The organism is Naumannella halotolerans, from assembly GCF_004364645.1.
Classification (GTDB): domain Bacteria; phylum Actinomycetota; class Actinomycetes; order Propionibacteriales; family Propionibacteriaceae; genus Naumannella; species Naumannella halotolerans.
Window position 1 is genome coordinate 2,300,856 of the sequence record NZ_SOAW01000001.1, and the last position, 57,671, is coordinate 2,358,526.

Here is a 57,671-nt window from a genome sequence, read left to right on the forward strand (position 1 = left end):
GCGGTGATCGCCGAGATCACCACACCGGCCACGGTTTCGGGCTTGATCAACAGTGAGCGGTCCGGCTCGGAGGCGAGCATCGGGGTGTCGGTGGGTCCGGGATGGACCGAGGACACCCGGACGCCGTTGGCCTCCTCGTCGCTGCGCAGCCCGTTGGCCAGGATCCGCAGAGCATGTTTGGTCGCACCGTAGATCGTGTTCCGCGGCTTCTCCACCACCCCGGCCCCGGAGTTGATCATGACGATCGTTCCCCGGGATCGCCGCAGGGCAGGCATCGCCAGCCGGGCGAGTTCGGCCCCTGCGGTGACGTTGAGCGCGAAGGCGTAGCTCCAGTCCTCGGGCCTGGCCGAACTCAGATCCGGTTCGGGGATCATCCCGGCGGCATGGACGAGCGCATCGATCCGTTCCGGCAGCAGGCCCTCGGGGTACGGGAACTCGGTGAGGTCGAGCGGCCTCGGCGTGATGCCCGGACACTCCTGTGCCAGTTCCTGCAACCGGTCGGCGCAGCGGGCGATGGCCGTGACCTGCCAGCCGCGCTCGACCAGTGCTCGGGCCACCGCCCGGCCGATGCCGCTGCCGGCTCCGGTGACCACCGCATGAGGTGATGGATTCGATCGATCGGTGGCTGTCATTGGACACTCCCCTCGCCCGACGAGGCGTTCCCATCGGGGAATCGACGCTACCGGCCGTCCGATCGGTGACCGCGGCGGGTGAGACTCCGGACCACCGAGCACCCTCTCATCGCGGTACGGGAACCTGCGATCATCGGCCCTGTGACCCCGCAACCTCCGGATCCGACCCGCCCCGGCCGACGCATGCACTTCTATGAGCCAGGCGAGGGAAACGGCCTGCCGCATTCGCCCCTGAACGCGATCGTGGCTCCCCGACCGATCGGCTGGATCTCCAGCCGAGCAGGCGACGGTACGTTGAACCTGGCGCCGTTCAGCTTCTTCAATGCCTTCAACTACACCCCGCCGATCATCGGTTTCAGTTGCACCGGGCAGAAGGACACCGCCCGGAACTGTGCCGAGACCGGCGAGTTCTGCTGGAACCTGGTGACCGCCGACCTGGCGGAGGCGATGAATGCCAGCTCCGCCTCCGTACCTCCCGAGGTCGACGAGTTCGCCCTGGCCGGTCTGGAACCGGCGGCGTCCCGGGTGGTCGAGGTACCCCATGTCGCGCTGGCCCGGGTGGTGTTCGAGTGCCGCACCAGCCAGATCGTCCCGCTCACCACCGCGGACGGTGAGACCACGCCGGCGACGGTGGTCTTCGGCGAGGTGGTCGGAGTGCACATCGACACCGACCTGTTGGTCGACGGGATCTACCAGACCACCAAGGCCGATCCGGTACTGCGCGGCGGTGGCCCGTCGACCTATTACCGGTCGGACGACACACATCGCTTCGAGATGCCCCGACCCGGCACCGACTGATCCTGCTGGGGTTCGAACACCGTGGTGGGCCCCGTGGGACTCGAACCCACAACCTACGGATTAAAAGTCCGCAGCTCTGCCAATTGAGCTAGAGGCCCGCACCGAGATTGGCGCAGGGGCCATCGTAGCCGGGAACCCAGCCTCACGTCGCACGCGGCCCCGCCGAACAAACCGGCCCACCCCGCATTGCCTTTTCGAACCGATCCGAGCGCGGTCGCGCCGAGCCGGCTCCGGCACAGGGGCCGACGAGCCCCCCACCCAGCCACGACCTCGGTCGGTCACCACACCTTCATCTGGCGTCCACCCGGATTTGCCGGACGAACACCGTATCGGCCCCTAGTCTGCTGCCAAGTCGACACCACACCTCGTGAGACCTGCCCGAAAGGCCCATCGATGCACCTGCCCCCCGACAACACCTCAGCGCCCGTCCGCACCGGGAGGAGGTGGGCCGGGGCCTGCGTGGCACTGAGCCTCCCGCTGCTCACCGGCGGCGGTCTGCTCGCCGGCGCCCCGTCACTCGCCAGCGCCGCAGCACCGACCGGCCTGCTGATCAGCGAGTACATCGAGGGCAGCAGCCAGAACAAGGGCCTGGAGATCTACAACGGTACCGATGCCGTGGTCGACCTGAGCGGTTATGCCCTCAACGTCTACTTCAACGGCAACACCACCGCCGGCGGGAACTTCGACCTCCAGGGAACGATCGCCGCCGGTGGCACCTTCGTCTTCGCCCACAGCGAGGCCGAGTTCGCCGCCGAGGCCGACCAGACCACCAGCGGCGGCCTGTGGAACGGTGACGATGCGATCACCCTCACCCATGACGGCACCGTGGTCGACTCCTTCGGACAGGTCGGTACCGACCCCGGGGCTGCCTGGACCTCCGGTGAGGTCAGCAGCCAGGACGCCACCTTGCGCAGGTCGGCCGCGGTCTGTGCCGGGGACACCACCCCCGACGATGCCTTCGACCCGGCGATCCAGTGGCAGGCCTACCCGATCAACTCCGTCGACGGGCTCGGCAGCCACAGCACCGACTGCAACGACACCGAGCCCACCCCCACTCCGAGTGCATCCCCGACACCGACCTCCGAACCGGAACCCGAAGGCGAGTGCAGCGACCCGGCGACCCTGATCGGACAGGTCCAGGGCGACGGTGCCGAGAGCCCGCTCGTCGGTGAGACCGTCAGCATCGAAGGTGTCGTCGTCGGCGACTTCCAGGCCGGCGGCTTCAACGGCTACTACGTCCAGGACGCCGGTGACGGCAACGAGCTGACCTCCGACGGGATCTTCGTCTACGCCCCGGATGCCGAGGAGGTTGAATCCGGTGATCGGGTACGGATCACCGGCGCCGTCGCCGAATACCAGGGCCAGACCCAACTCAGCCCGACCACGGTCCTCGACTGCGGCACCGCAGACCTGCCGAGCGCGGCCCAACTCTCCCTGCCACTGCCCAGCCAGGACTACCTGGAGCGGTACGAGGGCATGTACGTGACCTTCACCCAGCCACTGTCGATCAACGAGTTCTACAACTTCGGCCGGTACGGCGAGATCGTCCTCGGCTCGCAGCGGCAGTACCAACCGACCCAGCTCTTCGCCCCGGGCAGCGAGGAGGCCGAAAACCTGACTGCGGCGAACGCCCTGGACCGGATCACCCTCGACGACGGACGCAGCGCCCAGAACCCCGACCCCGCACGCCACCCCAACGGTGAGGACTTCACCTTGGACAACCTGTTCCGCGGCGGCGACCGGCTCACCGAGGTCACCGGCATCATGGACTACCGCTTCGACCTGTGGCGGATCCAGCCCACCCGGGGTGCCGGATACGAGGCGGTGACGCCGAGGCCGGACGTACCCGAGGTCGGCGGTGAACTGACCGTCGCCTCGATGAACGTACTCAACTACTTCACCACCCTGAACGAGCGCGGTGCCACCACCGAGGAGGAGTTCGAGCGCCAGCAGGCCAAGATCGTCGCCGCCATCAACACGATGGACACCGATGTGGTGGGACTGTTGGAGATCGAGAACAACGACGACGTCGCCTTGAACGCACTCGTCGATGCGCTGAACACCGACGCCGGTACCGAGCGCTGGGCAGCTGTGCAGACCGGTACCGTCGGCACCGACCAGATCACCACCGCCCTGATCTACGATCCCTCCACCGTCACCCCGGTCGGTGATGTCGCACTGCTGGACTCCAGCGTCGACGATCGCTTCCTCGACGACCTCAACCGGCCGGTGATCGCCCAGGCATTCACCGACACTGCCGGCGGGGAGCAGTTCGTGGTCGCGGTGAACCACCTGAAGTCCAAGGGCTCGGATTGCGAGGCCGTCGGTGACCCGGAGGACCCGAACGGCCAGGGGCACTGCAATCAGGTCCGTACCGCTGCCGCACAGGCCGAAGCCGAATGGCTCAACGGCGACCCCACCGGCACCGGAACCGATCATGTGATCACCCTCGGGGACTTCAACGCCTACAACGCCGAGGATCCGATCACCGCACTGACCGATGCAGGTTTCTCCGACCTGGTTCCCACCTTCGGTAGTGACGAGAAGTATGGCTACGTCTTCGACGGTCTGCTGGGTTCGCTGGACCACATCTTGGCCAATGAGTCGTTGCTGCCGTTCGTCACCGGCGCCGCGGACTGGAACATCAATGCCGACGAGGTTTCCTTGATCGACTACACGACGCAGTACAAGCAACCGGCACAAGCCGCGCTGTACAGCGCCGATCCGTACCGTTCCAGTGATCACGATCCGGTGATCATCGGGTTGGATTTCGCCCCGGAGCCCTCGCCCACGCCCACCCCCACCGGAGAGCCCAGCCCCACCGGAGAACCCAGCCCCACCGGGGAACCGACTCCGTCAGCCGAGCCCACCCCGACCGGTGTGCCGAGCCATTCGGGCGAACCCACCCACACGGGTCCACCCGATCCCAGTCCCACCGGAGAACCCAGCCCCACCGGAGAACCCAGCCCCACCGGAGAACCGAGCCAGTCGGGTTCACCCGAGCCGTCCGGAGCTCCTTCCATCGGCCCGTCCGAGGACGAGGCCACCCGCGGAAGCTCCGGTGACGGGGCCTCCGGTGATCGCGGCGACCTCGCCGACACCGGTGGTTCCAGCATCTGGCTCGCCGGGATCGGTGCGTTGGCCGCCCTGAGTGGCCTCGGGCTCGCCCTCGGCCGGCGACGCTGATCGGCCCCGACATCGACGCGAGGCCGGCGATCGACCATCCTTGATCCATGGAACCGTGGATCTGGGGTCTGGTACTGATCGCCGGCCTCGGTCTTGCCCTGATCGGGTACGGCATCCTCAGCGACCGAACGCTGCACAGGGCGAGGCAACGGGCCGCGGTCTCCCCTCCGACCCGGGAGATCCCCGGTCTGCCGCCTGACCTGCCCGCCCCGACCTACCTGACCGCAGCCGCGATCGCCGCCGAACGAAACACAGCTGCGGCCCCGGGACTCACCGATCCCACCGATCCCACCGATCCCACCGTCGAAAGCCTGCAGACCCGGTTGGACCGGGCGACGCAGAGCTGGCACGGAGGATGGACCGACCCCGGTTTCGTCACCCATCCCGATCAAGGGTGGTCGGTACTGTCCGCCCCGGCGGTCCTGCTCTGCGCCGAGCCTGTCTCCGACCTGCGCGAGCTGTTGCCGGTGATCCAGTCGGCCGCCGCCGTCGACCGGGCACTGCTGGTCGCCACCCCTGAGGCTGCGGCCGAGGTCGTGACCACCCTGGCGTTGAACGCCGGCCGCCACCCCGGCGGCCTGTTGATGTTGCAGTTGGACCACGACACCCTCGACGAGGTCGCCACCGCCACCGGTGCCGAACCCGTCGACAGCAACTGGCTTCGCGCCGATGCGGTACGCACCGAGCAACTCGGTCACTGCGATCTCTGGCTCGCCGACAGCACCCGGAGCTGGATCCTGCCGGCCGGCGATAGCATCGAGCCGTGACCGATCCCCAGGACAACCGTTTCCCGCGTTGGGTCTACGGCCAGGGAACCGAACCCGACCCCCGGTTCACCTTGGCCAACGAACGTACCTTCCTTGCCTGGATCCGGACCGGTCTGGCGCTCCTGGCCGCCGGGGTCGCCATCGCCGCCTTCGCCGGTTCGGCCTTCGACCGCAGCTGGCAGAGCCACATCGCTGCCCTGCTCCTGATCGCCCTGGGGGTGGCCAGCGGCGTCTCGGCCTACATCCGGTGGATGCGGCACGAACGGGCGATGCGCCGCGGTGAACCACTGCCGAGTTCGGGGATGATGCCGATCTTCGCCCTGGTGGTGATCATCGTCGCGGCCCTGGGCGTCAGCCTGGTGTTCTGATGGCCGGCAGACGCGTCGCATCCGGGCCCTGGGATCCCGGTCTGCAGAACGAACGGACCTGGCTGGCCTGGCAACGTACCGCCCTGTCGGTGCTCGTCTGCACTCTGGTGATGGCCCGCCTGCTGGCCGGCCACAATGCCGCCGCTGCCCTGGTCATCGCCGGGCTGTCGACGGTGGCGATGTTGTTCCTCGGGCTGTCGGGACGTCATCACTACGTACGCGACCAGCAGCGCCTGCACGACGGCGCCCCGGTGTCCAGGATCGTTCTGCCATCGCTGTTGACCGCACTGTTCCTGATGCTGGGATCGAGTGCCGCGATCTGGGTGATCATCACTTTCTGAGAGCAGCCCAAAGTGTCAACCTCACCCTCGGGTTGAGACTTTGCTCCACCACCTTGATCAGTTGCGGACCCAGCAAGATCAGCTGTAGCCGAGCTCGTGCAACCGATCATCGTCGATCCCGAAGTGATGGGCAATCTCGTGGACCACGGTGATGTGCACCTCGTCCACCACCTCGGCTTCGCTCCGGCACATCCTGAGCGTGGGGTTCATGTAGATGAAGATCCGATCAGGGAGGACCCCGCTGTACTCGGAATCTCTTTCCGTCAAGGGAATTCCGTCGTACAGCCCGAGGAGATCGGGGGTCTCCGGTGGCGGGTCGGCCTCCACCACGACCACACAGTTGTCGACCATCGCGGCGAGCTCTGGGGGAATCGAGTCCAACGCTTGATCAACAAGCTGGTCGAACTGCTCGAAGGTCATCGAAACCGCCACGGCACAAGAGTAGTCAGCTGAACCACATCGTTGGGATTCCGGCCCGGCGAACGGCGTGTCGACTTGCCCGGGCGACCCATCGTCGCCGAAGCGCTTGCCGAGAATCCTGAGTGCTCTCTAAAGTCCCGGCTCGTCAGGGGTAGGTGTGACGAGTGTGGCGTTCGAGTACGCCGGGGAAGCATTCGTGGCACCCCCTTGACACCCCGTCGCCGGCGGCCTTCCCCTCTGGGTCGGTCGACGGTCGACATGTCATCGCCATCGGCGGCTGTGGCATGCCCGCGCACCCCGACTCCGAGGCGCACAGGCTGGGGAACCGAGGAGAGAACACGGTGGTCGTCGATCACCACCGGTCCGTCATGGACAGGTGTCGACAGCTGCCCGGGAGGAAGACGTGCACAACGTTCTGCGTACCACGAAATCGTTGATCGCCTCTGTCGGCGCGATCGCCGTGCTGACCACAGGCGGTGTCGTCGCCGGTGTCGTCGTCAGCGGCCGGGCCGATGCCGATCCCGGCAATGTCCGCGCCAACGGCGGATTGAACGTCCGCTCCGGCCCCGGCACCGACTACCGGGTGATCGGCGGCCTCACCAACGGTGCCCCGATCGACTCCACCGGACCGGCCGAGAACGGCTTCTACCCGATCGACTTCGGTGACGGCACCGGCTGGATCTCCAGCCGGTACGTCGACACCAGCGGCGTCGGCGAGTCCACCCAGGAAGCACCCGCCGAGGGGGAGGCCTACGCGACCACCGAGGTCTACGTGCGCACCGGGCCAAGTGTCGATCATCGTTCGGCCGGCATGCTCTTCCGCGGGGAGCGGGTGGTGCTGACCGGCGAACGTTCGGGTCAGTACTCCGAGATCACCTACGCCGGCGGCACCGGCTGGACCGCGACTCAGTACCTGGCCCAGACCTGGGCGACCGGCGGCGGCAGCACCGAGACCGGTGATGGCGGTGGGTCCGACGATGCCGGTAGCGGCGAGCAGGGTTCGTCCTCGGATGGCTCGTCCTCGGGTGGCTCTTCCTCGGATGACTCGTCCTCAGCAGATGGATCGCAGTCGCCCAGCGACGACGACGGCACGGTGGTCTGGTCCCCCGAACCGAGCGAGGACTCGGAAGCGAGCGAAGATTCCGACGCGAGCGAAGATTCCGACTCCGACGATTCCGGGTCGAGCAGCGCGCCGGACCCGGTGGTGAGCGCCGATCCCACCGAGGAGCCCTCGCCGACAACCGAGCCGAGCAGCAGCCCGTCGGCCACTCCGAGCAAGAGCCCGTCGGCCACCTCCTCCACGACTCCCTCGGCATCGCCCAGCAAGAGCCCCTCGGTTTCACCGAGCCAGACGCCCTCGCCGACGGCGAGCGCGACCCCGACGACATCACCGTCGGCGACTCCGAGCAAGAGCCCGTCGGCCACCCCCTCCACGACTCCCTCGGCCACACCGACCAAGACTCCCTCGGCCACACCGACGCCGGAGCCCGAACCGGAACTGCCGAAGATCAAGTCCCAGGCCGTCGCCACTGCCGACCTGAACATCCGCACCTCGGAGAATGCCGACCACAAGATCGTCAAGGAGGTCAAGAAGGGCACCGAGCTCGATCTCACCGGTGTCTTCCGCAACGGTATGGCGCAGATCGTGTTCGAAGGCGCGGTCCGCTGGGTGAATGCCACCTACCTCGACGGACCCGACGTCCCCGAGCCCGAGGCCGAAGAACTGCCGAAGACGACCGGTACGCGATACGCGACGACGGCCCTGGACATCCGTACCAGTTCGGGCAGTGACTCCCGTACCGTCGCCGAGGTCCCGCGGGGCACCGAGCTGAAGATCACCGGCAAGGAGGAGAACGGCCGCGCCGAGATCGTCTACCGCGACGCCGTGCGATGGGTGACGGCGAAGTACCTGTCGAAGTCCAAGCCGAGCGAGGAGGAAGAGGAGGAGTCGGGCAACGACGACAAGATCGAACTCGACGGCCTGACCGCCGACACCGACCGACTGCTCTCGGCGGTGCAGGACGAGTTCCCGCAGATCAAGACGATCTACGGCAAGCGGACCGATCCCGGATCGGATCACCACAGCGGACGGGCGATCGACCTGATGCTGCCGAACTACAAGTCGAACAAGGCGCTGGGCAACGAGATCGCCGCCTGGGCGAAGGACAACGCCAGCGAGTACAACATCGACTACGTCGTCTGGTACCAGCAGATCTGGAGCGTGCAGCGATCGAAGGAGGGCTGGCGGGACATGGCCGACCGCGGTTCGGACACCCAGAATCACATCGACCACGTCCACATCTCGGTGAAGGCCTCGAGCAGCACCGCCTCGGCGAGCGCTGCGAGCACCAAGTCGGCCAGCACCGACACGTCCGACTCCGACGACCAGGAGTCCGACTCAGGCGAGGACTCCAAGTCCGAGTCCGAATCCGACTCGACCTCGGCCAAGACCGAGACCTGCAAGGCGAGCTACTACTCGACCGGCAAGGTGACGGCCAACGGCGAGAGCTTCGACCCCTCGGGGATGACCGCAGCCCACAAGACGCTGCCCTTCGACACGAAAGTGAAGGTGACGAACAAGGCCAATGGCAAGTCCGTCACCGTGCGGATCAACGACCGCGGACCGTTCGTCGACGGTCGGTGCCTCGATCTGGCGGAGGGAGCGTTCACCAAGATCGCCGACACCAACTCCGGAGTGATCGACATCGAGTGGAGTGAGGTCTAGCCACTACCGAACAAACGTCACACTCGATTCGACTCTGCTCTCACCGAACCGCGCCACCGCGCGGCCGGCTGGCAGCACCGGCGGATCGAGTGTGACGTTTGTCCTGTTCGGGCGAAGGCACCGACGCAGAAGCCGCTGGTTGGCCCCCGGCCACAGCCCTGCGGTATCGTGGTCAACCGTCTGGTCCCCATCGTCTAGCGGCCTAGGACACCGCCCTTTCAAGGCGGCAGCGCGGGTTCGAATCCCGTTGGGGATACGACTCGGAACGAACGCCGTTCCCGGCAAGGGCCCGATGCACAGCATCGGGCCCTTGCCCGTTCCGGATCACGCGGCTCAGCGAGACCGCCCGACCGGCCCACGACGCCGAACAGTCCGCCGCCGACCCATCCCGTTGCCTCACCGAGTTGCCTCACCGACGATGCGCCATCGAGTGCTCGCAGACTCTTCGGACCCCCGTTGGACTGCACGGTGTGCGGCTGCAGCCTCATTTGGACCCCACTCGGCATGTGCGGTACAGTTTCGGACGGCCGGTGAGGAAGCCGGTCGAAGCATGAGGCCCCGTGGCGCAGTTGGTTAGCGCGTCGCCCTGTCACGGCGAAGGTCGCGGGTTCGAGTCCCGTCGGGGTCGCTGAGCGGTGATACTTCGGTATCGCCGCTTGTTGCATCCGGGCCTGTGCTCCAGATGCGGCCAGGTAGCTCAGTTGGTAGCAGCGTTCGCCTGAAAAGCGAAAGGTCGCCGGTTCGAATCCGGCCCTGGCCACACCACAATCCTCCCCCGTCTCCGGCTGATCTAGGCTGGATCGATGGCCACCTTCGTCAAACATGCATCCGCCGACGCACTCGCCTACGAAGCGGCCGGTCTGCGCTGGCTCGCCGAGGCCGACCCCGATGCCGTGGTCGGTGTCGTCTCGGTCGACGAGAACTCCTTGGTCACCGAACGCCTGGAGTCCGTGGCCACCTCCGACGGCGCGGCGGCCGAGTTCGCCGAACGGCTGGTCCGGGTCCACGACGCCGGTGCGGACTCCTTCGGTTGCCCGCCGGCTGACTGGAGCGGCGACGGGTACGTCGGTGCTGCCCGACTGACGCTGCGCGGTGAACCCCGATGGGGCCGGATGTACGCCGACCAGCGGATGCTCCCCTATGCCCACCAGGCCCACCGGCAGGGCCTGCTGGATAATGATCAACTCCGTACCGTGGAACGGCTGGCCGATCGCCTGCGCGACGGTGACTTCGATGACGATGCCCCGCCGGCGAGGATCCACGGTGACCTGTGGGCCGGCAATGTGATCACCACCGAGCACGGGATGGTGATGATCGACCCGGCCGCCCAAGGCGGTCACCGGCTGAACGATCTCGCCCTGCTGGCCCTCTTCGGTTTCCCCCAGCTGCGAACCGTGCACGACGGGTACGCCCGTCACTCCCACCACCTGCCCGACGACTGGCGCGACCTGATCGACCTGCACCAGGTGCACCACCTGCTGGTGCACGTGGTGCTCTTCGGTTCGAGCTACGTACCGCCGACCATGGCCGCGATCGGCCGCTACGTCTGACACGGGTGCACTGCCCGTCTCCCGGTCCGACGGGACGAGGCGGATCGCCCACGGCGCACGACCGTACGTCGAGGAATGCGAGAACCCGTTGCGAACGGCTCAGCCGTGCTGCGGCTCGGCCTGCTCCTCGTGCTTGCGTCGTGCCTCCAGCTTGGCCTTCTCCTGGGCCTCCTTGCGCTCGGCCAGGGCCGTCTCCGAGGGAGGGCTCAGCGGATCGCCGACGATCGTGGCACTGGACTTGGAGCCGAAGGAGTAACGGGCAGCCAGGTTGATCATCGACATCACCCGGTTGCGGTTGCCCAGCAGGAAGAACAGGTGCACGACCACCCAGAGCACCCAGGCGGGGAATCCGGTGACGGTCCAGCCGTTCGGGAACTCGGCGACGGCCGCCGCCTTGCCGATGGTGGCCATGATGCCCTTGTTCTTGTAGGAGAACGAGGCCAGCGGCTCACCCGATGCCAGCCGCTCCACCTGCTTGCCCACGAAGGCACCCTGCTGGATCGCCGGCTGAGCCAGCTGCGGCAGCGGGTCGGTGGTGATCACCGCACAGTCGCCGACGGCGAAGATCCGGTCCTCACCGACCACCAGCATGCTCGGCTCGACCTCGATCCGCTTGCCTCGGCCCAACGGCAGGTCCCACTCGCCGACGACGTCGTAACCGCCGATGCCGGCGCCCCAGATCACCAGGTCGGCCGGCAGCTGGGTGCCGTCCTTCAACTCGACGTGGTCGGCGTGCACCGAGCTGATGGCGGTGTTCAACCGGACGTCCACCCCGCGGTCGTCGAGCTGCTTGAGGGTGTACTCCTGCAGGTTCTTGGCGAACGGGGTCAGCAGCTGCGGCGCCATCTCGACCAGGGTGACGTTCATCTGGTCCGGCGTGATCTCGGGGTAGGCCTTCGGGATGCCGATGGTCTTCATCTCGGCCAGCGTGCCGGCCATCTCCACACCGGTCGGTCCGCCACCGACGACGATCACGTCGAAGCTCTTGCGGCCACCGTCGGCCACGTCCTCCATGCCGCCGTAGATCATGTCCCGGACCACGATCGAGCCGGTACGGGTGTACAGCGTGCGGCTGTACTCCGCCGCCCCGGGGATGCCGAAGAAGTTCGCAGTGACACCGGTGGCGATCACCAGGTAGTCGTAGGTCAGGTCCGGTCCGTCGTCGACCTGCACCAACCGGTTGACCTTGTCGATACCGGTGACGGCGGCCCGGCGCACCCGCACGTGACCCTTCTGCTTGGCGGCGAAGAGCCGCAGCGAGTAGGTGACATCACCGGGGTTCACACCACCGGTGGCGACTTGGTACAGCAACGGCAGGAACGTGGTGTACGGGTTCTTGTCGACGATCGTCACACGGAAACCGGACTTTGCCAGTTCGTGGGCAGCTGAGATGCCGCCGAAGCCGGCGCCGACGATCACCACGTGGGCAGATTTGTTCACCATGTCCAGTCTCCCGTTCTGAGCAGACGCTTGGATCGGCGCGGCCGTGCACCGTGCCTACTTGGGGCCCCGCCCTCGCCATTGATCCCCGGATTCTCACCGGATTGGGCCCTGCTTGCACTATCAGTCCCACCATAGCGCTGCCGGGCCTGCCGGGCACACGGGAGTCGAACCTCACCGGGAACGGTTGGCGCGGCGCAGCACCGGCAGTACCACCGGCCCCAGCAACAGCAGGGCGACCGTGGTGGCGATCGCTCGTCCGGTGTCCCAGCCGGCGGTCGAGGTCAGCAGCGTGTACCAGCCGAACCGCAGCAGGTTGTCCACCAACGGCGCCCCGGGCAGGTACTCCAGCCCGCCCGCGGCGGCCCCACCCGTGATCGAGGTCAGGAATGGCCATGACCACAGATTCATCACCAACCCGAACAGGTACGCGCAGACGATCCCGTACCCCACCAGCACCGCCAGTTCCGCCCGGCCCCGCAATCGGTGCGGGAGCAGACCGGCCCCCAGCCCGATCCAGGCACAGCACAGCATCTGGAACGGCAGCCACGGTCCGACACCGCCGGTCAGCAGCGCCGAGGCGAACAGCGAGGTGCAGCCGAGCAGGAACCCGAACCCGGGGCCGAAGACGCGGCCGGCCAGGATCAGCAGGAAGAACACCGACTCGAACCCGGCGGTACCGGCACCGAGGGTGGCCCGGACGGCGGCGTTGAGCGCCGACAGCACTCCGAGCATCGCCAGCGTCCTCGGGTTCAATCCCCCGTCGGTCAGCAGCACCGTACCGAGCAGCAGCACGGCCGGGACCAGAGCGGCCAGGACGAAGGGCGCGACCGCCAGGTGCGCCTGGGCTCCGGCGGGGACCGGGATCCACAGCGGCCAGCCGATGGCCGCCAGACCGAGCACCGAGACCAGTGCGATCACCGACCCCGACCAGCGCCTGAGAACCAATCCGGTACGCGGGGTGGCGACCTCGATCACCGGGGATGCGGTCATGACCGACCCCGCTCGGTGAGCGCGGTCAGCACCTCGTCGACCAGCAGGTACGGCAGTGGGGCCATCACTCGCGCCACCTGGGTGGCGAGTAGCGGCGAGCTGCTGAGCACCTCCCGGACCGGTCCGTCGGCGACCAGTTCGCCCTCGGCCAGCACCAGTACTCGCTGACAGGTACGGGCGGCGAACTCGACATCATGGGTGGCCACCAGCACCGCACGTCCCTGTGCGGCCAGCCGACCGATCATCACCGTCAGCTCATCCTTGGCCCGGCGGTCCAGGCCGCGGGTCGGTTCGTCCAGCGCGATCACCGGGGTCTCGCCGCCGAGCTGCAGGGCCAGGGCAAGCCCGAGCTGCTGTCCCTCGGACAGGTCGCGTGGATGGAGGCGATCGTCGACCGGGCCGACCAGTTCCTGCAGGAGCCGGCGCGTCCGGCCCGGCGGCAGCCGCGAGCGCTGATCCGCCGCCACACATTCCTGGGCGACATCGGCACAGTGGAACAGGTCTGCCGGGGTCTGCGGCACCAGCGCCAGGTCCCCCGGTCGTCGAGGTCTGCCGGCCACCCGTACCGCACCGGCAGCCGGCGACAACGCACCGTGGAGCGCCCACAGCACCGAGGACTTCCCCGAGCCGTTGCGTCCCATCAGAGCGACCACCTCCCCGGGCGCGATCCGCAGGTCGACACCGGCGACAGCCGTCCGTCGGCCGTACCGGACGATCAGGCCGTTCGCCTCCAGTCCGCCGTCGACCTCCGCTGCCGGTGGATCGGTCACCGGGACATCGGCCACTGCTGTGTCGGCCACTGGTGTCTCGGCCACAGGAGTCTTGGCCACTGGTGTCTCGGCCACAGGAGTCTTGGCCACGCGGGCGTCTGCAGTCGGGGCATCGACCGGGGTCGGAAGCTCGTGGCGCAGCTCGGCGGCGCGTCGGCGGGCGTCGCGAACCGTCAGCGGCAGCGGTTCCCAGGCCAGGCGCCGCCCCAGGTCGATCAGCGGTGGCACATCGGCGGCGTCGGCCATGATCGTCGCGGGTGCACCGTGGCGCAGTCGGCCATCGGGGCCGAGTTCGATCACCGAGTCGGCGTGTTCGATCATCCGCTCGGTCCGATGCTCGGCCAGCAGCACCGTCGTACCCAGATCGTGGACCAGCCGTTGCAGCAGGGCGGCCACCTCCTCCGCAGCGACCGGGTCCAGCGCCGAGGTCGGCTCGTCCAACAGGAGCACCCGTGGTCGGGCGGTCAGCACCGCTCCGATCGCCACCCGTTGCTGTTCGCCACCGGACAGGGTACGTAGGGCGCGCCGCCGCAGGTCGGCGATCCCGAGCAGGTCGAGGGTCTCCTCCACCCGCATCCGCATGGCCGAGGGGGGTACCCCCAACTGCTCCATGGTCCAGGCGAGTTCGTCCTCCACCGTGTCGGTGACGAATCCGGCCAGCGGGTCCTGACCGACGAAACCGATCCGATCGGCCAGGGCGCGCGGGGGCAGTGCGGTGACGTCCTCACCGTCGATCACCACCCGGCCGACCCGCCGCCCGCCGGTGCTGTGCGGCACCAGGTTGTTGATCACCTGCAACAGCGTCGACTTGCCCGCACCGGTCGGGCCGATCAGCAGCGCCAGTTCTCCTTCGTCCACCTGCATCGACACGTCCCGGAACAGATCGGTCGTTGCGTCGGCATGGCGGAAACCGAGGTCGGTGATGTCGATCATGGCGCTCACGACGGCCGGCCCATGATCAGGTCGCCTTGCCGATCCGCCTCGGCCGGATCGGTCACCGGTGGTGGTGTGAGGAACCCCGGCAACAGCGCGAGTCCGAGGGCGATGATCATCACCGGTGTCACCTGCGGCCACTGCCCGGGTGACGGAACCAGCAGCGTCGCGGCATCGGAGCCGCCGATCACGCTGAAGGCGACGAACGGCGACCAGCCGCAGACCGCGGTGAGACATTCGGCCAGCCCCCACCCTTCGGCCCGGTAGCGGGTACGGGTGACCGCGCGTCCGGCCACCCGCAGGCCGAGCACGCCGCAGGCCAGAGCAGCGGCACCGATCAGTGGCCAGCTCGGCAACCGGACCGCCCCGAGGGTGAGCCAGGTTCCCGGGGCCAGGGCTGCCCAGGCGGTGAGACAGAGCAGCGAGATGGCGATGATGATCATGGCCCGGGAGATCTGCCGGACGGCGGCCGAGGGGGTGATCTGCCTGCCGTACCCACGAGCATCCATGGCTGTGGCCAACTGCAGTGACCGATCCACCGCGTCGGTGAGCACCGGGACGACGATCTCCCGGATCCATCGGTGGCGGGTTCTCTGAGAACCCACCCGCAGGGTGCGGGCCCGACGTACCCGCTCGACGGAGTCGGCGAGTTGGGCGAAGACCGTGACCGAGACGACCAGTACGGTGGCGATCTCGTGCAGGGCATTGGGCAGTTGGGCCAGCAGGCGCTTGGGGTTGGCCAAGGAATTGGCCGCGCCGATGCAGATGACGATGCAGGCCAGCCGTAACCCGTCCTGGAATCCGGCGATCAATGCCTCGGCGCTCACCGGCCCGAGCAGACGGATGCCGCCGACCCACGGCGGTAGTGGGATCTGCGGCAACGAGAACAGGATCGTCCCGCCGTCGCCGCCGCCGAAGATCAACCGGTACAGCACCCGGACGACGATGATCAACAACCCGAGCATCACGTACAGCCGGAACGATCGTGACCATGGTCCGTTCCCGCGTCGGGAGGCGACGACCACCGCTGCGACGGCGATCAGCAGACCGGTCAGCAGCGGGTTGGTGGTCAGGCTGGCTGCGGCGGCCAGTCCGAGGGAGAAGATCCACCAGGCAGCCGGGTTCAGCCCTCGCCGGAGCCAGTACCGGTTCCATCGGCCAACGAGGGGAAGCCGGGTCCGATCCCACCGGCTGACAAGGGCAAACCGGATCCGATGCCACCAGGGGGGAGCGGGGGTGTTGGCGGCACTGTGCATGCTGGCCCCTCCCTCTCACCCGACCGCCCCGGGTGGCCGCCCGGATCAGTCGTGCAATCTACGCCAGGCGACCGTACCCGCCCCGACCAGCGCAACCAGGAGCAACGCTGCCACCCCGAGCAGGGTGCCTGCGGGTGGGCCGGGCCGCTCGGCGACCGGGTCGGTCGGCGCCTCGCGCCCGCTCGGATCACCGGACGTTCCGGGCACGGACGAGCCGGCGCCGGTTTCGCAGTCGGACGCCGAACCACCGGCAGCAGGCTCCTCCTGAGAACCGGACGCACCAGCACCGGGAGGCTCCTGCGAACCGAGACCTCCGGTTCCCTCAGGAGAATCGGACTCTTCAACACCAGGCTCCTCCTGAGCACCCGCCCCACCCGCTTCACAGTCGGAGGAATCCGCAGGCTCGGGGCTCGCATGCCCCCCACCGTCGGGTGCCACCGCGGGTGGCCGATTGGGACCTTCGCCCAGGGTGTAGCTCCACCCTTCGGTGCCGCCTTTGGTCACCTGCCGACTGCGGGCTCCGAGATCGGATTCGATCCAGCGGCCGGCTTCGACGTACCAATAGGACCAATGGGCGGTGGTCGGCGGGATGTCCAGGCAGTCCTCCCGGTAACCGGGTTTGCCCGAGGCTGACAGGTCGGTCGAGGCGCTGGGCTGTCCGTCGATTCGGCAGACGAAGGCGTCACCGGCCGAGGAGGCCACTCCTTCCGCCGGTACCCCGGCCTCGGCGAGGGCATCCAGTCCGCTGCCGCTTTCGAAGTCAGCTGCACAGCGGATCAGCGGATCGGGGGCCAACTGAGCGAAATCGACGACCACCGTCACCCCGCGGTCATCGCTGCAGGAGCCTGCTGCACCGGTGTCCGCTCGGGCGAATCCGTGGCCCGCGGCAAACGCCCCGATCACGGTCAGCGCCAGGGCAATGGCGCCGCGCCTCAGCCCAGCATGCACACGACCTCCCAGTGACGAGAACCACCACAGTGTGTCACCCGGACAGCGAGCCCCGCTCGGTCGAACCGCGCCCGCGACGCGCCGACCCCGCGTCGACGATGAGGTCGGGTGCAGCACTCACCCAGGCGCCAGTCCACGTCGGGCAACACCGCTGAGGTGGCGCGAGACCGCCGAACCGCGCGATTTGCGGGTGATTCCTGCGCCTGGAGCCACTTCAGCGGTGTTTCATCCCGCCACACCGCGCCACGTCAGCCGCCCGACGAAGATTGCCCGGCACCCCAGCAGCGCCCGGTGAGAGTTGGTCCACGTCGGAAACCGACTCAGCAGCACACTTCAGCACCGTTCCCGCCCATCTCAGTGGGGCACCCGTCCACGCCCAGCGAAGACATCGCAGGCAGCACCCCGCCGCGGGTCCAGAGCGTCGAAGCATCTCTGCCGTTGCCCCACCGCCGATTCACGAGCGCCGAAGACACCTCTGCAGGGCCCCACCGCCGATTCACGAGCGCCGAAGACACCTCTGCAATGTCCCACCGCTGATTCATGAACACCGAGTACAGCTCGGACAGCCGCCGGCGACCGGCGCCGAGCGGAGCGGTGGCCACCGCCGTCCGGGCTGGTTTCACAGGAGCCCGGTCGGACCTCCGAGGCCGGTTCACAAGACAAACGTCACACTCGATCGCCTATCCACCGCGACACGCCATCCCTGGGTGGTGTCGATCCAATCGAGTGTGACGTTTGTCTTGCTACCGCGCCCAGTCGATGAATCGAGTGTGACGTTTGTCTTGCTACCCCGCCCGTCCGCTGAGGTACCGCTGAACCGCCTTCGGTGCGGCGAACCCTTGACGAGAGCACCCCTGAGATACGCAGCACGGACGAACCCTTGACGAGAGCACCGCAGAGGTACGCCAGCACAAACAAACCCCCGACCGAACCCGGGGCGTGCACAGGACCGCCGGCCCGCAGCTCCCCCGAACCACATCAGGCTGGGTAGCTGACCTCGGGATCTTCCGCCGACGCCCAGGAGGCCTCCGGCTCGGCAGGCTTCTGCGTGGGCAGCGCCCGCCGCTGGGTAGCCGGGCCGCGTGGCCCGTAGGCGCCCATCCACCGGGTGATCTCGAAGAACACCTGGTCGCGAACGGGTTCGGCCGACAGGACCAGATCGTGCATACCGTCGGGGATCCGGATGATGGTCACGTTCAGCCCCAGACGAACCGCGCGTTCGGAGATCTGCCGGACGTCGAGGACCACATCGGCCTTGGTCATCTGCTCGTCCCAGTTCCGCCGGAACAGGCTGCGACCGGAGGCGAGCACCAGGATCGGGCAGCCGATGCCGAGACCCTTGGCCACGCGTTGGTGACCGTTCAACACCGCCTGCAGCCAGCCGGCCCGGACCACCGCATCAGCACCGGTCTTCAGGTCCAGGTCGTAGTCCCACTCACCACCGTGTTCGACATGGGTCGAACGTCGGGTGAACCCCTCCGAGAGCGACAGCGGCGTGGTCGGCCGCAGGGTGCCGACCGACTGCACCATCGGCGGCCCGAGGGCCCGCACGGCCTGCGACCCCTGCAGGTCCAGCCACGGTGAGTTCAGCACCAGTGCGGCAAGTTCACCCGGCCGATCCGCTGCATAGAGGGTGCTGATCAGTCCGCCCGTGGAGTGTCCCATCAGCAGCACGTGGGAGTGCTCGGCCCGGATCAGTTCCAGGGCAGCATCCAGTTCGGCGTAGTACTCCGAGAGATCGGTGGTGAATCCGAACAGCAAACCCGGTTGGAAGCTTCGCCCGTACCGACGCAGGTCCAACGCGTAGAAGGCGGTGTCGGCGGAGGTCCAGTAATCGGCCAGGTGCGTCTGGAAGAAGTAGTCGTTCCAGCCGTGGACGTAGAGCACTGCCACGTCCGAGGCCGCCTGCTGCACCGGTCGGACCAAGGTGCCGACGATGTCGGCCTCGTCGGTCTCCCCGGGGTAGCGGGTTGCCTCGGGCAATTCGATGATGCGCTGTTCGAAACCCGACAGAAGGGTGTCAGGCGTCCACCGCGTCATCGAAGGGCCTCAACCGGACTTGCGAAGGTCCTCGTCCACATCGGCGTACTTCGCCGCCAGATCCGCCCACTCATCGGGGATCTCTTCCTGGGGAGCTTCTTCGGGCTCGTAGGGATGCTCGTCCCCGCGGCCGGACCGGAGCTCCCGCTCCAGCGACTGGAAATCGGTGTCCACGGGACGGTACTTGAGCTCCCGGGCCACCTTGGTCTGCTTTGCCTTTGCACGGCCGCGCCCCATATGGGTCGACCCCCTCGCACTCGTCTCGCGGCGAACCGCTGCTCATCACTGTTTCGTGCTGCACAGGCTACCCGTTGCCCGGGCCCCAGCAAACCCAGTCGGACAAGTGTCGACGCTCACACTTGGCAACTGCGCTGCGGCGCCGTGCGGGAAGCCACCGGAGACAGGGTCGCAGATCAGCCGGCGGGGTGGTCCCCGATCAGTTCGACACCTTCCAGACCGGCTTCCACGGTGCCGCAGACCCAGGCCGGTACGCCGCGCTCGCCGAGCAGTTCGACCGCGGCATCGGCATCGGCAGGGGCAACCACCGCGACCATGCCGACGCCCATGTTGAGCGTCGCCTCCAGGTCGAGCCGGTCCACCGATCCGGTCCGGCCGATGAAGTCGAAGATCGGTGCCGGCCGCCAGGTCGCCCGGTCAACCTTGGCCCCGGTACCCCCCGGCAGCACCCGGGCCAGGTTGTTCGCCAGACCGCCACCGGTGATGTGGCTCATCGCATGCACCTGCAGGGTACGGGCGAGCTCCAGACAGGCCTTGGTGTAGATCCGGGTCGGGACCAACAGCTCCTCCCCCAGCAGCTTGCCGGCACCGGGTACGCGATCCTCCAGCCCGATGCCCGACTCGGCCAGTACGTGCCGCACCAGGGAGTACCCGTTGGAGTGCAGCCCCGAGGACTCCATCGCGATCAGCACATCACCGGAGCGGACCCAACCGGCGCCGAGGATCCGGTCCCGCTCGACCACACCGGTGGTCGCACCGGCGACGTCGTACTCATCGGGATCCAGCAGCCCGGGATGTTCGGCGGTCTCGCCACCGAGCAGTGCCGCACCGGCCTCCTCGCAGCCGGTGGCGATGCCGTCGACGATCGCCGCGATCCGCTCCGGCTCCAGGACGCCGCAGGCGATGTAGTCGGTGACGAACAGGGGCTCGGCACCGCAGACCACCAGGTCATCGACCAACATGGCCACCAGGTCGATGCCGATGGTGTCGTGCACGTCGAGTGCCTGGGCGATCGCCACCTTCGTCCCCACCCCGTCGGTGGAGGTCGCGAGCACCGGGTGGTCGTAGCCCTTCAGGGCGGCCGCATCGAAGAACCCGGCGAAACCGCCCAGTCCGCCCAGCACCTCCGGGCGCTGGGTGCGGGCCACCGAATCCTTCATCAGGGCGACCGCACGCTCGCCGGCCTCGATGTCGACACCGGCGGCGGCGTAGGCGCTCTTGGTCATACGTGGTCTCCCTCGGTCATGCTTCGACTCCCTGCAGGGAGACATCGTCGGCGACGGCCCCGTTGCGGGCCTGGTTCCCGGTCCCGGAATCGTCCAGGTCCAGCGTCTCCTCAACCTCGTCCAAGGTGGGCTGTTCGGCCACCGGGCGACGGGCCGACAAGGGCAGCTCGACGGGGTAGATCCCGTCGAAACAGGCCCGGCACAGCTCGTCCTTCGGCACGGTGGTGGCCTCGATCAGCCCGTCCAGGCTCAGGTAGCCCAGCGAATCGGCGCCGATCGAGCGGCAGATCTCCTCCACCCCCAGGCCACTGGCGATCAGTTCGGCCCGGGTGGCGAAATCGATGCCGTAGAAACACGGCCAGCGCACCGGCGGGGCGGAGATCCGCACGTGCACCTCGGCCGCGCCCGCCTCCCGCAGCATCCGCAGGAGCGCGCGTTGGGTGTTGCCCCGCACGATCGTGTCGTCGACGACCACCAGCCGCTGACCCTCGATGATCTCCCGCAACGGATTCAACTTCAGCCGGATGCCGAGCTGTCGAATGGTCTGGCTGGGCTGGATGAAGGTACGACCGACATAGGAGTTCTTCACCAGACCCATGCCGAAGGGGATCTTCGACTCCTGGGCATACCCGATCGCCGCCGGGGTGCCGGACTCGGGCACCGGGATCACCAGGTCGGCGTCGGCCGGCGACTCGATGGCCAGTGTGCGGCCGATCGCGAGCCGGGTCTCGTGGACGTTCCGGTCGTTGATCGTGGTGTCGGGCCGGGCCAGGTAGACGTACTCGAACAGACATCCCTTGCGGGCGGGTTCGGCGAACCGTTCGGTGACCAGGCCATCGGAGTTGATCATGATCAACTCACCGGGCTCGATCTCGCGGACCAGGGAGGCGCCGACGATGTCCAGGGCAGCGGTCTCGGAGGCGACCACCCAGCCGCGGTCGAGGCGGCCGAGCACCAGCGGCCGGATGCCCTGGGGATCCCGTGCGGCGTACAGGGTGTCGGAGTCCATGAAGGTCAGGCAGAAGGCACCGCGCAGCCGCGGCAGCACCCGCCGCGCCGCCTCCAGGATGGACAGCTCGGGGTCTGCCACCAGCAGGGCGGACAGGATCGCGGTGTCGGAGGTGGAGTCCATCCGGGTCTTGTGCGGTACGGCCGGGGCGTTGTCGAACTCGCTGAGCCACTCCTCCAGCTCATCGGTGTTCGTCAGGTTCCCGTTGTGCCCCAGTGCCAGACCGCCGTCGGCGGTGGGCCGGAAGGTCGGTTGGGCGTTGTCCCAGACCGAGGCGCCGGTGGTCGAGTAGCGGGTGTGCCCGATCGCCAACTGGCCGGTGAGTGAGTTCAGTGTGGCTTCGTCGAAGACCTGCGACACGAGTCCCATGTCCTTGAAGACCATCATCCGGTTGCCGTCGGTGACGGCGATACCGGCCGACTCCTGACCCCGGTGCTGCAGCGCGTAGAGGCCGTAGAACGTCAGCTTGCCGACTTCCTCACCCGGCGCCCACACACCGAAGACGCCACAGGCATCCTGGGGTCCGCGATCGTTGGGGTCGAGTTCATGGGTCAACAGGCCGTCGGGTCGGGGCACGTTCGAAGTCTAACCGTGCCGAGCGACGATTGTGTCCACTCGATTCAGCTGTCCTGCCCGGCGGGATACGGGGTGGCCGGAGCCCGAGCCGGCCCAAGGCGCACGACCGCAGGCTGAGCGTCCGGCAGGCGAACCCGTCGGCCACCATAATGTCGCCATGTCGGGGGATTGGGGCGCCGGGTCGCCCTGGAATGCACATACGGGCGCGGTACGGGGTCCGCATCCGTCCGGACCACCCTGGGGGCCGCCCCAGGGGCCCGGGCCGCAGGGCCGACCACCGGGCAGACCTGGACCGCAGGGCCCACCCGACGCAGGACCGCAGGGCCCGCCACCGGGAGAACCGGGACCGCAGGGCCCACCTCCGGGAGGACCGCAAGGCCCGCCACAGCAGCAGCTCGCGCCCCCGGGCCGTGCCGCACCGCGTCGCTCCTGGGCCGTCGTCGCCGTCCCGACGGTGCTGAGCCTGGCAGTGGTGGCAGCCACCGTGGCGGCCGCGACCCCGGCCGCCGGCCCGGTCGACAGTGCGGGTCCGGTGGCCGGACTGCTGCCGGCGCGGGCAGTGACCGAGTGGCGGTCCGATTCGGCCCTGCGGGGCACCTGGCAGGTGAACCAGGCGGTCCTGCCCGGTGAGGTCGGCTGGTCGGGTCTGCCAATGCCCGTCCGGGAGCAGGTCAGTGGGCCCGAGGCCGAGCAGTGGCTGGGTGTGGATGCGATCGGCCCGGTGGACAATCTGCAGCGCACTTCGCTGGACTTCGCCGTCAGTGAGCAGGAGGTACGGTTCGTCTCCGCCGCCACCAACGGCGGGGCGGTCAGCTTCTCCCCCGGTCTGCCGGTGCTCGACCCGGTGATCCTGTCCGGTGAACGGCAGCGCTGGTCGGGCCGGGTACGAACCAATGACGAGCAGCCGGTGGTGGCGAATGCCCTCATCACCGCCGAACCGATCGGAAACTCCTGCACCCGGACCGTCGCCGAGATCGGTGACGACAGCTACAGCTTCGACTGGTGCCCCGGCGAGGGGCTGAGTGGCTGGGTGAGCACCATCGACTCCGTCGGGCTCGGCTTCGAGATGGAGACCGTCGAGCCGCCGACGGTGGCCGACCCGGCCGGATTCGACGATGTCGCCGCAACCGAGTTGCGGGGTACCGAGGTGCGGCCGATCCGCTTCTTCCGGACCGTCGCCGGCCAGTACCGCGAGGAGCTCGTACCGATGGGATCGCGGGCGGCATGGGCCGGGGACCAGTTGGTGGTGGCCGACACCGGCGGCCGCGTGACCTCCTGGCTGCCGCTCGACGACGCCGACGGCACCGCCGCCGAGGATTTCTCCGGTCACCTCGCGTTCTGGCGTACCACCCCGGGCGGGTCCGTCCGCGGACTGGCCACGGTCGGTGCGGTGACCGTGGTCGGGACCACCGATCGGGCGGTGATCGCCTACGACCGCGACGGCCGCGAGCTGTGGCGAAGGGTGATGGACGAGGCCGTCACCTCGGTACTCAGCTGGGGTGAACTGATCGTGGCCGCCGATGCCGGCGGCACGGTGGTCGCCCTGGCTGCCGGCGACGGCACCCAGAGCTGGCTGGCCGACGGGATTGAGGAGGTCCTGGCGGTCGGCGGGTCGAATGCCGGGGTGGTGATGGTACGGCGGGGCACCACCGTGCAGGCCCTGTCCACCACCACCGGTGACCCGTTGTGGAGCACCCGGTTCGACGGTGACTCGACTGCGGTGGCGGTCTCCGGTGACACCGTCGGGCTGCGGGTCGGCAACTGGCTGGTCGCCCACGAGGCTCGGACCGGTCGACGCCTGTGGCACGACTCGATCGCCGATGGCCGTTTCCTTTACGGCATCCCGGCCGGGTTGGTGGTGACCGGTCGCCGAACGACGGTCCTCGATGCCGGCGGCAACACCGTCTGGGAGAACTCGGACCGGATGATCGGGGCGGACCCGCTGGTCCCGAGCGCCAATGGGTCGAGTTCGACCGCCGATGAGCTGGTCGCCGACGGACCGGGCCGGCTGCTGGTCGGCGGCCCCGGGGAGTTCGAGCTGGCCTGGGACTATCCCGCGCAGCGCGAGCCACCCGAACTCGCCCCGGTACGCGCCGACCGCGGAGTGATCACCCTGCAGCGAGAACCCACGGGTTACGGCTGGCTGGAGTATCGATGAACCTGGAGTATCGATGAAGCCGGAGTTTCGATGAACACCGTCACGCCATCCCGGCCGGACCACCGGCCGACCAGCGGTGAGCCCGGTCTGCTGCGACAGGTGTTCGACAAGGTGGTGGTCGAACAGGTACGCGCCGGACGGTTGCGCAGCAAGGGTCTGCCCCCCGGTGTGCAACCGCTGGTGACGATCACGCTGGTGCTCTACGGGGTGCTGGCTGCGGTGGTGATCACCGGCGGTTGGGTACGCAGGCTGTTCGCCGTGGACAGTTCGGCCTTCGGCCTGCCCGCTGAACTGGTCGGCCCGGCGATTGCCATGACCACCGTCCTGGTGGCGATCCTGATCACCGCCGGAATGCACGCTCCCTGGCTGCTGCGGGCCGCGGGCATCCTCTCCGCACTGCTGCTCTGGATCGCTGTCTGGGCGGCGACCGATCCGCTCACCTGTGTCGCGGCCGCCATCGGGTTGCTGGTGATCATCGGGTTCCAGGTGCTGCGTCGCAGTCAGGCATTCGTCTGGTGGGAGTACGCGGTGAACCTGGCCGTGGTCGGCGCGGTGACCGTGACCAGTGTCGTGATCGCCCTCCGCCCGGCGCTGTTGGCCGGTCAGACCGACCCCAGTCTGTTGATCACCTCGGTGGTGCTGGCGACAGTGGTCTTCGCGATTCCGTTCACCATCAGTTCGGGTGCGGCGGTCACCGAGCTGGCCTTCTCCACCTCCACCTGGTTGGTGGAACTGTTCGGGCGCCGCTACTCCCGGCGTACCCAACTGTGGTTGATCGTGGCCGTCGCGGTGATCAGTTGGTCGGTGGTCTTGTGGCGATTCTCCCGTTCACCCCTGCCACTGCTGCCGTTGACGCTGAACCTGCTGGTCACCGCTGTGGCCCTGGCCTGCACTGCGGCCCTGTGGCTGGCGATGGACCGGTACTTCGACGACCGTTCCCGGGTTGCCGGGCTCCGGGTCGACAACGACACCGATGTCGCCGATCTGGCCGCCAGTTTCCGTCCGCTCGCGATCTACGTCGGCATCGCCTTGTCGCTTCCGGTGTCGCTGAACGTGATCTGGTCGGCGATGGAACGCGGGATCGCGCAACTGTTGGCACAAGCCGGGGTGGCAGTTACTCCGCAGGACCTGGCCACCCGGTTGTCCCGGCTGGCGGGTCTGGACGACGCACTGTCGCTGACCAGTGACCTGCTCGGGGCGGCAATCGGTACGGTCGCGGCCGTCGCGGCCTTTCGACGGGGTCGACGCGGCGCCGCCGAGCTGGCCGCGGTGATCGGGTTCTTCTGCCTGCTCCGATTCCTGTCCGGACTGGGAATGCCCTTCCTCGACTTCGACCTGAACACCCTGTGTGCGGTGATGTTGATCATCTGCACCGTCGTCGGTCTGCGCTGGGCGCTGCAGCATCGGCTGACCACGAACCGGCTGCACGCGCTCGGGGTGGCGATGTTGCTCAGTGCGGCGGTGACCGGTCGGGAGATCCTGGCCGACCCGATCGGCTGGCTGTTGGGCTCGACCACCGGTGCCTTGATCGTCTTCGGCCTGCTGTGGAATCTGCTCACCGGGGCCGATCACGCCAATGGCGACTCACCAGCATTCCCCCGCGCGGGCCGAACCCTGGCTGTGGTGGGTTACCTGACCACGGCGATGCTGGTGGCCGCCTTCGATTCGCTGGCGGTCACCTTTGCGATCGACCTGGACTCGTTCGTCGAACTGGGAGCCGGGGTCCTCGGTACCGCCTTGTTGCTGACCGGTCTGTGGGCGGTGCTGGACGCGGGCACACGCGATGCCGCAACGGTCGAGGCCCGGCGGTTCGCTCCGATCGGCGCCCCCGATCCGTGGCTGGACCACGCCGCAACGCCCTCACCGGGAGGCGGACAGGCCTGGTCGCCCGGCCGGGGCGAGCAGGGCTCCGGCATCACTCCAGGGACTCGTCCAGATCAACCGCGAAATGGGCCGCCGCCGCAGTGGCGGCCGTGACGGCGAACACCGCGGGCCAGGCGCCGATCTTCTTCGCCAGCGGATGGCTGGCGCCGAAGCCGAGCCCGTACAGGGCCGCCAGCGCGGCGGTGGTGGCGGGACCGGACTTGGCCAGCCAGGTTCGACCGGCGTAGACCCCGGCAAGCCCGAGCACCACACCGCCGAGTGGGCGGATACCGGTCTCCCGTGCCGTCAGGTATCCGCCGATCAGGCCGGCCGCCACGATCGGGGCCGTCTTCACCGTCTGCGCATCCTTCAAAGCCATCTCTCTCCCTTGTTCAGCCGAGCGGAACGATCGTGCCGATGACCCTAGCTCGGACCCGGAACTGGCGAATGCTCAGGCCCGGCCGCTCTCCGGCACCTGTTCCTCGGTACGGGTGATCGGTCCGGGTGCGGTGCCGTCACCGAACGGATTGCCACCCAACTCCTCGCGGTGGTGCGGGGTCAGCCAGTTCGCCAGGTCCGGCCCCTTCGGCACGATCCGGGTCGGATTGAGGTCGGTGTGCACCTCGTAGTAGTGCCGTTTGATGTCGGTGAAGTTGATCGTGTCGCCGAACCCGGGGGTCTGGAACAGGTCTCGGGCATAGGCCCACAGAACCGGAATCTCGGTCAGCTTGGAACGGTTGGTCTTGAAGTGACCGTGGTAGACCGGATCGAACCGGGCAAGGGTGGTGAACAACCGCACATCGGCCTCGGTGATCGTCTCGCCCATCAGGTAGCGCCGGTTCTCCAGTCGCGCGCTGATCTTGTCCAGGGCACTGAACAACCGGTCGTAGGCCTTGTCGTACCCGGCCTGGGAACCGGCGAAACCGCAGCGGTAGACGCCGTTGTTGATCTCGGTGAAGATCAACTTCATGACCTCGTCCATCTCGTCGCGAAGCTTCTCCGGGTACAGCTCGGGGGCTCCGTCGCGGTGGAACTCGGTCCACTCGGTGGAGAAGTCGAGGGTGATCCAGGGGAAGTCGTTGGTCACCACCGACTTGGTCTCGATGTCCACCATCGCCGGCACGGTGATCCCGCGGGGGTAATCGGGGTAGCGCGCGAAGTAGGCCTGCTGCAGCCGCTCGTAGCCCAGCACCGGGTCCTTCCCGTCCGGCCCGTTGTCGAAGGTCCAGGAGCGCTTGTCGTGGACCGGTCCGCAGATCGCCATCGAGATGGCGTCCTCCAGCCCGAGCAGCCGCCGGACGATGATCGCCCGGTTGGCCCAGGGGCAGGCCCAGGCGACCACCAGCCGGTAGCGACCTGCCTCCACCGGCCACGTCTTCCCGGCCGCCTCCCCCAGCACCGGTGCGCCACCGTTGCGGGTGATCCGGTCCGGGATGTAGTTCATGTCCCGGTTGAACTCGTCACCGGTCACATAGGAACCCTTGGTCGAGTTGTCGGTTTCGGTCATGATCTTTCCTTCCAACGGCTGATCGCCGCTTCGATGTCGACCGGTTGCACGATCCGGTTCGGTACGGCTCGGGGACGCATCCGCGCGCTGCGGATCCGCCGGTTCAGGTCGCTCAGCACGTGGCGGACCTCGCTCTCACGGTCCAGCAGGCGCAGGTTCTGGTCGAGGTTCTCCACCTCCTCGCGCAGCAGTTCGCGCTCACTCGGCGGTGGATCGATCCCCTCACGCCGCAACATCTGCTTGATCCACCAGTCGGGGTCGTCCTTGCGCAGGTTCTCGATCGGCTTGCCGCTGCCGGGGAGATTGTCGAACTCGCCGCGTTCCATCGCCTCGCGGATCTGCTGATCGACCCAGGACTCGGATCCCATGGCCACCCCCGCTGGTTGAAACTGTACGACTACTCTACGCCCTCGCTCTGGGCCCCGCTGCCGCGGGCGTGGGGCACACCGTCGGGCCTCGGCCCGCGCCCGGGATCGGCATCCGGGCGGCCTCGCGCAGCCTCAGGCTCCGGCGAGCTTGCGCAACAGCAATGCCTCGGCCTTGCACGCCTTGGCGAAGTCACCCAGATCCAGCGACTCGTTGAAGCCGTGGATCTGCGATCCGGGGTCGCAGACCGCCGTGACCAGCACCGTCGCTCCGGGTACGGCATCGGCGAACTCCTGGGCCATCGGGATCGACCCGCCCATGCCCATCGGCACCGGCTCGACCCCGAAGGCCTCGGTGAAGGCCGCCTTCGCCGCCTCGGCCAGGGCTCCATCCAGGGACAGCCGGGCCGGCGGACCCGACTCCCCCTCGGTGACACTGACCTGGACCCCCCACGGTGCATGGGTACGCAGGTGCTCGGCCAGTGCCGCCTGCTCCGCGGCGCCGTCACCACCGGGGGCGACCCGCAGGCTGACCTTGGCCCGGGCGCTCGGGTAGAGCGTGTTCGAGGCCTGCTCAACCGGCCGGGCGTCGAGCCCGACGACACTCACCGAGGGCGCGTACCAGAGGCGTTCGCTGATCGAACCGGTGCCGATCAGTCCGACACCCTCCAGCACCCCGGACTCGGCCCCGAACCGTTCCTCGGTGTAGTCGAGCTCGGGCCCGGTGCCGCGATGCAGACCGGCGACGGCGACATCCCCTCGGTCGTCGTGCAGGGTGCCGAGCAGCTTGCACAAGGCGGTCAGCGCATCCGGGGCGACGCCGCCGAACTGCCCGGAGTGCACCGGGTCACCCAGGGTCTGCACCGTCACGTAGCACTCGGCCAGACCGCGCAGGCTGGTGGTGAAGGCCGGTACGCCCACCTCCCAGTTGGAGGAGTCGGTGATCACGAACAGGTCGCAGGCCAGTTTGTCGGCATGTCTGGCCAAGATGGTCCCCAGGGAGGGCGAGCCCACCTCCTCCTCACCCTCGATGAAGAAGGTGATGCCGACCGGCGGCTTGCCGCCGAAGGCCCGCAGGGTCGCCAGGTGCACCGCCAGTCCACCCTTGTCGTCGGCAGCTCCGCGACCGTACAGACGCCCGTCGCGTTCGGTGGCGGTGAACGGCGCGGTCTGCCAACCCTGCTCACCACCGGTCGGCTGGACGTCGTAATGGGCGTAGAGGCAGACCGTCGGCGTACCCTCCGGCGCCGGGCAGCGGCCGATCACCGCCGGCTTGCCACCCTCGGAAACGATCTCCACCTCCGGACAGCCTGCCGCCTGCAGGAGCGCCGCGACCTCCTCGGCGCACCGTTGCACATCGGCGTCATGGGCCGGATCCGCCGAGACCGACGGGATCGCCACCAAGCGTTCGAGGTCGGCGATCACACCGGGGATCTCACGTTCGACTGCTGCTTCGAGTTCGCTCACCGACCCAGCCTAACCAGCGCCCACGCGAGGAGTACGTCGGTATCGGCGTCCGCCGGATCGTTGCACTTCAGGTGGGTCTCAGCCAACGGGTAGGGTCCGGATTCGTGAAGCTCAAGAAGAAGTGCTGCGTGTCGAAGCCCCGCTGCAAGCGGTGCCCGATCCGCGCGCTCGCCGCGGGCAAACTGCCCGAGGGTTACACGGTCAAGAAGCGGCGGCTGGTGAAGATCTCGGGCCAGTGATATTAGGAACCCTTACCTGCATCTTCGCTACGATGGTCTTCACCACCTTGTCGCTGGGCTATCGCTTCGGCTCCCGGCTGGCCAACCGGGAACTGCACGAACAGCCCCATCGGCTGCGGGTGGCGATCGCTGGCCATGCCCTGAACCCGCGAGAGGTACGCAGTGACGCACTGCCCGGGGAGACCCTGGCGCTGGCCACCTCCGATGCCGACGTCGCCGGCCTGGTGTTCCGGCAGATCGCGCTGGCCGGCGCCAGCCTCGCGGGACCTCGACGAGGCTGCTCGGGCGACGATCGCCGGCCGGGGTGCTCTGGTGGTGGCCCACCGGCTCAGCCAAGCCGCCATCGCCGACCGGATCGTGGTCCTGGAACATGGCCGGATCGTCGAATCCGGTGGCCACGACGCGTTGGTCGAGGCAGGCGGACGCTACGCCGAACTCTGGCGCGCCTGGGCCGGATGATGCCCACCGCGACAGCCCCGGGAGCTCCCCGCAGCGATCCGCACTGATCCGTTCCGGTCAGCCCACCGGGTGAGGCGGAGCCGGTTGGTGCTCGACGTCGGCACCCACCATGGCGGCCGGGATCGGCGCCTGCCACGCCTGCCGGATGTCGGCCAGCGGAATCCGGAAGTGACCCACGGCAGTCAGCACCGGTTCGGCGGTGACCTCGCCGAGGCGCACAGCGGGCAGCTGGTGCTCGGCCGCCAATGCCCGGAGTCGTTCGGCCTGCTCGGCCGGCAGGCTCACCACCACCCGGCCACCGGACTCGGAGAAGATCGCCGCGGTCGGTTCCAACCCCTCCGGCAGGGAGAACGACGCACCACGATCATTGCGCAGGCAGGACTCCACCATCGCCTGGGCCAGGCCGCCGTCGGACAGGTCATGGGCGCTGCTGAAGATCCCCTCCGACACCCCGGTGATCATCACCTCGGTCAGCCGCTGCTCGGCGCCGAAGTCGACCTTCGGCGGAACCCCGCCGAGATGGTCGTGCAGCACCTCCGACCAGGCCGAGCCGTCGAGCTCGTCGCGGGTCTCCCCCAGCAACCAGATCTCGTCACCCGGGGTACGGAATCCGCTGCGGGTCCGCTTGGACACATCGTCGATCACACCCAGCACACCGACCACCGGGGTGGGCAGGATCGGGGTCCGGCCGGTCTGGTTGTAGAAGCTCACATTGCCACCGGTGACCGGGGTGCCGAGTTGGCGGCAGCCGTCGACCAGCCCGAGGATCGCTTCGGAGAACTGCCACATCACCGCCGGGTCCTCGGGTGAGCCGAAGTTCAGACAGTCGGTCACGGCCACCGGTCGGGCACCGGTGGTGGCGACATTGCGGTAGGCCTCCAGCAGCGCGAGCTGGGCGCCCAGATAGGGATTCAGCAAGGCGAAACGGCCGTTGCAGTCGGCGGCGACGGCAACTCCGAGGCCGGTCTCCTCGTCGATCCTGATCATGCCCGAATCCTCGGGTTGGGCGAGGACGGAGTTCCCGCGTACGTAGCGGTCGTACTGGTCGGTGATCCAAGACTTGTCGCACAGGTTCGGCGAGCCGGCGAGCTTGATCAACTGTTCGGCGAGCTCCTGGCCGTTGCGCGCCCGCTGCAGTCCGGAAGTGGTCGCAGCCTGTACCTGGTCCATCCAGTCCGGCCGGTGGTACGGACGCTCGTAGACCGGGCCGTCATGGGCCACTGTCCGCGGGTCGACGTCGACGACGGTCTCACCGTGCCAGTCGATGATCAACCGGTCGGACTCGGTGACCTCACCGATCACCGTGGCCTGGACGTCCCACTTGGCACAGATCGCCATGAACGCCTCGACATTGCCGGGTTCGACGATCGCCATCATCCGTTCCTGGGACTCGCTCATCAAGATCTCCTCCGGGGAGAGGGAGGAGTCGCGCAGCGGAACCAGATCGAGCTCGACATGCATCCCACCGTCTCCGGCAGCTGCCAGCTCCGAAGTGGCACAGGAGATGCCGGCCGCGCCGAAGTCCTGGATGCCGTTCACCACACCGGCGGCGAACAGCTCCAAGGTGCACTCGATCAGCAGCTTCTCCATGAACGGATCACCGACCTGCACACTCGGGCGCTTGCTCGGCTTGGCGTCGTCGAAGGTCTCCGAGGCCAGGATGGAGGCACCACCGATGCCGTCGCCGCCGGTCGCGGCCCCGTACATGATCACCTTGTTGCCGGCACCGGTCGCCTGGGCGGTGTGCAGATCCTCATGACGCAGGACACCGACGCAGAGCGCGTTCACCAGTGGATTGCCCAGGTAGCTGCGGTCGAAGACCACCTCGCCACCGATGTTCGGCAGGCCGAGGCAGTTGCCGTAGGTGCCGACGCCGGCGACCACACCGGGCAGCACCCGGGCGGTGTCGGGTTCGTCCAGCGGCCCGAAGCGCAGGGGGTCCATCACTGCGATCGGCCGCGCACCCATGGCCAGGATGTCGCGGACGATACCGCCCACACCGGTCGCCGCACCCTGGTGCGGCTCGACGAAGGAGGGGTGGTTGTGCGATTCGACCTTGAAGGTCACCGCGTACCCGTTGCCGATGTCCAGCACCCCGGCGTTCTCACCGATGCCGGCGAGCAGTTTGCCCACCGGGGTCTCCTGGCTCAGCTCACCGAACTTGCGCAGGTGCACCTTGGAGGACTTGTAGGAGCAGTGTTCGGACCACATGACCGAGTACATCGCCAGCTCGCACGAGGTCGGTCGGCGCTGCAGGATGTCCCGGATCCTCTGGTACTCCTCGGCCTTCAGTCCGAGTTCGCCCCACGGCTGTTCGAGGTCTGCGGTTGCGGATGCGTCAGCAACGGTATCTGCCACGCGCCGAGCCTATCGGGACTCCGGCAACCGGCGCAGGATGCCGCGTCGGCCGAGACCGATCGAATACTGCGCTCGATCGCGAGGCAGGCGAAACCTGCACGGGCGAATCGGTGGGCAGCCGAATCGGGCTCAGACGAGGGCGGCCAGGTAGTTGCGGGCCGAGGTGAAGAAGCCCACCCCGTCGGTGCTCGGCCCGGTCAGGGCATCGACGTTGTGCTCCGGGTGCGGCATCAGTCCGACCACGTTCCCGGCCTCGTTGGTGATGCCGGCGATGTCGTTCATCGACCCATTGGGGTTGCCGTCGAGGTAACGCACGACCACCCGGTCGGTCTCCTCCAGCTCGCGCAACACCTCCGGCGCCGCCACGTACCCGCCCTCACCGTTCTTCAACACGATGGTGATCTCGTCGCCGGGGTCGAAGTCGGAGGTCCAGACGGTGTCCTTGGTCTCCACCCGGAGCCGTTGATCGCGGCAGACGAAGGTACGGACGTCATTGCGGATCAGCGCACCGGGAAGCAGCCCGGCCTCGCAGAGGATCTGGAAGCCGTTGCAGATCCCCAGCACCGGCATCCCCCGTCCGGCGGCGGTGATCACTTCGTCCATCACCGGCGCGAAGCGGGCGATCGCTCCGCAACGCAGGTAGTCGCCGTAGGAGAAACCACCGGGCAGGATCACCGCATCGACCCCGTCGAGGCTGTCACTGCCGTGCCACAGCGGTACGGCCTGGGCTCCGGACATCCGGACCGCCCGCAGGGCATCGACATCGTCGAGGGTGCCGGGGAAGGTGACGACCCCAATCCGATCAGCCATCGGTACGCGTCCCCGACTCGGTTCCGGCGACCTCCTCGGCCACCGACTCCTCGGCCACGTGCACCACGAAATCCTCGATCACGGTGTTCGCCAGCAGTTTCTGCGCCGCGTCCTCGATCTGCGCCAGCCTGGCGTCGTCGAGCTCACCGTCGATCTCGATCTCGAACATCTTGCCCTGCCGTACCGTCAGGCCCTCGAAACCGAGTCGCCTCAGGGCTCCGGTGACCGCCTTGCCCTGCGGATCCAGGATCTCCGGCTTGGGCATCACTTCGACCACCACGCGCGTCATGCCGCTGAGTGTAGTGGCGCTGTCGTCGGCCTCCCTCCACGGCTCACCGGTGAGCCGCTGGTAGGCATCGGCGTAGCGCCGACGGGTGGTCTCGATCACCTCGGCCGGCAGCGCCGGGGGTGCTGCGTCCCCGGCCCGGTCCCAACCGGAGTCCCGGAGCAGCCAGTTCCGGACGTACTGTTTGTCGAAGGCCTCCGGCACCTCGCCGCGTGCGCGTGCACGCCGCCATTCCTCGGCATCCCAGAACCGGGAGGAATCGGGAGTGAGCACCTCGTCGGCGAGCACGATCGTGCCGTCGGCACGTACCCCGAACTCGAACTTGGTGTCGGCGAGCAACAGGCCCCGGTGTTCGGCGATCTCGGCCGCCCGGGTGTAGATCTGCAGGGTCAGCTCCCTGATCGCGGCAGCCTGTTCGGCCCCCAGCATGCGCTCGACGGCGGCGAAGTCGATGTTCTCGTCATGATCACCGAAGGCGGCCTTGGCAGCCGGGGTGAAGATCGGTTCGGGAAGTCGATCACCATCGGACAACCCCTCGGGAAGCGGGACACCGCAGACGGTCCGGCTCTGCTGGTACTCCACCCAGCCGGAGCCGGTCAGGTAGCCACGGGCGACACATTCCACCCCGATCATCTGCAGTCGCTCGCAGATCACCCCACGCCCGGCCACCGCGGCCGGTACCTGGTCGGAGACGACGTGGTTGTCGACGATGTCGGTCAGCTGACCGAACCACCAGTTGGACAACTGCGTGAGGATCTTCCCCTTCCCGGGCACCGCCGGGGTGAGCACATGGTCGAAGGCGCTGATCCGGTCGGTGGCCACCATCAGGATCTGCGCCGGGTCGTCGACGGCGTACAGATCTCGGATCTTCCCGCCGTGGACCAGCGGCAGGCCCAGCTGGTCGGCGAACTCTGGTTCCATCACCTGCCCGAGCCTAGTGCTGGAACGGCACCGGATGTGGCCGGAGCACTGACGTCACCAGCGGGGCTCCGACACAATGGCAGACATGGCAGATCGCGACGTCAGTGCCGGGACCCGGACCAGCACCACCGAGGAGGAAGCCGCCGATGCGGTGGCCGAGACGACCCGGGAGGGTGCTGACGGCGACCTGCACACCGAGCGGCGAGCCGCAGTGGTGTTCAACCCGACCAAGGTCGAACTCGATGTGTTGAAGGCAGCCGTTGCCTCGGCGGAGACCGCGGCGGGTTGGGGGCCGACGATCTGGCTGGAGACGGCCGAGGACGATCCCGGGATCGCGATGGCGAAGGAAGCGGTGGAGGCCGGCGCCGTCGTCGCCCTGGCGGCCGGTGGGGACGGGACGGTCCGCGCGGTCGCCGAGGGGATGCGTGGCAGTGGCGTACCGCTGGCCCTGCTGCCTGCAGGTACGGGCAATCTGCTGGCCCGCAACCTCGAACTGACCCTGGATCACCTGGAGGAATCGGTCTCGACCGCCTTCACCGGTGAGGACCGAGAGCTGGACCTGGGAATGATCCGGATGCGGCGCGCCGACGGGCAGACCGAGGAAGCCGCCTTCGTGGTGATGGCCGGCATCGGTCTGGACGCGCAGTTGATGTCGAACACCGACGACGAGCTGAAGAAGAAGGTCGGGTGGCTGGCCTATGCGCAGTCGATGGCCAGCGCGCTGAAGGGTGGTCGACGGATCCACATGCGGACCCGGTTGGACGAGCAGAAGGCACGCAACCGGTCGGTGCACACGATGCTCATCGGCAACTGTGGTTCGCTGCCGGGCAACATCTTGTTGCTGCCCGATGCAGCGGTCGACGACGGCATCCTCGATGTCGTCACCCTCCGCCCGGAGGGTCCGCTCGGTTGGATCCAGATCTTCTGGAAGGTGCTGGTGGAGAATGCGATCCTCCGCCGGATCGAGTCCGGTGTCGGCACGTCACTGGAAGGTGCCCGCGGCAAGGTGCGGGCGATGGGCTATCAGCGCGCTCGCAAGGTCGGAGTCCGGCTCGACGAACCCGAGCCGATCGAACTCGACGGTGACGAATTCGGCGAAGTGGTCGGTTTCGACGTCTGGGTGGAGCCGGGCGGTCTGTTGACCCGGGTACCGACCGGATCGAGCGTCTGAACGGCCTACGCGCCGCAGAACCGACCACGAGGGAGATTGTCGGTACGCACCTCGCTGCAGCCCCCGGTTCCCGAACCGGGACCAAGGTGTGAGGGTTGATCCCTGAGGTCGGCCCCCCAGCACCCCCTGAATCGGAGCCTCGGGGCTGGGAATCGACCCGCGCGGGGAGCAGTCTGGGGGATGTCGCGAACATCTCACAGGAAAGAGTGCATCATGGCCAGCCCGTCCCGTCCTCGGAGCGCCACCTTGTCCCGCCCCCGGAACGACCGGGTCATCGCCGGTGTCTGCTCCGGCATCGCCCGTCGCTTCGGCCTCAGCCCGAATGTCGTCCGGCTGATCTTCGTACTCAGCCTGCTGTTGCCCGGGCCGCAGTTCCTGATCTACATCGGCGGTTGGATCCTGCTGCCGAACGAGTGAACGACCCGACCCCACCCGCAACCGAATGGGCCGCCGCTTCTCGCGGCGGCCCATTGCGCTGTCGTCAGCTGCGCACGGCTCGCGGGACACCTACGGCATCCAGCAGGTCGGCACACTGCTTGCCGATCTGCTCAGCTGCGGCGCCGCAGCAGGAGCCCGCCGGCTGCAGCAGCCGACAACCCCCCCCCCGATGAGCACGACGGCGAAGCCCGATCCACCGGATCGGCCAAGGGTCCTCCTGACGTTGGCTCACCGGACGGCACCGACGCACTCGGTGACACGGATGTGCTCGGCGGGCTCGGCGGGGTCGGCGCAGTCGTCGGCGTGGACGGGCTCGGCGCAGTCGTCGGCGGAGACGACGGCGGCGTAGTCGGACTCGGCGGAGACGGAGTGTGATTGGTCGTGCACTCAGGGTTGGTCTGGCCCGGGACACAGTTCGACACCGGCGGTGTCACGCCGGGAGGTACCGAACCCTCACCGACCACCACGTTGACCAGTCGGTCGGTGGCCACCACATCGGCGTCCACGCGGACCTGATAAGTGAGGGTGACGGTCTCCCCCACACCCAGCCCACCCGACCAGGTCAAGGTGTCGTCTGCGACTGTCGGAGAGTCGACGGTCTGCTCACCGATCCGGGCGGCAGCCGATCCTTCGACATAGCTGGCGTCGTCGAGGACATCGGACAGGTCATCGGTCACGGTGGCGGGGGTCAGATCGACATTGCCGGTGTTCGCGGCGGTCACCGTGTAGGTGATGGTCTGCCCCGGCGAGACCAGGGATCCCAAAACCGGGTCTGCGATCTTGCGCAGAACCAAGCCGGGCACCGCCTCGGTGTTGGGCACATCACCCACGCCGATGGCCAGGTTGTTGGCGTCGACGGTGTACGGACCACGGTTGGTGGGATCTGTCAGATAGCCACCCGGGGCGCTGGACTCGACGAGGGTGTAGTCACCCCAGGTCAGACCGTTCACCTGGATCCTGCCCGCCCGGTCGTCGGTGTCCGACTCGCCGTTGTCGACCACGGTCAGATCGCCGTCCGGACCGCGAAGCGTCCACTGCGACCCGCCGAGGTACTGCTCGGGGTCGTCGGCGTCGACCTTGGACCACGACTGTCGCAAGGGTGGTCCGACAGTCCGACTCCTCCACACGACGCAGTACCACCTTGCGTAGACCTGCCCGATCGACGGTTCAGCCGGTCGGGCCGGGGGATGGCGTCCGAGCAGTCGGCCAGAGGTCGGCCGGAGGACAGTGCCCGGCCAGTCGGCTAGAGCACGAAGCCCGGCGGCCAGATCAGAGGACAGCGCCCGGACGGTAGGCTGCCGCCTCCGCGTTCTCGGCGACCAGGCGCTGCACCTTGGCCACCACTGCGGCGACCTGACTGCGCGCCACCCCGGAGAGTTCCAGCGGATTCGTCAACGCCTGGTTCAGCGCAGCTTCGTCCACGCCCCCGAGCCGGGGATCCTCGGCCAATCGCCGTACCAGGTCGTTCTCGGCCTGTCCTTCCCGCATGGCCAGCGCCACCGCCACCGCATGTTCCTTGATCACCTCATGGGCGACCTCGCGACCGACGCCGGCACGTACCGCGGCCATCAACACCTTGGTGGTGGCCAGGAACGGCAGATAGCGATCGAGTTCGGCTGCGATCACCGCCGGGAAGGCGCCGAACTCGGTGAGAACGGTGAGGAAAGTCTCGAACAGTCCGTCGAGGGCGTAGAAGGCATCGGGAAGTGCCACCCGGCGTACCACCGAACAGGACACATCGCCCTCGTTCCACTGATCACCGGCCAGTTCACCGATCATGGCCAGATTGCCGCGGAGGATCACCGCCAGGCCATTGATGCGTTCCGCCGAGCGGGTGTTCATCTTGTGCGGCATCGCACTGGAACCGACCTGCCCCGGTTTGAATCCCTCGGTCACCAGCTCATTGCCGGCCATCAAGCGGATCGTGGTCGCCAGGTTGCTCGGCCCGGCGGCCACCTGCACCAGGGCCGACAGCGCATCGAAGTCCAACGACCGCGGGTAGACCTGTCCGGTGGAATCGAAGACCGCATTCACCCCCAGGTGGTCGGCCACCCGGCGTTGCAGTGCCTGGAGCTTGTGTTCATCCCCGCCCAGCAGGTCGAGCATGTCCTGGCCGGTCCCCATCGGACCGGCGATCCCTCGCAACGGGTACCGGGTGATCAACTCGACCACTCGTTGGTGGGCGATCAACAACTCGTCGGCGACAGTGGCGAAGCGCTTGCCCAAGGTGGTGATCTGCCCGGGGACATTGTGCGAACGCCCGGCCATCGCCAGATCGCTGTACTCACTCGCCCGCTCGGCCAGACGCGCGAGGGCGGTCACACTGCGGTCGGCGATCAGCTGCAGCCCCTGCACGATCTGCAACTGTTCGACATTCTCGGTCAGGTCCCGACTGGTCATCCCCTTGTGCACGTGCTCGTGGCCGGCCAGGGCGTTGAACTCCTCGATCCGCGCCTTAACGTCGTGCCGGGTGATTCGCTCCCGTTCGGCGATCGAGGCGAGGTCGACCTCCTCGACCACCCGCTGGTAGTCGGCGATCACCTGATCGGCATCGTCACCACCGAAGTCGACACCAAGATCACGTTGGGCGATCAGCACCGCGATCCAGAGCCGGCGCTCGGCGATGATCTTGTTCTCCGGCGACCAGATCCTTCGCATCTGCTCCGAGGCATAACGGGTTGCCAGGACATTCGGAATGGTCACGCGGATTCCTCTCGTCGATACATGATCAACTTTTCAGTCGATGGTCAGCTCGCCGGCAGCAGCGCGGGCGGCGATGTCGGTACGGTGGAACCCACCAGGCAGGTCGAGCCGGCTCAACAGCGTGTAGGCCTCGGTGCGGGCGCTGTCCAGATCGGGTCCGCTGCCGGTGACGGCGAACACTCGCCCCCCGGAGGCGACGAGCTCGCCGTCGGCCGTGCCGACCCCGGCCAGGAAGACCCGGCCCGGCTGCTCGACCAGAACCTGGGCCAACCCGTCGATCACCCCGCCCTTGACCGGTGCCTCGGGGTACCCCTCGGCGGCCAGGACCACGCCCACGGCGTACCCGTCGGCGAAGACCAGCGGGGGCTGATCGGCCAGTGTCCCGGTGGCCGCGGCGTACAGCACCTGGCCCAGTGGGGACCGCAACAGGCTCAGCAGCGGCTGGGTCTCCGGATCACCGAAGCGGGCATTGAACTCCACCACCCGCAACCCCTTCGAGGTCAGGGCGAGACCGGCATAGACCAATCCGACGAAAGGGGTGCCGCGTCGGCGCAACTCGTCCACTGCGGGCTGGATCACGGTGCGGACAGTTTCGTCCACCAGTCCGTCGGGCGCCCAGTCGAGTGGGGTGTAGGCACCCATTCCGCCGGTGTTCGGACCTTGATCATCGTCGTAGGCGCGTTTGAAGTCCTGGGCCGGCTGCAGCGGGAGGACCGTCGTGCCGTCGGTGACCGCGAACAGACTCACCTCCGGACCGTCGAGATACTCCTCGATCACCACCTGGCCGCAGGCCTGGGCGTGGGCCAGTGCGGCATCGCGGTCGTCGGTGACGACGACCCCCTTACCGGCGGCCAGCCCGTCGTCCTTGACCACGTACGGCGCACCGAACCCATCGAGCGCCGCGGCGGTCTGTTCGATGGTGGTGCAGACCCGGGCTGCGGCGGTGGGGATACCGGCTGCGGCCATCACCTCCTTGGCGAAGGCCTTGGAACCCTCCAGGCGGGCGGCCGCCGCATCCGGCCCGAAGACCGGGATGCCTGCCGCGCGGACCCGATCGGCGACGCCGTCGACCAGCGGGGCCTCCGGCCCGATCACCACCAGGTCGACGGCCAGTTCCCGGGCCAGTGCAGCGACCGCCGCACCGTCATCGATGTCGAGTGGGTGGTTGGTCGCGAACAGCGCCGTGCCCGGATTGCCCGGCGCGCAATGGACCTGCTGCACAGCCGGATCCCGTGCGATGGCCGTCGCCAGCGCGTGTTCACGGCCACCGGAACCCACGACCAGCACGGTACGGGGCAGTTGGTCGGATTCTGTCACGGCGCAACCCTACCGAGGAGCGGCATCATCCGGGCGATCGCGTTCGCGGGTGGACCCGTGCCGGCACCGATGCGGTCTCACCCCCCGAGGTCCTCAACCGCGTGCCAGAATTCGATGGCGCGCCCCCGCTCCGTTCTCTAGCCTGCGCGGATGAGCAGGAGCGGCGACAGTCCTGATCTGGTCGACATCCCGACCGTTGTCGACCTCGTCGAGCAGCACTTTCCTCAGTTCACCGGGCTCAGGGTCGCTGCCATCCCCGGTGTCGGTACCTCCAACCAGATCTTTCGGATCGGCGATGACCTGGCTGCTCGCTTTCCGCGCACCGTCGGCACTCCTGCCGCTGTGCGCGCTGGCCTCGTTTCCGAACACCAAGCGATGACGCGGTTCAACGATGACTGCCCTTTCGCCAGCCCAGCGATTGTCGGTCTTGGCAAACCCGGTGCCGGCCACCGGTTCTATTGGTCATTGCAGACCTGGCTGCCAGGATCGGTGGCCACCGAGGCGCTCGTGCAGTCATCGGACGACTTTGCCGACGACTTGGCCGAGTTGATCACAGCATTGCGTTCGGCCGACACCCGTGGCCAACGATTCGGCGGAGAAGGGCGCGGTGGCGGGCTTCGTCGTCACGACGAGTGGGTACGTACCTGCTTGCAGCGTAGCGCCGGCCTGCTGAACACCGAACTACTGGCAGCTTTCTGGTCCCGTCATCGAGCCTTGCCCCGTGAACAGGCAGACCGGATGTGCCACACAGACCTCATTCCGTTCAACCTCATCGTCGCAGGGAACCGTCTCAGCGGCGTCCTCGACACCGGCGGCTACGGACCCGCGGACCCCTCACTCGATCTGGTTGCGGCATGGCACCTGCTCGACGCGAAACGACGGGACCGGTTGCGAACGCACCTGGCCAGCGACGATCTGGAGTGGGCCCGCGGTTGCGCTTGGGCCTTCGAGCAGGCGATCGGATTGGTCTGGTACTACCTGGAGTCGAATCCGGCGATGGCCAGGCTTGGCGCCCGCACCCTGCAACGCCTGATCGCCGACGCGACAGGGGACCCACAGTCATTGGCACCTGCCGACAGTCCGGTCCGGCTGCTCCTTCGTCACCCCTGATCACAGCGGACCACCGCGGTCGGCAAGAGTCGTCACCGGCAGATGTGGTCGTCATTCGGCCATTGCTGCCTCATACGGCAGCAATGGCCGAATACCTACTGTTTTTGCCGACAGCCGCCTCGCGGAACCCGTTCCGCGCCGAGCCGGGCCGGCCGGTCACCGGCTCGGAGTTCAGAGCAGGTCGTTGATCATCACGGCCTGTTCCCGGCCGGGACCGACGCCGATCCCGGAGATCCGGGCGCCGCACAGTTCCTCCAGGCGGTTCACATAGGCCTGGGTGGTCTTCGGGAAGTCGGCGAAGTTGCGCACCCCGGTGATGTCCTCGGTCCAGCCGTCGAGTTCCTCGTAGATCGGCTTGGCATGGTGGAAGTCGGTCTGCGTCATCGGCATCACATCGACCCGCTCGCCGTCGACCTCGTAGGCGACGCAGACCGGGATCTTCTCCAGCCCGGTCAAGGTGTCGAGCTTGGTCAGGAAGATGTCGGTGAAGCCGTTGGCCTTCGCCGCCGACTCGACCACCAGGGCATCGAACCAGCCGCACCGGCGCGGCCGGCCGGTGGTGGTGCCGAACTCGGCACCGGCCTGCCGCAGCCATTCACCGCTGGCGTCGTGCAGTTCGGTCGGCATCGGTCCCTCACCGACCCGGGTGGTGTAGGCCTTGGCGATCCCGATCACCCGGTCGATCCGGGTCGGGCCGACACCGGAGCCGACGCAGGCGCCGGCCGCGGTCGGGTTGGACGAGGTGACGTAGGGATAGGTGCCGTGATCGACATCGAGGTGGTGCGCCTGTGCCCCCTCGAAGAGCACGACCTTGCCGAGGTCCAGCGCATCGTTCAGCACCCGCGAGCAGTCGATCACGTACGGGCGCAACCGCTCGGCATAGCCGAGCAGGTGATCGGCCACCTCATCGGGCTCGATCGCCCGGCGGTTGTAGACCTTCAGCAGCAGGTGGTTCTTCTGGTCCAGTGCAGCCTCGACCTTGCGCCGCAGGATCGACTCGTCGAACAGGTCCTGCACCCGGATGCCGATCCGGTTGATCTTGTCGGCATAGGCCGGACCAACGCCACGGCCGGTGGTGCCGATCTTGGCCTTGCCGAGGAACCGCTCGGTCACCTTGTCCAGGGTCTGGTGGTAGGTGGTGATCAGGTGCGCATTGGCGCTGATCAGCGGGTGCTGGAACTCCGCTCCCCGTTCGCGCAGACCGTCCATCTCGGCGTACAGCACATCCAGGTCGATCACCACGCCGTTGCCGATCACCGGTGTCACACCCGGGTTGAGGATGCCCGACGGCAGCAGGTGCAGGGCGTACTTCTCACCGTTCACCACGATGGTGTGACCTGCGTTGTTGCCACCGGAGTAGCGGACGCAGTAGTCCACCCGGTCACCGAGTTGGTCGGTCGCCTTGCCCTTGCCCTCATCGCCCCACTGGGCACCCATCACGACAATTCCAGGCATCTGTTCGTTCGCCCCCTTCAGCAAACAACCCCTCGGAGCGTTCGTCCCGAACTGCTGCCACAAGGGGTCTGTTGACGCCTCACCCTATCAAGTCGGCGTCCCCGGGCGAGCCCGGCTGCCGCCCGGGCGCTCAGTGCTGGTGGGTCAGCTGCTGGTACGCGGTCTCGCTGGAGTCCCGCAGGAACTGGCTGCAGCGTTCGGCCTCGTCGGTCTCACCGATCCTGGCTGCGGCCTGCGCGAGTGCCCACAAGGCCCGCAGGAACCCCTGATTGGGTTCGTGCTCCCACGGCACCGGACCGGCCCCGCCCCACCCGGAGCGGCGCAGTGCGTCGAGCCCCCGGTGATATCCGGTACGGGCGCAGGCGTAGGCGTTCAGGTTGTCGGCCAGCGTCTCCTTCGCCAAGGCGTCCTCGGCCAACAGTGCCCAGCCCAGACTGACCTCGGGGTGGGCCGCGACCTCCTCCAGCAGCTCACTTGTCGGTGCTTCGGCGAGCCCGGCCACGAACTGTGAGTCCGGCAGCAGAGTGGGCGCAGCGATCGAAGGTCCCGACAACAGGTTCTTGGGTGCCGTAGGATTGCTCATCGCCCCCATTGTGCACCGCACGACGGGCCACCGGAAACGTAGGACCGCACGACTGGGGCACGACGCCACCTCGTGTGGGCAGGAGGAGTACATGACCGCCATGGCGGACCGGGCCGAATTCCCACCACTGGACCTCCACCCGTTCCTGCTCGGAGCGCTCGACGAGTTCGCCCGGCACGGCTACGACGGCACCTCGGTACGCACCCTCGCCCAGCGGCTGGGGGTCACCGTGCCCGCGCTGTACTACTACTACGAGAACAAGCAGGCGATGCTGGTGGCGCTGCTCGACCATGCGATGACCACCATCACCCATCACATCCGTACCGGCCTGGCGAACTCGGCACCGGACAGCGAGAGCCGTCTGGCCTCGGTGGTGGAGGCGCTGGTGCTGTACTTCGCCCACTACCCGCAGCTGGCCGCGATGGACACCGAGCGTCGAAGCCTGGACCCGAAGAACCTGGCCGCCTACATCGCCCGTCGCGACGAGGCCGAGGGCTACCTGCGGGGGGTGATCTCCGACGGCGTCGCCGACGGTACGTTCAGCACTCGCTGGCCGTACGAATGCACCCGGGCCATCTTCAACATGTGTCAGGGAATCGCCGGCTGGTACCGGATGGACGGACCGGTGGGTCCGGAGGAGATGGCACAGCGCTACGTCCAGCTCGCGCTGGCGATGCTGCGCTACACCGAGCGCCCCGACTGAGGCCACGCGGCCGATCCCCTCCGGGCGCACCCCGCCGATCACCCTCCGGGTGCGCCACTCAGCCGATCGCACCCCGGGCCCGCAGCGCAGCCGGGTCGGCGCCCAGTTCGATCACGATCTCCTCGGTGTGCTGACCGATCCTCGGCGCCGGTGCCGGGAGTTCCCCCGGGGTCGCCGACAACCGCGGGGCGGGTGCCGGCTGCCACCCGTTCCCGGCCGGCAGGTAGGTCCGACGCGCGGCCAGATGGGTATCGGTGGGTGCTTCCGCGGCGTCACGCACCGGGGCGACGCAGGCATCGGTACCGGCGAACCGTTCCTCCCAGGTCGCCAGGGTCTGCTCGGCGATCGTCTGCTCGAACAGCTCCTGCATCGCCGGCCAGCGTTGCCGGTCGTACTGCTCGGCCACCTCGGACCGGTCGGCCACACCGAGACCGCGGACCAACTGGCCGAAGAACTGCGGTTCCAGTGCCCCCACCGCCAACCAGCGATCGTCGGCGGTGCGGTACACCCGGTAGAACGGCGTGGAGCCGTCGAAGGTCGACGGTGAGGAGCAGGGGTCAGCGGCGACCATCGAATGGTGCATGGCGGTCAGCGACGCCGCACCGTCGACGATGGCCGCATCCACCACCTGGCCCTCCCCGGTCTGCCGGGCGTGCAGCAGCGCGGCCAGCACCCCGGCCACCAGGTAGAGCGAACCACCGGCGAAGTCCCCCAGCAGGTTCAACGGCGGCCGCGGCCGACCGTCGGGGTCGGTGACCAGCGCCAACGCGCCGGACAAGGCGATGTAGTCGAGGTCATGACCAGCCCGCTCGGCCAGCGGACCGGACTGTCCCCAGCCGGTCATCCGGCCGTAGACCAGGGCCCGATTCCGCTACCGGACATCGTCGGGCCCGAGCCCGAGTCGCTCGGTGACCCCGGGACGGAACCCCTCGATCAGCACCTCCGCACGCTCGGCCAGATCCAGGACCAGGTCGCGACCCGACGGGTTCTTCAGGTCCACCGCGATGGAGCGGCGGCCACGGTCCAGGATCTTGTGGGTGGCCGCCCGCGCCGCATCGCCACCGAGATCGTCCAGCCGGTCCACCCGGATGACCTCGGCTCCCAGGTCGGCCAGCAGCATGCCGGCGAACGGCCCGGGTCCGATCGCAGCCAGCTCGAGCACCCGTACCCCCGCCAGCGGGCCGCTCATGCCGGTACCTGCCGATCCTGCGGCGATCCCATCACGTTCCTCCTCGAACGAGTTGTCCGCACCGTCGCCGATCGCTTTCGTCGGGCGCGGTGGCGATCAGTCGGTGAAGTGGGCTTGGCGACGTTCGAGGAACGCCTGCACCCCCTCGGTGAAGTCCGCGCCGGCGAGCAGGGCCTCCTGCTCGGTCTCCTCCCGGGACAGCGCCTGCGGCAGGTGTCCGAGGGTGGAGGCGTTGATCGCCTGTTTGGTACGGGCGAGCGCGACCCGGGGCCGGTCGGCCAGGGTCTGCGCCCAACGGTCGACCAGCTCGCCCAGTTCGGCTGCCGGCGCGGTCGCCGCGACCAGACCCGTCTGCAGCGCCTCGGCCGCCGGGATCCGCTCACCGAACAGGGCCGCCCGCATCGCATGCACCCGGCCCGCTGCGGCCGCCCAGGTCGCGGTCACCCCACCGTCGGGCATCAGCCCGATGTTGGTGAACGGCAACAGCAGGTACGCCTCCTCGGCCATCACCGGAAGGTCGGCGGCCAGGGCGATCGAACACCCGATACCGGCCGCCGGCCCGTTGATCGCAGCGATGACCACCGCGTCGCAGCCGGTGATCTCGCGCAGCAACCGGTTCGCCGCGGTCAGGGTGTTCTCACCGCCCCCGGAAGTGCCGTCGGTCGGGCCACCGGCCCCCGGTTCGAGGTCGGCGCCGGAACTGAAGGCGCGGCCCTCCCCGGTGATCACGACGACCCGGGCATCGGTGGCGGCGATCTGTTCGTAGAGGCACTGGATCAGCTCCGCGGTGACCGCGTTCAGCTTCTCCGGGCGGGTGATCGTCAGCCGCAGGACCGCAGCCTGCCGGTCGGCCCGCAGACCGACCGTGGACAGGTCCCTGGTGCTCATTTCGGCGCCATCCGGATCGCACCGTCCAGCCGGATCACTTCGCCGTTGAGCATCGGATTGGCGACGATCGCCGCCACCAGGTCGGCGTACTCCTCGGGCTTGCCCAACCGGCTCGGGTGCGGGACCTGCTTGCCGAGGGATGCCTTGGCCTCCTCGGGCAGCCCGGCCAGCAACGGGGTGTCGAACAGGCCGGGCGCGATCGTCATCACCCGGATCTGTCGGCTGGCCAGGTCTCGGGCGACGGGCAGGGTGAGGGAGACGATGCCGCCCTTGGAGGCCGAATAGGCCGCCTGCCCGATCTGCCCGTCGTAGGCCGCGACCGAAGCGGTGTTGATGATCACTCCACGCTCGTCGTCGACCGGCTGGTTGCCACTGATGGCGGCTGCGGCCAGCCGGATCACGGTGAAGCTGCCGATCAGGTTGATCTCGATCACCCGGGAGAAGAGTTCACCGGGGAACGGGTTGCCGTCGCGGTCCACGGTCCGTGCGGGGGTGCCGATACCGGCGCAGTTCACCACCACCGACAGGTTCTGCTCGGCATTGGCCCGGTCCACCGCCGCGGCGACCGCCGCCTCGTCGCGGACATCGCCGGCGATGAAGGTGCCGCCGAGCTCGGTCAAGGCGCTCGGGTCCGCCCGTTCCAGGTCGAGGCCGTAGACCGAGGCCCCCTCGGCTGCCAACCGCCTGGCGGTGGCCAGCCCGAGACCGGAGGCGGCTCCGGTGATCAGTGCGGTACGTCCGTCCAGTTTCATACCTCTCGCCTTTCCGGACCCCAGCACCCGACCTCGCCGTCGAGGTGCTTAGCGGTCGCTAAGTGGGAACGGCGTCACAGTAGCCGATCCCGGTCACCGACCCCCACCCACCCTGTCGATCACCCCGATCGCCAGCCGGCCTGCTTGACTGGGCCGGTGCTCCCGCAGGATCCGCCACCGTGGCCGTTGCGTACCCTGCAGCAGCGAACGCTCGAGGCAGTCGATGCAACCGATCGGGAACGGATCTGGGTGGTCCTGCCGCCGGGCGCGGGAAAGACCCTGGTGGGCTTGTCGACCGCCCAGAGGTGGCAACGCCGAACGGTCGTCCTGTGCCCCAACCTGGCCATTCAGCAGCAGTGGCTCGACACCTGGCAGCAGATGGTGGGGCCCGGCCATGGCAGCACGGATCGCCGCTTGGACGCCGAGTTGACCGTACTCACCTACCAGAGCCTGGCGGTCTTCGACGACGAGGACGGAGCCGGGCCCGAACCGAGGAGCCACATCGATCGGCTGCACCCCCGCGGAGCGGAGTTGCTGGCCGCCCTGCAGCAGGCCGGTCCGCTCACCCTGGTCCTCGACGAATGCCACCACCTGTTGCAGGCCTGGGGCCAGTTGTTGGACGAGATCCTGCAGACACTTCCCGAGGCCCGGGTACTCGGGCTGACGGCCACCCCACCACAATCGCTGACCACCACCGAGGCCACCCTGCTCGACCGCCTGTTCGGGCGGCCGCTGTACACGGCCTCGATCCCGGCGGCGGTACGACTGGGGGAACTCTCCCCCTTCGCCGAACTCGCGTGGTTGACCCCGCCGACGGACCGGGAGTCGGACTACCTGCACCGGACCAGCAGCCGATTCACCGAGTTGATCAATGGCCTGGCCGACCCGGCCCGGGGCACGACACCGCTGTTCACCTGGCTGGACCTGCGGCTGTCACCCGAGCCCCACCGGGAGCTGCAAACCGCCGGCTTCGACCATCTGCGGCACAGCGATCCCGAACTCGCCGATGCATTGCTGCGGTTGGCCCACTGCGGATTCGTCCAGCACCCCGACGGCATCGTTCCCGCCGAGCGTCACCGCGCCGATCCCACCGGTGAGGACTGGGCGATCGTCTGGGGCGACTGGGTGGCGCACTGTCTGTCCCGCTCCGGTGACGCCGATGATGCGTTGTTGATCAGTCAGCTCCGCAGGACCCTTCCGGCAGTCGGACTGCAACTGGTGGGTAGGACGGTCCGGCGTACCCAGAGCCCGGTCGACCGGGTGCTCGCACGGAGCGCGGCGAAGGCAGCTGCGGCGGTGGAGATCGCCGCCACGGAGCATCGGATACGCGGCGAATCCCTTCGAGGCCTGGTCTTGTGCGACTTCGTGAGTGCCGGCGCCACGCTGCCCGCAGACCTCGACCGGGTGATGGACCAGCAAGCCGGCTCGGCAGTGGCGGTCATCCGGGCCATGACCGCGGATGCAGCGACCTCCCCCTTGGCACCGATCATGATCACCGGGGAAATGCTGTTGACCGGCCGCGCCACCGCACAGGCCCTGATCGACCGCCTGCGGCGACTGGGATTGCGGATCGAGGCGACCGACACCGAGGCGACCACACCACTGTTCACGATCACCGGCTGGGATTCACCGGCCGACCGGTTGCGTTCGGTGACCGACTTCCTCACCGCAGGTGGCACCCGACTGCTGATCGGAACCCGCGCGTTGCTGGGCGAGGGTTGGGACGCACCCGCGGTCAACTGCGTGATCGACCTGACCACGGCCACCACGGCAACCGCCGTCGTCCAATCGCGTGGACGCGCACTACGACTCGATCCCGCCGACCCGCAGAAGGTCGCCACCACCTGGAGTGTGGTCTGCATCGCCGAGGATCATCCGCTGGGACAGTCCGACTGGAATCGTTTCGTTCGCAAACACCGTGGGTACTGGGGTGTCGATCCGGCCGGGATGATCATGAACGGGGTCGCTCATCTGGACCCGGGATTCACCGAGCAGGCCGCACCGCCGTCGCCGACCTGGCCGGCGACCAATGAGCGTTCGGTGAGCACCGCGGCTGACCATGATCGGATCCGCGAGCGCTGGCAGGTCGGCACACCCTTCACCGACCGGGAGGTCCCCACCCTGCTGGTACGCCCGCAGGCCACCGCCCGACGCACAGCAGCACCTGCCGCCATCGAGCAGGCACCGGTGCCGCAGGCGGTCTGGTCGACCCTCGGACCGGTACTGTCCGGCGGATCGCGGTTGCGCTGGCTCTCCTCGTCCCGGTCCGCCGAGCTGCACCGCCCGGTCACGGTGTTCGGTCTCGCCTGTGCGCTGGCCGACGCACTGGCCACGATCGGCCGGCTGCCGGCGGGCTCCGAAGGAGTGGAGGCGACACCCGAACCCGACGGTTCGCTGCTGGTCCGATGGCGATCACCGGACCACCGTGGAGCCGGCGGTCACTCGACTTCGGAATCGCCGGTGGGTGACCCGCAGGCTGTGTTCATCGAAGCCTTGGATGAACTGCTCGGCCCGATCACCGCCACCCGTTGGCTGGTCACCCGGTTCCTGGCCGAACCGGCGACCGGTGACCGCTGGCGCGCGCTGTGGGGCACGCTGCGACCCTCGACGGCGGTCCATCACGCCGTACCCAGGGTCTTTCGGGGCAGTCGGCAACGTGTTGCGTTCGGCCTCGCCTGGGCTCGCTGGGTGGCCGTGTCCGAGCTGCTGGACACGCGTACCGCCGAAGGCGCAGCGATCCTGGACCAGGTATGGGGAACCTCGCCACTGGACCTGACCACGGCGTTTCGCCTCTCCTGGGAGTGACCGGGTGCAAGTGACCGGGCCAGCACAGACGACCGGCACAGAGGACCGGCACAGACGACGACGCCCGGGCGGTGATCACACCACCCGGGCGCCGTCGTGACCGGGGCCGGCCGGCCCCGCGGCTCAGGTCAGCCCTTCAACGAGGTACCGGCACTGCGCAGCCACTGGCAGGCCTCGGCGACCCGGGTCGCCATACCGGCCTCGGCCAGCTTGCCCCAGGCGCGCGGGTCGTAGTCCTTCTTGTTGCCGACCTCACCGTCGATCTTCAACACCCCGTCGTACTTGGCGAGCATGTGCCCGGCGGCCGGGCGCGTGAAGGCGTACTGGGTGTCGGTGTCGATGTTCATCTTGATCACACCGAAGTCGACCGCAGCACTGACCTCCTCGGCGGTCGAACCCGAACCACCGTGGAAGACCAGGTCGAAGGGGCGCTCCTTGCCGACCTCCTCACCGACCTTGTTCTGGATCTCCTCCAGCACCTCCGGGCGCAGCTTCACCGCACCGGGCTTGTAGACCCCGTGCACATTGCCGAAGGTCAGGGCGGTGATGTAACGCCCCTTCTCGCCGGTGCCCAGGGCCCGTACCGTGGCCAGCCCGTCGGCGACGGTGGTGTAGAGCTTGTCGTTGATCTCGTTGGAGACGCCGTCCTCCTCACCGCCGACGACACCCACCTCGATCTCCAGGATCTGATGCGCCGCCGAGGTCTTGGCCAGCAGTTCCTCGGCGATCTGCAGGTTCTCCTCCAGCGGTACGGCCGAGCCGTCCCACATGTGGGACTGGAACAGCGGCGCCTTGCCGGCGGCGACTCGCTCGGCGCTGATCTCGATCAGCGGGCGGACGAACCCGTCGAGCTTGTCCTTGGGGCAGTGGTCGGTGTGCAGTGCGATGTTGATCGGGTAGTTCTTGGCCACCTCGGTCGCGTACTCGGCGAGTGCGACCGCCCCGGTCACCATGTTCTTGATCGTCGGTCCGGAGCCGTACTCGGCGCCGCCGGTGGAGACCTGCAGGATGCCGTCGGATCCGGCCTCGGCGAAACCGGCCAGTGCGGCATTGATGGTTTGCGAGCTGGTGATGTTGATGGCCGGATAGGCGAAGGAGTTCTTCTTCGCCGAGTCGATCATCTCCGCGTAGACCTCGGGACTGGCAATGGGCATCAGGGTGACCTTTCACTCCGCAACGTTGACCCCACCAGTCTTGCAGGTCGCCGAACCGAGGGTGAAGTCAGTCCTCGATCGCCGAGAGATCCACTCCGTGCCGGCCGCGGGAGAAGATCCTGACCGACGATTCCAGCCCGGCGGGCAGCACACCCAGCCCCTCGACCGGGTACTCGTCGCGGCCCAGCTCGTGCTCGACCACCAACAAGGGTCCGTGCAGCAGACCGCCCGGACGGGTGACGATGGCCTGCACCTGGTCCCAGTCGGCGTGGCCCTGGCTGGTGGAGATGCCCCGATGATCGAGTTGCAGGGCAGCACCCTGCCCGACCTCGGACAATTCCTGATGCGCCCGGACGGCCCGAAGGATCCCGTAGGCGAGAATCCCCGCCCCGGTGAGCACCGAAATGCTGAAGAAGACCACCAGGAAGGGCAGCGCGGCGCCACCGGTGGAGGCCGAATTCCAGGCGGCGATCACCACCAGCAGCACCAAGGTGATGGTGAGCGAGATCGCCGGCCAGATCAGAGCCCGCAGGGCGGCCTCGCGGCGCGCCGTGAGCGGCGCCGGATCCCAGGGGACCACCATCTCCTGCAGTCGGGTCAGCATGTGCCAATCCTGCCACGCACGGTCCGCTCATCCCTCCCGGGCGCCGTGCGGGGTGACGGCCATGTGGATCCGGTACCGATCGCCGCGGTACCAACTGGTGGCGTACTCGATCGCCCGCTCCCCGGACCAGGTCACCCGGTCCTGGACCAGCAGCGGAGCTCGCTTGGGCACCCCGAGGATCCGGGCGTGGTTGGAATCGGCAGCCCCGGCGTGGACGGTCTGCTCACCGGAGGTGGCGATCACGGCATAGTCGCTGGCGAAGATGTCGTAGAGCGATCCCAGATCCTTGTCCAACAGGTCGGGGAAGTAGGCACAGGGGTAGTACCCGAGTTCGTGTGCCATCGGGGTGCCGTCGGCGGTACGCAGTCGCTCCACCCGTACCACCGGGTCACCGGTGGCGATCCGCAACGCGTGGGCGACCTGCGGGGGTGCCGCCATCTTTCCCGCGTCCAGCACGCGGGTCCCGGGTTCCAGACCGCGGGCACGCATCTCCCGGGAGAACGAGGTGAGGTGCAGCCTGGAGTCGACCCGGGGGCCGGTGACATAGGTGCCCTTGCCGTGCACCCGCTCCAGCCTGCCCTCGGCGACCAGGTCGGAGATGGCCTGGCGTACCGTCACCCGGCTGACGCCGAGTTCACGGACCAGGTTGCGCTCGGACTGGATCGCCTCACCGGCGCTGAGCTGTCCGTCGATCAGCTCGGCCAGCATCAGTTTCACCTGGCTGCGCTTGGTGGTGGGTCGGGCTGGGGTACCCGAGGAAACCACTGGGTCCACTCCGGGTGGGTGTTCCACCAGCGGATCGGGCATCGGCGGTCCCTTCTGCACAGGTCCCCGATTGAGACCAGTAGATACCAGTATGCCGTAGCCGACGGCGGACTGCCATGCTCGATCCGTGGGCGGTATGGTTCACCGCCCGGCCCAGCGCAGGGCCCAGTGATACATCGCGATCGCCGCCGCGGCACCGGCGTTGATCGACCGGGTGGAACCGTATTGGCTGATCGCGACCAACCGGCTGCAGGCCTGCACCATCTCCTCGGTCAGCCCCGGCCCCTCGGAGCCGAAGACCAGGCAGCAGCGGCGGGGAAGTTCGACGCCTTCCAGGGCGACGGATCCGGGCAGGTTGTCCACCCCGACCAGGGTGCAGCCCTCGGCGGCCAGCCGGCCGACCAGCGAATCGACACTGTCGTGGTGCACCACCTGCAGGTAGCGGTCGGTGACCATCGCACCCCGGCGGTTCCAGCGCCGACGACCGACGATGTGCACCGCGGAGACGTTGAACGCGTTGGCGGTACGCACGATCGAACCGATGTTGAAATCGTGCTCCCAGTTCTGGATCGCGATCTGCAGGGGGTGACGGTGACGATCCAGTTCGGCGATGATCGCCTCCATCCGCCAGTACCGGAACTCGTCGACGACATTGCGCCGGTCCCCGGCCGCCAGCAGTTCGGGGTCGAACTGTTCGCCGGTCGGCCACGGCGACGGGTGAGGGCCGACCCCCACCACCACCTCGGGGCCGAGAGAGGGATCGTTGGGGTCCACAGGGTTCACCGCGCCGACGATAGCTTCTCGCGTCTGCAGGCCCGCCCGAGACGGACGAATCAGGCCGGCCGAAGCCCACCGACCAGGGTCGAACCACCGGCGGTACGGTCCAGCACGATTGCCAGCCCGGACTCCGAGGTACCCCAGGGCAGGGCCGTGTCCGGTGGCAGCGGGCCGACCCGGCGCCCATCCCAGGCGGCGTCACCACCGGGCGTCGCCCCGTACATCACCGCCGAGGTCACCGCCGAGATCGACGACCAGCCCGGCTCCACTGCGGTGTTCCCGGTACGCAGATCGGCCAGGACCGGTCCGGCGCTGGCCAGCGTCCGGTCTGCCGACACGCTCAGGTAGACCATCTCTCGCAGTCGCTGTTGGCTGATCTCGGTGTCGGCCAGCAGTTCCCCGGACTCGGCATCGTGCAGACTGACCACCCGCTCGGAGTCGTCCTCGGCCGCGTTCCACCAGACCACCACGACACCCCGGGCCGAATAGGACGGATGCGGCTCGCCGTCCGCGCCGTCGGGACGTTCGGGTCCGACCTCCCGCCGTCCGTCGGCGATGCTGTTCAGCGACCAGGGCCCCTCCCACGGTCCGGCCACCACGGTCTGCCCGGTGGCGGCCATCGGCACCTCGTCACCGATCTCGACACTCTGCAGATCGAGGTCACCGTCCACCACCCAGACACCGGTCTCCGCGGTCACCATCAACGACCCGCCGGTGAGGGTGACCGTGGCTCCCCGGGGAAGCATCCGATCGGTCAGCCGGCCGCTCTGCTCCCCCTCCACGTCGTCGAGCCGGACCAGGTACAGCTTCCCCTGGTCCTGGTCGTGGATCCCGGCCACCAGTCGGCCGTCGACCTCGGCCAGCAGCGGCCGGGCCATCGGGGAGATGGCGTTGGGCACCGAGGCCCAGACCAGTTGTCCGCTGTCGGCATTCAGCACCACCAGCGCACCGTTGGAGTTGATGGTGGCCACCCGATTGTCGGCCACGGCCAGGTCACTGGTCGGCGAGATCTCCTGGTACCACTCGAACGTCGTCTGCCAGCCGGGTGGTGCGGGTCGGGAGAGGTCGGTGATCGGCGGCGCGGACGGCGCGGTCTCGGGTTGCAGGAGGGACCGGACGGCGAAGTTCGCGGTCAGCCCGACGGCGACCACCATCACGAAGACCGCGATCGGCACCAGGGCCGAACGGACCACGCCCGGCCCGCGGCGACCGTTGGCTGCGGAGTCGGCCGTACCCGTACCGGCGTCGGTGGCGGTGCCGGAACCATTGGTGACACCGACGACCCGGGGGCGCTCGCGTGGCTCACCCCCGGGATCGCCCTCGGTGCCCGGACCGTTCGTACTGGCGTGGACCATGACTAACCGGTCCCGCCCGGTCGTGTGGTCGGCCGCAGGGTGGGAGTGCTGGGCGTCGGGGGCGTGGGTGTGATCGACGGTGACGAGGTCCCCGCAGTCGAGGGGATGGCCTCGGCGGTCGAGGCCGCCGTGGCGCTCGTCGTCGGCGAGGTCTGCGAACCCTGCGGCGCCTCGGAGTTCTGCAGATCCTCCGGGCTCTGGCCTTCGGCCCCTTCCTGCTCAGAGCCTTCCTGCCCAGAGCCTTCCTGCCCAGACCCCTGCTGCCCAGAACTCTCGCCCTCGGGCGTCTCGGGCTGCGGGAACCGCTGGACGTGGATCACCCCATTGGCGATCCGGGTGCCGGTGATCTGCATCGGTTCGCGCTCGTCGGGTTCGGGAATGCGCTCGACACCGAACTCCGCGGCCGGAACACTGCCGACGATCTCGCCATCGGATTCCTGGGTCACGTTCGGGGTGTCCTGCAGTTCACCACCGACCACCACCAGTTCCTGGACCGCGGTACGCGGCAGCGCCAGGTCGTCCACCCGGTAGGTGTAGACGAACCCGTACAGACCGTCCTGGTCGGTCCGCATCGTCCAGTCCACTCCGGCGGTGGTCACCGATGCGCCGTAGTCCAGCGTCTCCTCGGCACCGGGCTCGGGCTCCCCGTCGTCGGTCGGACTCGGTGACGGGCTGCTGGTCGGCTCCTGCGTCGGCTCCGGTCCCCCACTGGGCTCCGGCTCGGTCGGCTCGGGTTCGGAACCGTCGGTGGGATCGGCGTCGGGCGGTGTGGTGCCGTCGTCGTCCGGCGCCGAACTCGGCTCCGGGGACTCCGCATCCGAATCCTCGGAGTCCTCGGACTCCGGCCTGGGCGAGGAACTGCCGGGACTCTGCGCGGGATTGTTTCCCGGAGCGCGGTCGCCGTCCGTGCCACCGGCATCACCGCTGGGGTTGTTGCCGCTGCCCTGCCCATCGCTGCCGGGGTCGAGCGGCGGATCGGTCTGCTCGGACGGCCGCTGCGGATCGGGATCCTCGGAACCCTCGTCCTCCCCGCCGGGGTCGACACCGCCGGCGGGCGGGTCCGGGTTCAGCACGGTCCGGTCCGAGGAAGGGGCGATGCCGGTCTCCGACGGGGGCTGGCTCAGCACCACGGCCAGCACCGCCGCCACCACCAGGCCGACGGCCGCGGCGAGCAGGATCACCAGGGGTCGACGACGCCGATCCTGCTGCTCGGACATCGATCCCTCTCAGTTGCCGGACACCGCCTGTGCCGGACCGCAGCGGGCAGGCACATTCGGGCATGCTACCGATTTCACCGACGCGTGGGGAGCCACCTGCTCAGCGAGGCTGTTCCGGCCACTGCTGCTGCTGCGGTTGATGCTGCGGGTCGGTCTGCTGCTGCGGCCACTGCTGGCCCTGCTGCTGGGAACCGATCTGCGGCTGCTGACCGCCCCGATCGGCGATCTCACCGAAGTTGACGCTGGGCGTCTGACGTACCGAAGGATCGGTCACCTCGAAGTAGGTGGCGCGCTGGAAGCCCAAGGGCCCGGCGACGAGGTTGCCGGGGAAGCTCTCCTGCTTGGTGTTGTACTCGCGGACATTGGCGTTGTAGTAGCGCCGGCCAGCGGCGATCCGGTCCTCGGTCTCGGCCAACTGCTTCTGCAGCTCCAGGAAGTTCCCGTTGCTCTGCAACTGGGGGTACGCCTCCACGCTGACCAGCAGATTGCGCACGGCGCCGCTCAGTTGCTCCTCGGCCTGGGCCCGCTGCGGGCTCGGGGTGTCGTGGCCCTGCCCCTGCGCCAAGGAGGCGGCCTGGTTGCGCAGCTGGGTGACCTGCTCCAGCGTATTGCGCTCATGGGCGGCCGAGGCGCGCACGGTCTCCACCAGATTGGGGATCAGCTCGTACCGCCGGTTGAGTTCCACATCCACCTGCCGCCACGACTCCTGGACCAGGTTCCGCAGCCGGACCAGCCCGTTGTAGAGGCCGATGCCGGCGCCGGCGACGACCAGCACCAGGAGGACGAGAATGATGATGATGACGAGCGCGGCGGTCATGGTGACTCCTGTGTTCGTGTGCAGCCCAGTTGTCCTGGGCGGTCGAGCCGGGTCAGTCCAGCCCGAGATCGGCTGCGCTGACAGCGTAGCGGTACTCGATGCCGGCATCGGCGAAAGCCTCCGCCGCCCCGGTGCCACGGTCGACGATGCAGGCCACCGCCACCACCTCGGCACCGGCCTCGCGGACGGCGGCCACGGCAGTCAGGGCCGACTGACCGGTGGTCGAGGTGTCCTCCACCACCAGCACCTTGCGCCCGCTGATCTCGGTGCCCTCGATCCGCCTGCGCATCCCGTGCGACTTCTGCTCCTTGCGGACCACGAAGGTGTCCAGCCGGTCGCCGGCGGCGGCCGCGGCGTGCAGCATCGACGCCGCCACCGGGTCGGCGCCCAGGGTGAGCCCGCCGGCAGCATGGAAGTCGAGGTCGGAGACCAGTTCGCGCATCACCCGGCCGACGATCGGCGCTGCCGCCCCGTCGAGGGTCACCCGGCGCATGTCGACGTAGTAGTCGGCCTCACGTCCCGAGGAGAGTGTGACCCGGCCGTGGACCACCCCGAGGTCCTTGATCTGTTCGATCAGCTGCTGCCGGTCGGCGGACCGATCGGGCCCAGCCGGCTGTTCGACGCTCACTTGTTCTCGGTGTCGGACAGGACGGCGAAGCCGATCGACCGGTCCGGGGAGTGGAACAGATCGGTGCAGGTGGTGAGCGTGAGGATCGCCTCACTCGGGTCCTGATCGCTGTTCGGCTCCTGCGACTCGTGGTCCGGCACCGGATCCAGCGGCCAGGTCTCGGAGTCGTCGACCGTGATGTCCTTCGGCGGGACGGTGATCTCATAGGTGTAGACCGCCGAGCTGGTCTCGACCACCACCTCGTCGCCCTTCTCCAGTTCGAGGATCCGGGCGAACGGCTCGCCGTGGGTGACCCGGTGCCCGGCGACGGCGAAGTTGCCGACCTCACCCGGCTGCGCGGTGTTCTCGTACCACCCGAGTCCGCGGGCGAGGGTTCCGGCATCGGTACCCTTCAGCACCGGCACCTCGTAGTCCTCGCCGAGGGCCGGGATCCGCATCAGGGCGACGGCATCGCCCGGTACGGCACTGCCCGGATCGGCGGTCTCGGTGTTGTTCTCCCCCTGCCACTGCTCACGCAGGTTGCCGCGCTCCTCGTTGAAGGCACGCTGGGAGACCACGTTCGTGCCGAAGTACTGCCAGCCGATGTACCCCA

The 57,671-nt window shown here is 68.3% G+C and carries 50 protein-coding genes, 4 tRNA genes and 1 pseudogene (2 of these 55 cut by a window edge); 19 read left to right on the forward strand and 36 right to left on the reverse strand.

The window, feature by feature from the left end; translation table 11 throughout:
- Window positions 1-593, reverse strand: partial view of an SDR family NAD(P)-dependent oxidoreductase gene (locus CLV29_RS10700; protein WP_208292842.1) — the 5' portion only. The gene continues 58 nt to the left of window position 1, outside the view; 593 of the gene's 651 nt are visible here — the first part of the coding sequence; its start codon is at window positions 591-593; the stop codon falls past the left edge of the window.
- Between the two features lie 180 nt (window positions 594-773).
- Here CLV29_RS10700 and CLV29_RS10705 point away from each other — a divergent pair, with 180 nt between their 5' ends.
- Entirely contained in the window at window positions 774-1,430 is a 657-nt protein-coding gene (locus CLV29_RS10705; protein ID WP_208292843.1) for a flavin reductase family protein, read from the forward strand.
- A 22-nt stretch (window positions 1,431-1,452) separates the two neighbouring features.
- Here CLV29_RS10705 and CLV29_RS10710 read toward each other — a convergent pair.
- A tRNA-Lys gene (locus CLV29_RS10710) sits at window positions 1,453-1,528 on the reverse strand.
- A 361-nt stretch (window positions 1,529-1,889) separates the two neighbouring features.
- Between CLV29_RS10710 and CLV29_RS10715 the strand changes: the two genes are divergently transcribed.
- Genes CLV29_RS10715 through CLV29_RS10730 form a run of 4 tightly spaced genes read left to right on the forward strand, consistent with a single transcriptional unit; the run spans window position 1,890 to window position 6,092 of the window.
- Complete coding sequence (locus CLV29_RS10715) at window positions 1,890-4,616, forward strand: ExeM/NucH family extracellular endonuclease (protein WP_208292844.1); 2,727 nt, start codon at window positions 1,890-1,892, stop codon at window positions 4,614-4,616.
- A gap of 47 nt (window positions 4,617-4,663) precedes the next feature.
- Window positions 4,664-5,383, forward strand: coding sequence for a TCP-1/cpn60 chaperonin family protein (locus CLV29_RS10720; protein ID WP_133754851.1), 720 nt, complete (start codon window positions 4,664-4,666; stop codon window positions 5,381-5,383).
- The gene (locus tag CLV29_RS10725; RefSeq protein ID WP_133754852.1) at window positions 5,380-5,751 is read left to right on the forward strand and encodes a YidH family protein; all 372 of its coding nucleotides are present in this window, start codon (window positions 5,380-5,382) and stop codon (window positions 5,749-5,751) included. The genes CLV29_RS10720 and CLV29_RS10725 overlap by 4 nt, the downstream gene beginning before the upstream one ends.
- Window positions 5,751-6,092, forward strand: a complete 342-nt coding sequence (locus CLV29_RS10730) for a DUF202 domain-containing protein (RefSeq protein ID WP_133754853.1) — start codon at window positions 5,751-5,753, stop codon at window positions 6,090-6,092. The genes CLV29_RS10725 and CLV29_RS10730 overlap by 1 nt, the downstream gene beginning before the upstream one ends.
- Window positions 6,093-6,170: 78 nt before the next feature.
- On the opposite strand, the gene CLV29_RS10735 is transcribed toward CLV29_RS10730, so the two are convergent.
- Window positions 6,171-6,524, reverse strand: coding sequence for a metallopeptidase family protein (locus CLV29_RS10735; protein ID WP_392507433.1), 354 nt, complete (start codon window positions 6,522-6,524; stop codon window positions 6,171-6,173).
- 364 nt (window positions 6,525-6,888) lie between these two features.
- On the opposite strand from CLV29_RS10735, the gene CLV29_RS17060 reads away from it, so the two are divergent.
- The 5 genes from CLV29_RS17060 (at window position 6,889) to CLV29_RS10760 (ending at window position 10,787) form a co-directional block, all read left to right on the forward strand.
- Window positions 6,889-9,237: a septal ring lytic transglycosylase RlpA family protein gene (locus tag CLV29_RS17060; RefSeq protein WP_166649212.1), complete on the forward strand. Its 2,349-nt coding sequence runs from the start codon at window positions 6,889-6,891 to the stop codon at window positions 9,235-9,237.
- Window positions 9,238-9,420: 183 nt separating this feature from the next.
- Window positions 9,421-9,493, forward strand: a tRNA-Glu gene (locus tag CLV29_RS10745).
- A 298-nt stretch (window positions 9,494-9,791) separates the two neighbouring features.
- Window positions 9,792-9,865: transfer RNA gene (locus CLV29_RS10750), tRNA-Asp, on the forward strand.
- A 58-nt stretch (window positions 9,866-9,923) separates the two neighbouring features.
- A tRNA-Phe gene (locus CLV29_RS10755) sits at window positions 9,924-9,997 on the forward strand.
- A gap of 43 nt (window positions 9,998-10,040) precedes the next feature.
- Window positions 10,041-10,787, forward strand: a complete 747-nt coding sequence (locus tag CLV29_RS10760; protein ID WP_133754855.1) for a fructosamine kinase family protein — start codon at window positions 10,041-10,043, stop codon at window positions 10,785-10,787.
- A gap of 99 nt (window positions 10,788-10,886) precedes the next feature.
- Here the strand turns inward: CLV29_RS10760 and CLV29_RS10765 are convergent, their stop codons facing one another.
- The 9 genes from CLV29_RS10765 to purF form a co-directional block, all read right to left on the reverse strand.
- Window positions 10,887-12,230: an NAD(P)/FAD-dependent oxidoreductase gene (locus CLV29_RS10765; protein WP_133754856.1), complete on the reverse strand. Its 1,344-nt coding sequence runs from the start codon at window positions 12,228-12,230 to the stop codon at window positions 10,887-10,889.
- 171 nt (window positions 12,231-12,401) lie between these two features.
- On the reverse strand, window positions 12,402-13,220 hold the full coding sequence (locus CLV29_RS10770; RefSeq protein ID WP_133754857.1) for an ECF transporter S component: 819 nt from the start codon (window positions 13,218-13,220) through the stop codon (window positions 12,402-12,404).
- Window positions 13,217-14,923 carry an ABC transporter ATP-binding protein gene (locus tag CLV29_RS10775; RefSeq protein WP_133755178.1) on the reverse strand — a complete coding sequence of 569 codons (1,707 nt, stop codon included), beginning with the start codon at window positions 14,921-14,923 and terminating at the stop codon, window positions 13,217-13,219. Before CLV29_RS10775 ends, CLV29_RS10770 begins: the two co-directional genes overlap by 4 nt.
- A gap of 5 nt (window positions 14,924-14,928) precedes the next feature.
- Window positions 14,929-16,179, reverse strand: a complete 1,251-nt coding sequence (locus CLV29_RS10780) for an energy-coupling factor transporter transmembrane component T family protein (RefSeq protein WP_133754858.1) — start codon at window positions 16,177-16,179, stop codon at window positions 14,929-14,931.
- A 45-nt stretch (window positions 16,180-16,224) separates the two neighbouring features.
- Window positions 16,225-17,127: an ICP22 family protein gene (locus CLV29_RS10785; protein WP_133754859.1), complete on the reverse strand. Its 903-nt coding sequence runs from the start codon at window positions 17,125-17,127 to the stop codon at window positions 16,225-16,227.
- 978 nt (window positions 17,128-18,105) lie between these two features.
- The gene (locus tag CLV29_RS10790; protein ID WP_243831836.1) at window positions 18,106-19,110 is read right to left on the reverse strand and encodes an alpha/beta hydrolase; all 1,005 of its coding nucleotides are present in this window, start codon (window positions 19,108-19,110) and stop codon (window positions 18,106-18,108) included.
- A 66-nt stretch (window positions 19,111-19,176) separates the two neighbouring features.
- Window positions 19,177-19,404, reverse strand: coding sequence for a DUF3073 domain-containing protein (locus CLV29_RS10795; RefSeq protein WP_133754861.1), 228 nt, complete (start codon window positions 19,402-19,404; stop codon window positions 19,177-19,179).
- A gap of 176 nt (window positions 19,405-19,580) precedes the next feature.
- Window positions 19,581-20,630 (reverse strand): phosphoribosylformylglycinamidine cyclo-ligase, encoded by a 1,050-nt coding sequence (purM, locus tag CLV29_RS10800; protein WP_133754862.1) that lies wholly within the window; start codon window positions 20,628-20,630, stop codon window positions 19,581-19,583.
- 16 nt (window positions 20,631-20,646) lie between these two features.
- On the reverse strand, window positions 20,647-22,215 hold the full coding sequence (gene purF, locus CLV29_RS10805; protein ID WP_133754863.1) for an amidophosphoribosyltransferase: 1,569 nt from the start codon (window positions 22,213-22,215) through the stop codon (window positions 20,647-20,649).
- Between the two features lie 472 nt (window positions 22,216-22,687).
- On the opposite strand from purF, the gene CLV29_RS10810 reads away from it, so the two are divergent.
- Window positions 22,688-24,373: an outer membrane protein assembly factor BamB family protein gene (locus tag CLV29_RS10810; RefSeq protein WP_166649213.1), complete on the forward strand. Its 1,686-nt coding sequence runs from the start codon at window positions 22,688-22,690 to the stop codon at window positions 24,371-24,373.
- 30 nt (window positions 24,374-24,403) lie between these two features.
- Window positions 24,404-26,350 carry a hypothetical protein gene (locus CLV29_RS10815; protein ID WP_133754865.1) on the forward strand — a complete coding sequence of 649 codons (1,947 nt, stop codon included), beginning with the start codon at window positions 24,404-24,406 and terminating at the stop codon, window positions 26,348-26,350.
- On the opposite strand, the gene CLV29_RS10820 is transcribed toward CLV29_RS10815, so the two are convergent.
- The 4 genes from CLV29_RS10820 to CLV29_RS10835 form a co-directional block, all read right to left on the reverse strand.
- Entirely contained in the window at window positions 26,289-26,615 is a 327-nt protein-coding gene (locus tag CLV29_RS10820) for a hypothetical protein (protein WP_133754866.1), read from the reverse strand. The two genes, CLV29_RS10815 and CLV29_RS10820, sit on opposite strands and share 62 nt — an antisense overlap.
- A gap of 72 nt (window positions 26,616-26,687) precedes the next feature.
- A complete protein-coding gene (locus CLV29_RS10825) occupies window positions 26,688-27,743 on the reverse strand; it encodes a glutathione S-transferase family protein (protein ID WP_208292845.1) in 1,056 nt (351 codons plus the stop codon).
- Window positions 27,740-28,111: a DnaJ family domain-containing protein gene (locus tag CLV29_RS10830; protein ID WP_133754868.1), complete on the reverse strand. Its 372-nt coding sequence runs from the start codon at window positions 28,109-28,111 to the stop codon at window positions 27,740-27,742. The genes CLV29_RS10825 and CLV29_RS10830 overlap by 4 nt, the downstream gene beginning before the upstream one ends.
- 132 nt (window positions 28,112-28,243) lie before the next feature.
- Window positions 28,244-29,575, reverse strand: a complete 1,332-nt coding sequence (locus CLV29_RS10835; RefSeq protein ID WP_133754869.1) for a dipeptidase — start codon at window positions 29,573-29,575, stop codon at window positions 28,244-28,246.
- Between the two features lie 104 nt (window positions 29,576-29,679).
- Here CLV29_RS10835 and CLV29_RS17065 point away from each other — a divergent pair, with 104 nt between their 5' ends.
- A complete protein-coding gene (locus CLV29_RS17065) occupies window positions 29,680-29,814 on the forward strand; it encodes a hypothetical protein (RefSeq protein ID WP_279586471.1) in 135 nt (44 codons plus the stop codon).
- A 204-nt stretch (window positions 29,815-30,018) separates the two neighbouring features.
- Entirely contained in the window at window positions 30,019-30,273 is a 255-nt protein-coding gene (locus CLV29_RS10845; RefSeq protein WP_208292847.1) for an ABC transporter ATP-binding protein, read from the forward strand.
- 57 nt (window positions 30,274-30,330) lie between these two features.
- Here the strand turns inward: CLV29_RS10845 and purL are convergent, their stop codons facing one another.
- The 3 genes from purL to CLV29_RS10860 form a co-directional block, all read right to left on the reverse strand.
- On the reverse strand, window positions 30,331-32,631 hold the full coding sequence (purL, locus tag CLV29_RS10850; protein ID WP_133754871.1) for a phosphoribosylformylglycinamidine synthase subunit PurL: 2,301 nt from the start codon (window positions 32,629-32,631) through the stop codon (window positions 30,331-30,333).
- A 129-nt stretch (window positions 32,632-32,760) separates the two neighbouring features.
- Window positions 32,761-33,441, reverse strand: coding sequence for a phosphoribosylformylglycinamidine synthase subunit PurQ (purQ, locus tag CLV29_RS10855; protein WP_133754872.1), 681 nt, complete (start codon window positions 33,439-33,441; stop codon window positions 32,761-32,763).
- Complete coding sequence (locus CLV29_RS10860) at window positions 33,434-34,648, reverse strand: phosphoribosylaminoimidazolesuccinocarboxamide synthase (protein WP_133755179.1); 1,215 nt, start codon at window positions 34,646-34,648, stop codon at window positions 33,434-33,436. Before CLV29_RS10860 ends, purQ begins: the two co-directional genes overlap by 8 nt.
- Window positions 34,649-34,733: 85 nt before the next feature.
- On the opposite strand from CLV29_RS10860, the gene CLV29_RS10865 reads away from it, so the two are divergent.
- Window positions 34,734-35,819, forward strand: coding sequence for a diacylglycerol/lipid kinase family protein (locus CLV29_RS10865; RefSeq protein WP_133754873.1), 1,086 nt, complete (start codon window positions 34,734-34,736; stop codon window positions 35,817-35,819).
- Between the two features lie 213 nt (window positions 35,820-36,032).
- Window positions 36,033-36,236, forward strand: coding sequence for a PspC domain-containing protein (locus CLV29_RS10870; RefSeq protein WP_133754874.1), 204 nt, complete (start codon window positions 36,033-36,035; stop codon window positions 36,234-36,236).
- Window positions 36,237-36,367: 131 nt separating this feature from the next.
- On the opposite strand, the gene CLV29_RS10875 is transcribed toward CLV29_RS10870, so the two are convergent.
- From CLV29_RS10875 to purD, 3 genes are all read right to left on the reverse strand, one after another.
- Entirely contained in the window at window positions 36,368-37,354 is a 987-nt protein-coding gene (locus CLV29_RS10875) for a DUF7927 domain-containing protein (protein WP_133754875.1), read from the reverse strand.
- Window positions 37,355-37,526: 172 nt separating this feature from the next.
- Window positions 37,527-38,960 carry an adenylosuccinate lyase gene (gene purB / locus CLV29_RS10880; RefSeq protein WP_133754876.1) on the reverse strand — a complete coding sequence of 478 codons (1,434 nt, stop codon included), beginning with the start codon at window positions 38,958-38,960 and terminating at the stop codon, window positions 37,527-37,529.
- A 33-nt stretch (window positions 38,961-38,993) separates the two neighbouring features.
- Entirely contained in the window at window positions 38,994-40,277 is a 1,284-nt protein-coding gene (gene purD, locus CLV29_RS10885) for a phosphoribosylamine--glycine ligase (protein ID WP_243831837.1), read from the reverse strand.
- Between the two features lie 150 nt (window positions 40,278-40,427).
- Here purD and CLV29_RS10890 point away from each other — a divergent pair, with 150 nt between their 5' ends.
- Entirely contained in the window at window positions 40,428-41,387 is a 960-nt protein-coding gene (locus tag CLV29_RS10890; RefSeq protein ID WP_133754877.1) for a phosphotransferase, read from the forward strand.
- A 171-nt stretch (window positions 41,388-41,558) separates the two neighbouring features.
- Here the strand turns inward: CLV29_RS10890 and CLV29_RS10895 are convergent, their stop codons facing one another.
- Together CLV29_RS10895 and CLV29_RS10900 are read right to left on the reverse strand one after the other, a co-directional pair.
- Window positions 41,559-42,842: an adenylosuccinate synthase gene (locus CLV29_RS10895; RefSeq protein ID WP_133754878.1), complete on the reverse strand. Its 1,284-nt coding sequence runs from the start codon at window positions 42,840-42,842 to the stop codon at window positions 41,559-41,561.
- 130 nt (window positions 42,843-42,972) lie between these two features.
- A complete protein-coding gene (locus tag CLV29_RS10900; RefSeq protein WP_133754879.1) occupies window positions 42,973-43,425 on the reverse strand; it encodes a DUF3151 domain-containing protein in 453 nt (150 codons plus the stop codon).
- Between the two features lie 91 nt (window positions 43,426-43,516).
- Between CLV29_RS10900 and CLV29_RS10905 the strand changes: the two genes are divergently transcribed.
- Entirely contained in the window at window positions 43,517-44,128 is a 612-nt protein-coding gene (locus tag CLV29_RS10905; RefSeq protein ID WP_208292849.1) for a TetR/AcrR family transcriptional regulator, read from the forward strand.
- 58 nt (window positions 44,129-44,186) lie between these two features.
- Here CLV29_RS10905 and CLV29_RS10910 read toward each other — a convergent pair.
- The 3 genes and pseudogenes from CLV29_RS10910 to CLV29_RS10920 form a co-directional block, all read right to left on the reverse strand.
- Window positions 44,187-45,317: pseudogene (locus CLV29_RS10910) on the reverse strand (CaiB/BaiF CoA transferase family protein).
- 96 nt (window positions 45,318-45,413) lie between these two features.
- Window positions 45,414-46,205, reverse strand: coding sequence for an enoyl-CoA hydratase-related protein (locus CLV29_RS10915; protein WP_133754880.1), 792 nt, complete (start codon window positions 46,203-46,205; stop codon window positions 45,414-45,416).
- Window positions 46,202-46,957 (reverse strand): SDR family NAD(P)-dependent oxidoreductase, encoded by a 756-nt coding sequence (locus CLV29_RS10920; RefSeq protein WP_133754881.1) that lies wholly within the window; start codon window positions 46,955-46,957, stop codon window positions 46,202-46,204. Before CLV29_RS10920 ends, CLV29_RS10915 begins: the two co-directional genes overlap by 4 nt.
- A 156-nt stretch (window positions 46,958-47,113) precedes the next feature.
- On the opposite strand from CLV29_RS10920, the gene CLV29_RS10925 reads away from it, so the two are divergent.
- The gene (locus tag CLV29_RS10925) at window positions 47,114-49,762 is read left to right on the forward strand and encodes a DEAD/DEAH box helicase family protein (protein WP_166649214.1); all 2,649 of its coding nucleotides are present in this window, start codon (window positions 47,114-47,116) and stop codon (window positions 49,760-49,762) included.
- A gap of 128 nt (window positions 49,763-49,890) precedes the next feature.
- Here CLV29_RS10925 and fbaA read toward each other — a convergent pair whose 3' ends face one another.
- The 9 genes from fbaA to CLV29_RS10970 all read right to left on the reverse strand — a co-directional run.
- Window positions 49,891-50,916 carry a class II fructose-bisphosphate aldolase gene (gene fbaA, locus CLV29_RS10930; protein ID WP_133754883.1) on the reverse strand — a complete coding sequence of 342 codons (1,026 nt, stop codon included), beginning with the start codon at window positions 50,914-50,916 and terminating at the stop codon, window positions 49,891-49,893.
- A gap of 67 nt (window positions 50,917-50,983) precedes the next feature.
- Entirely contained in the window at window positions 50,984-51,520 is a 537-nt protein-coding gene (locus CLV29_RS10935; protein ID WP_133754884.1) for a hypothetical protein, read from the reverse strand.
- Between the two features lie 27 nt (window positions 51,521-51,547).
- On the reverse strand, window positions 51,548-52,327 hold the full coding sequence (locus tag CLV29_RS10940) for a GntR family transcriptional regulator (protein ID WP_133754885.1): 780 nt from the start codon (window positions 52,325-52,327) through the stop codon (window positions 51,548-51,550).
- Between the two features lie 99 nt (window positions 52,328-52,426).
- Window positions 52,427-53,059 (reverse strand): TrmH family RNA methyltransferase, encoded by a 633-nt coding sequence (locus CLV29_RS10945; protein ID WP_243831896.1) that lies wholly within the window; start codon window positions 53,057-53,059, stop codon window positions 52,427-52,429.
- A gap of 59 nt (window positions 53,060-53,118) precedes the next feature.
- Window positions 53,119-54,417: a hypothetical protein gene (locus tag CLV29_RS10950; RefSeq protein ID WP_133754887.1), complete on the reverse strand. Its 1,299-nt coding sequence runs from the start codon at window positions 54,415-54,417 to the stop codon at window positions 53,119-53,121.
- Between the two features lie 2 nt (window positions 54,418-54,419).
- Window positions 54,420-55,634 (reverse strand): hypothetical protein, encoded by a 1,215-nt coding sequence (locus CLV29_RS10955; protein ID WP_133754888.1) that lies wholly within the window; start codon window positions 55,632-55,634, stop codon window positions 54,420-54,422.
- Between the two features lie 100 nt (window positions 55,635-55,734).
- Window positions 55,735-56,451 carry a LemA family protein gene (locus tag CLV29_RS10960; RefSeq protein ID WP_133754889.1) on the reverse strand — a complete coding sequence of 239 codons (717 nt, stop codon included), beginning with the start codon at window positions 56,449-56,451 and terminating at the stop codon, window positions 55,735-55,737.
- Window positions 56,452-56,503: 52 nt separating this feature from the next.
- Entirely contained in the window at window positions 56,504-57,079 is a 576-nt protein-coding gene (gene pyrE, locus CLV29_RS10965; protein WP_133754890.1) for an orotate phosphoribosyltransferase, read from the reverse strand.
- On the reverse strand, window positions 57,076-57,671 hold the 3' portion of the coding sequence (locus tag CLV29_RS10970) for a class E sortase (protein WP_133754891.1). 112 nt of this gene lie beyond the right edge of the window; only the last 596 of its 708 coding nucleotides appear in the window; the start codon falls outside the window, past its right edge; the stop codon is at window positions 57,076-57,078. Before CLV29_RS10970 ends, pyrE begins: the two co-directional genes overlap by 4 nt.

Bases quoted from the DNA above. Each gene is read 5' to 3' on its own strand.
- CLV29_RS10720 (WP_133754851.1), top strand. From the start codon at position 4,664: ATGGAACCGTGGATCTGGGGTCTGGTACTGATCGCCGGCCTCGGTCTT.
- CLV29_RS10730 (WP_133754853.1), top strand. From the start codon at position 5,751: ATGGCCGGCAGACGCGTCGCATCCGGGCCCTGGGATCCCGGTCTGCAG.
- CLV29_RS10760 (WP_133754855.1), top strand. From the start codon at position 10,041: ATGGCCACCTTCGTCAAACATGCATCCGCCGACGCACTCGCCTACGAA.
- CLV29_RS10765 (WP_133754856.1), bottom strand. From the start codon at position 12,230: ATGGTGAACAAATCTGCCCACGTGGTGATCGTCGGCGCCGGCTTCGGC.
- CLV29_RS10770 (WP_133754857.1), bottom strand. From the start codon at position 13,220: ATGACCGCATCCCCGGTGATCGAGGTCGCCACCCCGCGTACCGGATTG.
- CLV29_RS10775 (WP_133755178.1), bottom strand. From the start codon at position 14,923: ATGATCGACATCACCGACCTCGGTTTCCGCCATGCCGACGCAACGACC.
- CLV29_RS10780 (WP_133754858.1), bottom strand. From the start codon at position 16,179: ATGCACAGTGCCGCCAACACCCCCGCTCCCCCCTGGTGGCATCGGATC.
- CLV29_RS10795 (WP_133754861.1), bottom strand. From the start codon at position 19,404: ATGGGGCGCGGCCGTGCAAAGGCAAAGCAGACCAAGGTGGCCCGGGAG.
- purM (WP_133754862.1), bottom strand. From the start codon at position 20,630: ATGACCAAGAGCGCCTACGCCGCCGCCGGTGTCGACATCGAGGCCGGC.
- CLV29_RS10815 (WP_133754865.1), top strand. From the start codon at position 24,404: ATGAACACCGTCACGCCATCCCGGCCGGACCACCGGCCGACCAGCGGT.
- CLV29_RS10820 (WP_133754866.1), bottom strand. From the start codon at position 26,615: ATGGCTTTGAAGGATGCGCAGACGGTGAAGACGGCCCCGATCGTGGCG.
- CLV29_RS10825 (WP_208292845.1), bottom strand. From the start codon at position 27,743: ATGACCGAAACCGACAACTCGACCAAGGGTTCCTATGTGACCGGTGAC.
- CLV29_RS10830 (WP_133754868.1), bottom strand. From the start codon at position 28,111: ATGGGATCCGAGTCCTGGGTCGATCAGCAGATCCGCGAGGCGATGGAA.
- CLV29_RS10845 (WP_208292847.1), top strand. From the start codon at position 30,019: ATGCCGACGTCGCCGGCCTGGTGTTCCGGCAGATCGCGCTGGCCGGCG.
- purQ (WP_133754872.1), bottom strand. From the start codon at position 33,441: ATGGCTGATCGGATTGGGGTCGTCACCTTCCCCGGCACCCTCGACGAT.
- CLV29_RS10860 (WP_133755179.1), bottom strand. From the start codon at position 34,648: ATGGAACCAGAGTTCGCCGACCAGCTGGGCCTGCCGCTGGTCCACGGC.
- CLV29_RS10865 (WP_133754873.1), top strand. From the start codon at position 34,734: ATGGCAGATCGCGACGTCAGTGCCGGGACCCGGACCAGCACCACCGAG.
- CLV29_RS10870 (WP_133754874.1), top strand. From the start codon at position 36,033: ATGGCCAGCCCGTCCCGTCCTCGGAGCGCCACCTTGTCCCGCCCCCGG.
- CLV29_RS10890 (WP_133754877.1), top strand. From the start codon at position 40,428: ATGAGCAGGAGCGGCGACAGTCCTGATCTGGTCGACATCCCGACCGTT.
- CLV29_RS10895 (WP_133754878.1), bottom strand. From the start codon at position 42,842: ATGCCTGGAATTGTCGTGATGGGTGCCCAGTGGGGCGATGAGGGCAAG.
- CLV29_RS10900 (WP_133754879.1), bottom strand. From the start codon at position 43,425: ATGAGCAATCCTACGGCACCCAAGAACCTGTTGTCGGGACCTTCGATC.
- CLV29_RS10905 (WP_208292849.1), top strand. From the start codon at position 43,517: ATGACCGCCATGGCGGACCGGGCCGAATTCCCACCACTGGACCTCCAC.
- CLV29_RS10915 (WP_133754880.1), bottom strand. From the start codon at position 46,205: ATGAGCACCAGGGACCTGTCCACGGTCGGTCTGCGGGCCGACCGGCAG.
- CLV29_RS10920 (WP_133754881.1), bottom strand. From the start codon at position 46,957: ATGAAACTGGACGGACGTACCGCACTGATCACCGGAGCCGCCTCCGGT.
- fbaA (WP_133754883.1), bottom strand. From the start codon at position 50,916: ATGCCCATTGCCAGTCCCGAGGTCTACGCGGAGATGATCGACTCGGCG.
- CLV29_RS10935 (WP_133754884.1), bottom strand. From the start codon at position 51,520: ATGCTGACCCGACTGCAGGAGATGGTGGTCCCCTGGGATCCGGCGCCG.
- CLV29_RS10940 (WP_133754885.1), bottom strand. From the start codon at position 52,327: ATGCCCGATCCGCTGGTGGAACACCCACCCGGAGTGGACCCAGTGGTT.
- CLV29_RS10950 (WP_133754887.1), bottom strand. From the start codon at position 54,417: ATGGTCCACGCCAGTACGAACGGTCCGGGCACCGAGGGCGATCCCGGG.
- CLV29_RS10955 (WP_133754888.1), bottom strand. From the start codon at position 55,634: ATGTCCGAGCAGCAGGATCGGCGTCGTCGACCCCTGGTGATCCTGCTC.
- CLV29_RS10960 (WP_133754889.1), bottom strand. From the start codon at position 56,451: ATGACCGCCGCGCTCGTCATCATCATCATTCTCGTCCTCCTGGTGCTG.